Source organism: Breoghania sp., from assembly GCF_963674635.1.
Taxonomy (GTDB): Bacteria; Pseudomonadota; Alphaproteobacteria; order Rhizobiales; family Stappiaceae; genus Breoghania.
In genome coordinates this window covers 3,320,925-3,376,879 of the sequence record NZ_OY771475.1, presented here as the reverse complement: position 1 = coordinate 3,376,879, position 55,955 = coordinate 3,320,925, and the positions used below count along the sequence as shown (strand labels likewise).

Genomic DNA, 55,955 nt, shown 5'->3' with positions numbered 1-55,955 from the left:
GGTGCCGGCGGCGGGACGCTCGGCAACGAACTCGCCCAGAAGGGCATCGACGTCGTCATTCTGGAAGCCGGAGCCCGGCACGAATATGACGAGTTCATCAATGACGAATGGGCCAGCTTTTCGCAGCTTGCCTGGACCGACAAGCGCATGACCTCGGGCGACTGGCGGGTTGCGAAGGATTTCCCGAACCTGCCGGCATGGATCGTCAAGGCCGTGGGTGGCTCCACCACCCACTGGGCGGGCGCATCGCTGCGATTTCAGGAGCACGAATTCAAGGCGCTGACCCATTACGGCGCGCTGGAAGGCGCAAACCTGCTAGACTGGCCGATCACGCTGGCTGAGATGGAGCCCTATTACGCCCGCGCCGAAGACAAGATGGGCGTGACGCGAACCAATGGCATCCCCGGTCTTCCCGGCAACAACAACTTCAAGATCATGAAGGCCGGGGCCGACAAGCTCGGCTACACCGAGTGCCACACGGGCCGCATGGCGATCAATTCGCAGATGCGCGACGGGCGCAATTCCTGCCAGCAGACGGGCTTCTGCTTTCAGGGCTGCAAGTGGGGCGCGAAGTGGTCGACGCTCTATACCGAAATCCCCAAGGGCGAGGCGACCGGGCACATGGAGGTCCGCCCCAATTCGCAAGTGCTGCGCATCGAGCATGACAAGTCCGGCAAGGTGACCGGTGTCGTCTATGCCGACAAGAACGGCGTCGAGCAGCGCCAGAAGGCACGCATCGTGGCGGTTGCAGGCAACTCCATCGAAAGCCCGCGCATGCTTTTGAACTCCGCCTCCAACATGTTCCCCGACGGGCTCGCCAATTCATCGGGCCAGGTCGGGCGCAACTACATGCGCCACATGACGGGGTCGGTCTATGCGGTCTTCGACAAGCCGGTCCACATGTATCGCGGCACGACCATGGCCGGGATCATCCAGGATGAGGCCCGGCTTGATCCCTCGCGCGGCTTTGTCGGCGGCTACGAGATGGAAACCCTGTCGCTGGGCCTGCCCTTCATGGCCGCCTTCCTGAATCCGGGTGGCTGGGGCCGGTCCTTCACATCCGCGCTTGATGCCTATGAGAACATGGCCGGCATGTGGCTGGTGGGCGAGGACATGCCGCAGGAAAGCAATGGCGTCACCCTGCACGCAACAGAAAAGGACGCCTTCGGCATGCCGGTTGCGAACGTCAATTTCTCCGACCATGCCAACGACATCGCCATGCGCAACCACGCCTATGCACAAGGTTCCGCACTTTACGACGCCGTGGGCGCAACGCGGGTCTTCCCCACGCCGCCATACCCATCGACACATAATCTCGGCACAAACCGAATGAGCGAAAAGGCGCGCGACGGCGTGGTCAACAAGCACGGCCAGAGCCACGACATCGCCAATCTCTTTGTCTCCGACGGCAGCCAGTTCACGACGGGAGCCTCGGAAAACCCGACGCTCACCATCGTCTCGCTGGCCATCCGCCAGGCGGAGTTCATCGCGGGCGAAATGGCGTCGGGCACGCTGTAGGGTTTGAAGCCGGTCGGATCGGTGCGATCCGACCGGCATCTAAGGCGCGTGCCGGAGTGCGTGGCCGATCCTTCGAGACGGCCCTGATGGGCCTCCTCAGGATGACGTTATCGTGTTGATAGCTTTTCGGGATGCCAACCACATACACAACGTCATCCTGAGGAGACGCGCAGCGTCGTCTCGAAGGATCGGCCACGCACAGCGCAAACCGCCTGACTGAAACGATAAATCGCCTTAGCGCCGGCCACCTGAACTGCGCGCCACGCGGGCAAGCGTCAGCAGCGTGTCGGAAACGAGCGCGCGCGCCAGATGCGGCATGGTGCGGGATTTGAAAGCCGTCTCGTTCAGAATTTCAAGCGCACGGGCAACACGCGGCAGGCTCCAAATCCGGATGTGCTGTGCGACAAGCGGCTGGCGTTTGAAGTAAACCGCAGGGCGCGCCCTCTTCACGATATCGTCGGGCGAGACGCCCGCTTCCATCTCCGCCCGAGCCGCCTCAAGCCACTGGAACCGGCGAAGCGCCGATCCCGCGATCACCGACGCGTCAAGGCCCGAGGCATCGAGCCGATCGAGACCATGATCGAGCGTAGCCAGATCGCCGCCTGCCGCCGCATCGATCAGGGCATCGAGCGCGAAGGCAGAGGCATCACCAACCACCGCTTCCACGTCATCCGCCTCCACCCGGCCCTTTCCCAGCGCATAGAGGCAGAGCTTGGCGATCTCGCCGCGCGAGGCCAGACGATCAGCACCGAGCAAGGCATGAAGGGCGGCACGCGCCTCGCGCGTGATCGTCAGATTGGCCGCGCGGGTCTCCTCGTCGATCAGCCGTTCAAGATCGCGCGTTGCATCCGCATAGCAAGGTATCGCGGCCGCGTTGCGCGCACCTTCGACAAGCTTGCGCAGACCAACGCCCTTCTTGAGATCCCCGCCCTCGATGACGACCAGCGCATCGCCATCTTCCGCCTTCAAGACGGGCTCGACCGCGTTGGAGAGGTTCTTTCCGCCCGCATCGCGCACCCAGATGATGCGCTTCCCGCCGAAAAGCGGAACCGTCAGATATTCATCCACGAGGCGTTGGGGATCCGACACAATGTCGGAGGCATCGAGCTTGACCCGGCTGAAGGGGTCATCATTGCCCTTGGCGGCGACCTCGACAATCGCCTTCGCCCGCTCGTTCACCAACCCCGCATCGGGACCATAGACCAGCACCACCGCGATCGTGGCCGGCGGGTTGGCAATGAAACGGTCGATCTCGGCAGGCTTCAGCGCGACCATGGGTTTGTCCAGACGGCATCGATAGGAAGGGCCGGAAAACGCGCCGCGCGCGAGACGCCGCGCCCGGATGAGCAATCCGCCGCCGCCTCACAACGAAGCGGCGGTCGGATCCGATGTCAGCTGCGGCTATCGGCGAAATAGGCCGCGATACGGACCTGGATGTCTTCGGCGATCACCTTGGCCGCCCGATCTTCCGCCTCCCTCGCAGCGCGCTGGTTGGCAAAACGCTGGTTGGAGAAATCGTAGGAGGCATTGGCGAAGCTGGAGCCGGTCAGGAGCGTACGCCCGGTCTCGATGTCGGAGAGCGAGAAGCTGGTCGTCATCTGAACCAGATAGGCGGCGGGCACGTCGGAAAGCTCTTCCACCGCAACCGACGACTGGGTCATGTTGGTGATGAACTTCAACCGGTACCGCACCGGCGCAGTTTCCCCACCCCGCTGGAACGCAAAGATGAGCGCATTGCGCAGCACCTGTTCGCTCCGGCTTTCCGACGGCGCAATCTCGATGGCCGCAAGCTCCTCCTGCGCCGGGGCTGCCGGTCCCAGGGAGCCATAAAGCGGGCGGACGTTGCAGCCCGCCAGCACGGCGAACACACAGACAACGGCAAGGACGCGGAGGCGACCGGTGAGATCAGACGACGACATTCACGATCCTCTGTGGGACGACAATGACCTTGCGCGGCGCCCGGCCTTCGAGAGACCGCTGCACGGCCTCAAGCGCCAGCGCCGCCGCCTCGACATCAGATTGCGACGCATCACGGGCAATGGTCAACTCCGCCCGCTTCTTGCCGTTCACCTGAACGGGCAGCACGACGGAATCTTCCACCAGAAGAGCAGGATCCACCTCAGGCCAGTCCGCCTGCGACAGCAGTCCCTCACCGCCCAGAACGGTCCAGCATTCCTCCGCCAGATGCGGCGTCATGGGCGCCATCATCTGAACGAGACTGGTTGCCGATTCGCGGATAGCCCAGACGAGATCCTCGCCCGGCGCCTTTTCACCCGCGGCCTTGGCCAGGGTGTTGACCAGTTCGTAGAGCTTGGCGACAGCGCGATTGAAGGCGAGGCTTTCAATATCATGCTCGACACCGGCCAGCGTCTTGTGGGTGGCGCGACGAAGAGCGGTTGCCGCCTCGCCGAATGTCGCAGGCTTCGCAATATCGGCGGGCAGACGCTCGGCGATGTCGCCGATCAGCCGCCAGACGCGCTGCACGAAGCGGTGTGCTCCCTGCACCCCCTCTTCCGTCCAGATCACATCCCGTTCCGGGGGGCTGTCCGACAGCATGAACCAGCGCGCGGTATCCGCGCCATAGGCGCCCAGAATGTCGGTCGGATCGACGGTGTTCTTCTTCGACTTCGACATCTTCTCGATGGAGCCGATGGTGACCGGCGCGCCATCGGAAAGGCGAACCGCGCGGCGGTCGCCGCCTTCGCCTTCGAGGCTGATTTCCGCCGGATTGAGCCAGGAGCCGTCCGCCGCCCGGTAAGTCTCGTGCGTGACCATGCCTTGCGTGAACATGCCCTTGAACGGCTCTTCCACATTCATGTGGCCCGTCACCTTCATGGCGCGGGAGAAGAAGCGCGAATAGAGAAGGTGCAGGATCGCATGCTCGATGCCGCCGATATACTGATCGACCGGCAGCCAGCCATCGGCGGCCGCCTGGACCGTCGGCGTGGAGGCGCGCGGCGCGGTGAAGCGGGCGAAATACCACGAGCTGTCGACAAAGGTGTCCATCGTGTCCGTCTCGCGCCGGGCAGGCTTGCCGCAGCACGGACAGTCGACATTCTTCCAGGTCGGATGACGATCGAGCGGATTGCCCGGCTTGTCGAAGGCGACGTCCTCGGGCAACTGAACCGGGAGGTCTTCCACCGGCACCGGAACCACGCCGCAATCATCGCAATGGATGATCGGGATCGGGCAGCCCCAGTAGCGCTGGCGGGAGATGCCCCAGTCGCGCAGGCGGTAGTTGATCTGACGTTCGCCTTGCGGCGCACCGTCGATCATGCGCGCTTCCAGACGGCTGGCGATCTCGTTCTTGGCCGCCTCGATTTCCATGCCATCGAGGAAGTCGGAATTAAAGATCGTGCCGTCGCCGGTATAGGCTTCTTCCATGACGCGGAAAGTCGCCGCGTCCTCACCCGCAGGCAGAACCACCGGGATAACCGGAAGGCCGTACTTGTTGGCAAAGTCGAGGTCGCGCTGGTCATGGCCCGGACAGGCGAAAATCGCGCCGGTGCCATAGTCCATCAGGATGAAGTTCGCGACATAGACCGGCAGCAGACGCTCCGGATCGAAGGGATGACGGACCTTGAGCCCGGTATCGATGCCCTTTTTCTCAGCCGTCTCGATGGCAGCCGCACTGGTGCCGATGCGGTGGCACTCTTCCACGAACGCCGCGATCTGGGGATTGTCTTCGGCCAGCTTCGCTGTGATCGGGTGATCCGCCGACAACCCCAGGAAGCTTGCACCGAACAGCGTGTCGGGCCGCGTGGTGAAGATTTCAAGCGTCGCATCGCCGGTGGGCGCGGGCTCGGTGAATTCGAAGCGCACCCGCAGGCCTTCCGACTTGCCGATCCAGTTCTTCTGCATCAGCCGGACCTTTTCCGGCCACTGGTCGAGCGTTTCCAGCGCATCGAGCAGATCGGGCGCGAATTCGGTGATCTTGAAGAACCACTGGGTCAGCTCGCGCTGCTCGACAACCGCACCGGACCGCCAGCCGCGCCCATCGATCACCTGCTCATTGGCGAGCACGGTCATGTCGACCGGATCCCAGTTGACCTTGGACTTGCGGCGATAGGCGAGCCCGGCCTTCAGGAAATCAAGGAAGAGATGCTGCTGCTGGGCGTAATAATCCACGTCGCAGGTGGCGAACTCGCGCGACCAGTCCAGAGACAGGCCCATGGACTTGAGCTGCGCGCGCATGGTGGCGATGTTGTCATAGGTCCAGCCCTTGGGGTGGACCTTGTTCTGCATCGCGGCGTTTTCCGCCGGCATGCCGAAGGCGTCCCAGCCCATCGGATGGAGAACGTTGAAGCCCTTGGCACGCTTGTAGCGCGCGACCACGTCGCCCATCGCGTAATTGCGCACATGGCCCATGTGAATGCGCCCCGAAGGATAGGGGAACATTTCGAGCACATAGTATTTCGGACGCGGGTCGTCATTGTCGGTCTCAAAGACCGCCTTTTCGTCCCAGATCTTCTGCCACCGGGCTTCCGCCTCGCGCGCGTTGTATCGCTCGCTCGCCATTGATATCGCCGTCTTCTTTTTCCGCGGGGGTTCAGTTAAGTCTCGTCGGCGCGACAGTCACCAGAAATCGGCCCCGTGGTCAACCAAAAGCGGTGTCTGAATGCGAGAACGCGCCGCATGCGGGGTAGCATTTTTTTGTCCGTCGGTGCATGTGAAAACGGAAATATCTTCAAGGGAGTTCGAGTGATGGCGGAAACCCCAGCGGCGCGCCTTGACCACATCCGCGACCAAATCGCCACCGTCGAGCGCGAAACCGGCCGCGCGACGGGCGCCGTCACGCTGATCGCCGTCTCGAAAACCTTCGATGCCCCCGACATCGAGCCGGTGATTGCCGCCGGCCAGCGGATTTTCGGCGAAAACCGTGTTCAGGAGGCACAGGGCAAGTGGCCTGCCCTGAAAGAAGCCTGCCCGGAGATCGAACTGCATCTGATCGGTCCGCTCCAGTCCAACAAGACCCGCGAGGCGGTTGCGCTGTTCGACGCGATCCACACCATCGACCGCGACAAGATTGCGCGCACCGTGAAGGCGGAAATGGAGGCGCAGGGCCGCGATCTGAAGCTGTTCATCCAGATCAACACCGGCAATGAGCCCCAGAAGGCAGGCGTCAGCCCCGACGAGGCGGATGCCTTTATCGCCCACTGCCGGGACGAACTTGGCCTGAAGATCTGCGGCCTGATGTGCATCCCGCCGGTCGATGAGGCCCCCTCGCCGCATTTCGCGCTTCTGGCGAAAATTGCCGCGCGCAACGGGCTTGAGGGCCTGTCCATGGGCATGTCGGGCGATTTCGAAATGGCGGTCGCTCAGGGCGCGACTTACGTGCGCGTCGGCAGCGCGATCTTTGGCAAGCGTGACTACCCGGCCTGACCGGTGCCTGAAGAGGCCGCCCCCTCCGGCGCGCCGAGCAGGTTGATCAGACCATCCAGCTGACGTGCCATTTCCTTCTCGCAGAAGGGGCTCATGCCGAACAGCCGCAAGCTTCGCAAGCCTTCGACCGCGGCAAAGGCATAGATGGCAAGATCGGGGTTCTCGCTCTCGGCGCGGATCTCGCGCACGAAACGCTCATGGTGTTCGCGCGCGGGATCGAGAAGCTCCGGCTCCTCTGCGATCGCCGCCAGAAAACCGGCGGGCGCATTATGCTCGCTCGAAATCAGCCCCTTGATGGCCAGCAGATAGGCCCGAATCCGGACATTCGGCTTGCCGTCATTGGCGATGCTTGCGAGCGCGCGTGCCTTGGCCGTTTCCAGCAGATCCATGTGGCGGGTGACCATGGCCTGAAGCAGAGCCGATTTCGAATTGAAATTGTAAAGCAGCCCACCCTTGGAAAGCCCGGCTCGCTCGGCGACCGCGTCAAGGGAGAGATGGCGGACACCTTGAATGCAACACAGATCGAGCGCGGCATCGATGATCCGCTCACGCGAATTGGCCCGCCGCGAATTCTGACCTGCGGGCTTGCTGGCTGAGGTCGGGCGCGCGTTTCGCGGCTCCGCCTTGGGTGACTTCGATTTTGTGCCAGTCACGCCTGATATGGCGAGCAATTCGAGTGGGTGTGGCTGTTGCCCTTGCGACACGGCTTCCTCGCCTCGTGATTTTTTGCGCCGGACCAGGAGATTTCCCGACATCGTTACCTTGACTTTACCGTCCGGTCGGTAAAGATGGCAAGCCAATTCCAGCGACCCCCCCAGGTCGCACACCTCTCTGCAAGGCGACCGAGACGCGCTCCCAAGGGAAAGGCGCGTGGAGGTTGCTTTGTGCTTTCCATCTCTTGCAGGCGGTCACCGGCCGCCGGGTTGCGGGCGCATGAAACGGCTTACTATTTCCATTGTCTTTCTCGTCCTGGTCGCGGTCATCGCGGGTGGGCTGATCTGGTTCAACATGTTTCGGGACAAAATGATCGGCGAGTTTTTCGCCAATCGAGGTCGCCCGACAGTGACCGTTTCCACGATGAGCGTCGCCACACAGGACTGGCTGCCCGGCATCGAGACCATCGGCACGGTTCTGGCCCGCCAGGGCGTCAACGTGGCGGTCCGATCCTCAGGCATCGTCAAGGAAGTCCGTTTCAAGGCCAACGACCCGATCAAGGCCGATGCCCTGCTGGTTCAGCTGGACGATGCGCTCGAACAGGCGGACCTGCTTGCCGCACAGGCCAATGTGACCCGCGACACGCAGGCCCTCTCGCGCGCCTCCACCCTGACCGATCGCGGCTTCAACTCCACCTCGACCCTCGACAATGCCAAGGCCGCCCTTGATGCGTCCCGCTCGCAGCTGGAAAAGGTCAAGGCCCTGATCGACCAGAAGAAGACCTACGCCCCCTTCTCCGGCACGATCGGCATCGCCCGCGTCGATCCCGGCCAGTATGTCACCCCCGGCACGGTCGTGGCCACGCTTCAGGATCTTGAGCGGATGAAGGTGGACTTCACGGTGCCGGAGCAGCAGCTCGGTCAGCTTTCCATCGGCCAGCCCGTGCGCGTGGGTCTGAGCGAGGACAAGCTCGACTACAGCGGCGTGATCATCGGCATCGATCCCAAGATCGACCCTTCCTCGCGTCTCGTGAAGGTGCAGGCGGAAGTCAGCAATGAAGAGAACGGCCTGCGTCCCGGCCAGTTCGCCTTTGTCCGCATCGAGCTGCCGCAGGAAACCGATATCATCGCCCTGCCCCAGACCGCCGTCGTGGAAAGCCTCTATGGCACCTATGTCTACGTGGTGCGCGAGGACAAGGAGAATTCCGGCCCGCTTTCGCCGGAGCTTCTGGAAAAGGCCACCAAGGCGGCGCGCGAGGGAACCGAGGCGGACGGCCCCAAGATCGTGGCGCGCCAGGTTTTCGTGAAAACCGGTCGCCGCTTCGGCGGCAAGGTGGAAATCACCGGTGGGCTTGAGATCGGCGAGATCGTCGTCAATGCCGGCCAGAACAAGCTCTCCATCGGCAGCCCCGTTCGCATCGACAACACGATCGATCCCGGCAAGCCGTTCGACGAGCAGATGGCCGGCCCCAAGAAGCAGGGAGAATAGCCTTGAATTTCTCCGAGCTTTTCATCCGTCGACCGGTCCTTTCGACCGTCGTCTCCCTGCTGATCCTGCTCATCGGTGCGCAAGGCATCTTCTCCATGTCGATCCGGCAATATCCGAAGATCGACGAGACGGTGATCACGGTCACCACCGCCTATCCGGGCGCCAATTCCGAGCTAATCCAGGGCTTCATCACCACCCCCATCGCCAAGGCGGTCGCCTCGGCTGAAGGCGTAGATTATGTCAGCTCCAACAGCGTGCTCGGCGCATCCACCGTGTCGGTGCACATGCGCCTGAACGCGGATCCCGATGCGTCGTTGACGGAAGTCGTGACCAAGGTTCAGCAGGTGCGCAGCGAGTTGCCCACCGAAGCCGAAGACCCGGTGATCCAGAAGGGCACGGGCCAGACCTTCGCCCTGATGTACCTGTCGGTGCTGTCGGAGCGCATGTCGCCGCAGGAAATCACCGAATATGTGACCCGCGTGATCCAGCCCCAGATGGCGACCGTGGAAGGCGTGGCGGACGCGCAGGTGCTCGGCAACCAGACCTTCGCCATGCGCGTCTGGATCGACCCGGTCCGTCTCGCTGCGCGCGGCGTCACGGCGGCGGAAGTGCTTCAGGCGATCCAGAACGCCAATTTCCTGTCCTCTCCGGGCAAGACGGAAAACGAATACGTCGCCTTCACCGTTGAAACGAAGACGACGCTTCAGACACCGGAAGCTTTCGGTGAATTGCCGATCCGGTCCAACGATGCCGAGGTCGTGCGCCTGCGCGATGTGGCGACACTGAAACTGGGGTCGGAGTCGACCGACGTGCGCGTGTCGTTCAACAACCAGCAGGGCATTTTCATCGGCATCATGCCGACCCCTTCGGCCAACCCGCTGGACACCGCCACGGCGGTCCGCGCGGCTCTTCCCCGGCTTGAGCGCAACCTGCCCGAAGGCATGTCGATGACGGTGGTCTACGATTCCACCAAGTTCATCTCCGCCTCCATCGAGGAGGTGTTCAAGACCATCGGCGAGGCGGTGATCATCGTCGTTCTGGTGATCCTTCTCTTCCTTGGCTCGTTCCGCGCCATCCTCATTCCGATCGTGACGATCCCCCTGTCGCTTGTCGGCGTGTGCTTCCTGCTCTGGATGGTCGGCTATTCGCTCAACACCTTGACATTGCTCGCCATGGTGCTGGCCATCGGCCTTGTGGTCGATGACGCCATCGTCGTCGTGGAGAACATTCACCGCCACCTCGAAGAGGGCCTCAAACCCATGAAGGCGGCGATTATCGGCATGCAGGAGATCTTCGGTCCCGTCATCGCCATGACGATCACGCTGGCCGCCGTCTACGCCCCGCTCGGCTTCGTGCAGGGCGTGACCGGCGCGCTCTTCCGCGAGTTCGCCTTCGCCCTCGCAGGCTCGGTGATCATCTCCGGTTTCGTCGCGGTGACCCTGTCGCCGATGATGTCCGCCCGCCTTCTGTCGGCGCATGGCAGCCGGTTCCAGGATCTGGTCGACCGCACGTTCACCGGTCTGGCCAACTGGTATGGACGCCGCCTGCAGGGCGCGATGCGCATGAAGCCGCTGATCCTGCTGATCGTGTTCATCCTGATGGGAACGACCGGCTTCCTGTTCGTGAAGACGACGAGCGAGCTGGCCCCTGATGAAGATCAGGGCGGTCTGTTCGCCATTGTCTCGGCGCCGCATTACGCGACCGCCAACTACACCGAACTCTACACGAAGCAGTTCTACGAGATGACCGACGATGTCCCCGGCGTGGAAGCCCGCTTCCAGTTCGTCGGTGCCGACGGGGTCAACAGCGCCTTCGCCATCTGGGCGCTGAAGCCGTGGGATGAACGCGAACAGAGCCAGGACGAGATCAAGGCGATGATCCAGCCGCGGATCGAAAAATCCGCGGGTGTGCAGGCCTTTGTCTTCGCGCCGCCATCGCTGCCCGGGTCGGGTGGCGGCCTGCCCATCCAGATCGTGCTGCAGACAACCGGCAGCCCCGAACAGGTCTACGAGGTCGCGGAATCGATCAAGAACGAGGCCATGGGATCGGGCAAGTTCATCATCGTCCAGAACTCCATGTCCTTCGAGAATCCGCTCGCCCGCGTGACCATCGACCGCAACCGAGCCGCTGCCCTCGGCGTGCCGATCTCCACCATCGGTCAGACGCTGAACCTGCTCGTGTCCAACGCGCAGGTCTCCAAGTTCGACCGTGAGGGACGCGCCTACAAGATCGTGCCGCAGGTGCTGGACGACTACCGGCTGAACCCGGAAAACCTGGGCAAGTTCTATGTGCGCTCGGCCAGTGGCGAAATGGTCCCGCTGTCGGCGGTGATCGACATTTCCACCCAGGCCTCGGCGGCCGCGGTGGAACAGTTCAACCAGTTGAACTCCGCCACCATCTCCGCCCTGCCGCTGCCCACCGTGACCTCCGGCGAAGGCCTGAAAGAGCTGCAGACCATTGCCACGAACGCGCTTCAGGACGGCTTCTTCCTCGATTATGCCGGCCAGTCGCGCCTTGAGGTGCAACAGGGCAACACCATCATCATCGCCTTCCTGATGGCCGTGATCGTGATCTATCTCGTGCTGGCGGCCCAGTTCGAGAGCTTCCGCGATCCGTTCATCATCATGATGTCGGTGCCGCTTTCGATCTTCGGCGCCATCGTGCCGCTCAATCTCGGGCTCGGAACGCTGAACATCTACACCCAGGTGGGCATGATCACGCTGATCGGCCTGATCACCAAGCACGGCATCCTGATGGTCGCCTTCGCCAATGATCAGCGCGAGAAGCATGGTCTGACGAAGCTGGAAGCCATCATCGAAGCCGCGCGCGAGCGCCTCAGGCCCATCCTGATGACGACGGGCGCCATGGTGCTGGGCGTGGCTCCTCTGGTGTTCTCCGAAGGTGCTGGCGCAGCTGCGCGCTATTCCATCGGCCTCGTCATCATGACCGGCATGTCGATCGGTACGATCTTCACGCTCTTCGTGGTGCCGATGTTCTATATGTATCTGGGTCATGCCGACCGGGCGCATGAAGACGAAGAGGACAACGATGCGGCGCCGGGCCAACCGGCAAGCCCGCAACACGCCTGACTGACAGGCTCAAATGGCGCGGGCTCCGCCCCGCGCCGTTAACCCGCACGAGACACATCCCCGGTCCGCCTCTGGCAGGCCGGGGATTTTTGTATCCAGCCCGGTCCCCGGGAGATGCGGATCACCCTGGCCGAGCGCCACCGAGGGCCCGGTGTAGCTTGGTGCAAGCCGGAAGCGCGCGCCCGAAATAGAGGCCTGAAAAAACGCCCGCCAGCCACCCTCACGGACGAAAACGCGGAAATCCACGGCCCGTTTCCGGTCCATGGCGAACGCCGCGAAGCGATTGAATTTCTGGAGAAAAATTGGAGCGGGCGATGAGATTCGAACTCACGACCCCAACCTTGGCAAGGTTGTGCTCTACCCCTGAGCTACGCCCGCATCCATTTGGCTGCCGGCTGGTGTGGCCGGCGGGGTGGGGCACTATATGGACCAAGAAATCGGCGAATGCAACAGACTATTTTATCGAAAATCGCAGATGTGGATTGCTGTTGAAAACAAGCGATTGAATCCAGCGGATCCCGGCGCGCTTGCGAACACCCCGGCCGGACCGGGCCCGTGCAAAAGCCCGATTTCCGTCGCTTCTTGTCAGGGCAGGCGCGCCATGCGGCTTGCGGGCCTTGTCTGCTTCCGCGCCCGCGCGCTAGAAACCTTGCCAACAGGATGCGACCGCGACAGGCGCGCCGGATGCGCCCGAATCCGAGGATAATGTGATGCCCGCCACCCGCGAAGACCTGATGACCCGGCTCAAGGAGCTGGGCATCGAGACCTCGACCATGGATCATGAGCCCGTCTTCACGGTTTCCGAAAGCTCCAAGCTCGACCGCGAACTGGAAGGTGGGCACACGAAAAATCTTTTCGTGAAGGACAAGAAGGGGCGACTTTTCCTCGTGGTGGCGCTGGCGCACGCGACGATCGACCTCAAGCAGCTGCACAAGGTGATCGGCGCACAGGGGCGCGTTTCCTTTGGCAATGCGGAGCTTCTGGAGGAGGTCCTGGGTGTCAAGCCGGGCTCCGTCACGCCCTTTGCCCTCATCAACGACACCGAACACCGGGTAACGCCGGTTCTCGATGCGGCGATGATGGCGTTTGAGACGCTGAACTATCATCCGCTTTCCAACGACGCGACGACCTCCATCTCGCGCGACGACCTTCTGGCCTTCGTGCGCGCCTGCGGACACGAGCCGCAGGTCCTGCCGGTGAGCGAAGAAGAGCGGGCGGCGGGCGAAGAGACGGCGTGAAGGCACCGGTAAAAGGCTGCGCGGATCGTTTGTAATTCCTGTCACGTTACCCCATCTTAGGGCGAAGACAGGACACGGACGCGGCGGCCCTTGCGTGCATGCGCCGCCACCGCTGTTTCCAACCGGCACCAGACACATTCGATACGGCGAAAACCGGGGATTGAGACGACATGAGCGAACCGACCTTCACGTTCGGCGATACGGGCGGAGCGAGTTTTGGCGGCGCGGCGGCCAATGGCGCCAGCGACGTGATCAAGGACACGACCACGCAGACCTTCATGGCAGATGTCATCGAGGCCTCCCAGCAGGTTCCCGTGCTCGTGGATTTCTGGGCCCCGTGGTGCGGCCCGTGCAAGCAGCTGGGCCCGGCGCTCGAAAAGGTTGTGACCAACGCCCGCGGCGCGGTGAAGATGGTCAAGCTCAACATCGACGAGAACCCGGAAATTCCGGGCCAGATGGGTATTCAGTCCGTCCCCACCGTGGTCGCCTTTGTCGGTGGTCGCCCGGTTGACGCCTTCTCCGGCGCGCTGCCGGAAAGCCAGATCCAGAAATTCGTCGAAAAGCTCGCCGGACCCGTCGGCCCCTCTGAGGCCGAACTGATGCTGGAACAGGCGCAGGCCATGCTGGCCGCGGACGATATCGCCAATGCGGCGCAGTTCTTTGCCGGCGTTTTGGGCCGTGAGCCTGAAAACGCGGCCGCGATCGCGGGGATCGTCCAGTGCCAGATCAAGGCCGGAGACCTCGACCGAGCCCGCCAGATCCTGGAGAGCGTACCCGCGGAAAAGGCGGACGACCCGGCCATTGCCGCAGCCAGGGCGGCGCTTGAGCTTGCCGCGCAGGCGGAAGAAACCGGAGATCTTTCAGAGCTGGAAGCCGCCGTGGCGGCCGATCCCGGCAACGTCCAGGCCCGTTTCGATCTCGCCGTGGCGCTTGGCGCCAAAGGTCGCAAGAACGAGGCGGTGGATGCCCTGATCGAGATCGTGCGCAGTGACCGGTCGTGGAACGACGAGGCCGCGCGCAAGCAGCTTCTTCAGTTTTTTGAAGCTTGGGGCTTCAAGGATCCCGCCTCCGCCTACGGACGCCGGAAGCTTTCCGCAGTACTGTTTTCTTGAGACACGAATGCGGCGACCCGGCCCAAGGGATGCGCGCGACAGAGGCTGAACGACGAGGGACGCGAGAAACAAGGACAGATCGGCGACATCATGTTTGCAGGTAACAAGCGATACGACAGTCCGGCCGACCTTCCGGAGATGATTCCGGTTTTCCCCCTGCCGGGCGCCTTGCTGCTTCCGCGCGGCGAGCTGCCGCTGCAGATTTTCGAGCCGCGCTATATCGCGATGGTCGACTGGGCACTGGCGCATGATCGCCTGATCGGCATGATTCAGCCGGTCTTCACGGCAACGGAAGACGAACTCAGCGGCAATCCGGATCTGTGCAAGGTCGGCTGCGCGGGCCGCATCACAGGCTTCGTGGAATCGGGCGACGGGCGCTATCACCTGACCCTGACCGGGGTTGCGCGCTTCCGTCTCCTGGAGGAGATCGATCGACGCACCTCCTTCCGTCAGGCCCGTGTCTCCTTTGGCGATTTCGCCTGTGACCTGAGCGAGAACGACGGCACGAGCGTGGACAGGGCTGCGCTGTTGAACACGCTGAAGGCCTATCTGGAAGCGAACAATCTGGAGACCGACTGGGAGAGCGTGCGCAAGGCCTCCACGGAGATCCTGGTCAACGCGCTCTCCATGATGAGCCCCTATGGGCCTGCGGAAAAACAGGCGCTTCTGGAAGCCCCCGACCTGAAGGCGCGGGCGGAGACGCTGATCGCCATCACCGAGATGGAATTGGCCCGAAGCGGCGATCCCGGATCAACGCTGCAATAGAGCCCTGACGGCGGCGCGAGCCGAGATGAGGCGCGACAGGGACATGTGCAGGCGTTAAGAACAAACGGAACGACAGGAAGGGGACGACGCATGAGCGAGGCGCAAGCGCACACCATCGACAGGAAACTCTTGGAGATTCTGGTCTGCCCGGTAACCAAGACAACCCTGGAATACGACAAGGACCGGCAGGAACTGATTTCCCGCGCCGCCCGCCTTGCCTATCCCATCCGCGACGGCATCCCGATCATGCTGCCCGACGAGGCACGCCAGCTGGAAGACTGAGCCACAAGCCTTGTCTGAGACGGCGCGGACAAAAGAAAAGCCCGGCTTCACGACCGGGCTTTTGCATGTCTGGAGGCGGAAACGGGATCCTCAGCGGGTCGGGATCGGCGTCTCGCCGCGATAGTCATAGAAGCCGCGCTGGGTCTTGCGACCGAGCCAGCCTGCTTCGACATATTTCACCAGCAGCGGGCACGGACGATACTTGCTGTCGGCCAGCCCCTCATAGAGCACCTGCATGATCGACAGGCAGGTATCCAGACCGATGAAATCGGCAAGCTGCAGCGGCCCCATCGGATGGTTGGCGCCCAGCCGCATGGCCGTGTCGATGGCCTCCACCGAACCGACACCCTCATAGAGCGTGTAGATCGCCTCGTTGATCATCGGCAGCAGGATGCGATTGACCATGAAGGCGGGAAAATCCTCGGCAACCGCAATGGTCTTGCCGATTCGATCAACGAGAATCTTGGAAGTCTCGAAGGTTTCGTCCTCGGTGGCGATGCCGCGCACCAGCTCCACCAGTTCCATTTTCGGCACCGGATTCATGAAGTGAACGCCGATGAACCGCTCCGGACGATCCGTGGAGGACGCCAGACGGGTAATCGAGATCGAGGAGGTGTTCGTCGCCAGGATCGCTTCCGGCTTCAGGGAGGGGCAGAGCTGGGAATAGATCTTGCGCTTGATCTGCTCGTTTTCGGATGCGGCCTCGATGACCATGTCGCAGTCGGACAGGTCTTCCAGCGCCGGTGCCGTGTGTAGCCGGGCGACGGCGGCATCGCGCAGGTCCTGCGTGAGCTGCCCCTTGGAAACCTGCCTGTCGAGGTTGGCGGCCACGTCCTCAAGCGACGCATTCAGGCGCTCGGCAGAGACGTCGTGCACATAGACCTCGTATCCGGCGACCGCGCACACATTCGCGATCCCGGTGCCCATCTGGCCCGCGCCGATAACGCCTACCTTCTTGATCTCGACAGCCATGATTTACCCGGTCTCTCCAGGGCGTATTTCCGCCCCTTGGGAATAGTGTTTGCCGGGACGGAAACCTCCATCCCGCTCATGCATTATTTCTTGCAGGCATGGCCGGCGAGAGCAAGCGTCACGCCGGCCAGTTTCCGTATTTAGCCGCCAGGGCGACTGCGTGTTGCCACGCAGTCTCAGCCCAGTTCCGCCTCAAGCTGCGGAATGACGTCAAAGAGATCGGCAACAAGGCCATAATCCGCGACCTGGAAGATCGGAGCTTCCTCGTCCTTGTTGATCGCGACGATCACCTTGGAGTCCTTCATGCCGGCCAGATGCTGGATGGCACCGGAAATACCGCAGGCGATGTAGAGATCCGGGGCAACGACCTTGCCGGTCTGACCGACCTGCCAGTCATTGGGCGCATAGCCCGCATCCACCGCCGCGCGCGAGGCACCGACAGCGGCGCCGAGCTTGTCGGCCAGCGGCACGATCAACTCCTCGAACTTCTCCTTGGAGCCCAGCGCGCGCCCGCCGGAGATGATGATCTTCGCACCGGTCAGTTCCGGACGATCCGACTTGGAAAGCTCTTCGCCCACGAAGCTGGACAGCGCCGGATCGGCGGGGACCGCCACATCCTCGATCGCCGCCGAGCCGCCCTCACCCGCCGCCGCGAAGGACGCGGTACGCACGGTCAGGACCTTCTTGGCGTCTGCCGACTTCACCGTCTGGATGGCGTTGCCGGCATAGATCGGACGCTTGAAGGTGTCGGCGGAGTCAACCTCGATCACTTCCGAAAGCTGCATGACATCGAGCAGCGCGGCCACGCGGGGCATGTAGTTCTTGCCCGAGGTGGTCGCCGCGGTGACGATGGCGTCGTAGCCCTCGGCCATGGAGACGATAAGCGCGGACATCGGCTCGGCCAGCTGATGCTCCAACGCGTCCGCCTCGGCAACGAGCACTTTCGCAGCGCCGTCGAGCTTGGCGGCTTCTTCCGCCGCCGGCTTGCAGCCCTTGCCGGCCACCAGGATATGAACGTCACCGCCCAGAGCCTTCGCCGCGGTCAGGGCCTTGGCGGTCTGGTCGGAAAGGCTTGCATTATTGTGTTCGGCCACAAGAAGCGTGGTCATGGTCCTACTCCTCAATGGTCCCGATCAAAGCACGCCGGCTTCGTTCTTGAGCTTGGAGACAAGCTCCGCGACATCCGCCACCTTGACGCCGGCCTGACGCGCAGGCGGCTCGTTCGTGGCCACGACCGTCAGGCGCGGCGTGATATCGACGCCATAGTCGCCCGCGGCCTTTTCCTCGATCGGCTTCTTCTTCGCCTTCATGATGTTGGGAAGCGAAGCGTAGCGCGGCTCGTTGAGGCGCAGATCGGCGGTGACGATCGCCGGAAGGCTGAGCTTCACCGTCTGCAGGCCGCCGTCGATTTCGCGGGTCACCTGGAGAGACCCGTCGCCCAGTTCCACTTTCGAAGCGAAAGCGCCCTGTGCCCAGCCCAGAAGCGCGGCCAGCATCTGACCGGTCTGGTTGCTGTCGTCATCAATGGCCTGCTTGCCGAGAATGACCAGCTCCGGCTTCTCCTCGTCAACGATCGCCTTCAGGATCTTGGCAACGGCCAGCGGCTCCACCGCCTCATCGACCTTCACCAGGATGCCACGGTCGCCGCCCATGGCGAGACCCGTGCGGATCGTTTCCTGCGCCTGCTGCGGGCCGATGGAAGCAATCACGATCTCGGAAACCTTGCCGGCCTCCTTCAGACGAATCGCTTCCTCGACGGCAATTTCGTCGAAGGGGTTCATCGACATCTTGACGTTCGCCAGATCAACACCGGAACCATCCGGCTTCACGCGGACCTTGACGTTGTAGTCGATCACCCGCTTGACGGGCACGAGCACTTTCATGGGTTGTGGACCTCCGCATTGGCCGCCGCCGCAAGGGGCGCCGGGAGCGCGCCGGAATTATGCAACCGGCTGTCGGTAGATTGGCCGGATTTGGCCTGCAAATGCGGGGTTCTGCCCCCCGCAGAAGTTCGGGCGGGGACGGTACTGGGGCCTTGAATATGTGTCAACGTTCGCGCTGCAGCAAACTGCAAAAAACCCGTATATGCCTATGGGGAAACCGGGTCAGTCATGCGATAAACCTATTGCCTTCAAGGTGATGGTCGCCGCGCAAAGAGCCGCACCCCTGGCCGCCTCATGACGAGGACCAGCATGGCGCCCGCGGCCATACCGCCAATATGGCTCCACCAGGCAACCGTTTCCCCAACAGGCTGCAAGACCATATAGATCTGGAACACGACCCACGCGCCGAGAAACCAGTAGGCGGGCACCCGCAGCGGGATCCGGCCAAGCAGGACCCAGATCCGGGCATGGGGATGCAGCATCAGATAGGCGGCGACGATGCCGGCCACCGCACCGGAAGCCCCGATCACCGGCACGTTCGACTGCGGCAGCATGAGGACATGGACCAAGGCACCGGCTGCAGCACACAGCAGATAGAAGATGAGGTAGCGCAGGTGCCCCAGCGAATCCTCGACATTGTCGCCAAAGATCCACAGGAACAACATGTTGCCCGCCAGATGCCAGAAATCTCCATGAAGGAAGGCATAGGTGACGAGCGAGGCGTAGGTCTCAGCCGTTGGAGCGGTGAACAGGATCGGCACCGCGCCGTGAGCGACAGCCGCCGCGTTGACGGCGCGCGCCGCGCCGCCCGCCTCAACCACCCAAAAGACCGCGACATTGAGCGCGATCAGCGCCCAGGTGACGTATTGGCGCCGGATATGGGCGCGCGGGTTGTGATCATAAAGTGGAATGAACATGAAGTGGCGACGTGCTCCGGCGACCGATCCCCCTCGCCCCGATACCCGGCACCCGGCTCTGACACCCGGCGCCCGGATGATCCGGCTTGGCGAGGAGCGAACGTATCACGCCACAATGTCGGCGGCGACGCTTTCCCGTCCCCGTGGTTTATCCGACCCGACGCACCCCGCCGAAGGGGATCAGGCTGACAAGGAACAACACCAGCGCGGCCACCACCACCGACGGCCCGGTTGGCGTGTCGGCCTCCAGCGACAGGCCAAGCCCACCCACAACCGATGCGGCCCCGATAAGCGCGGCGATGATCGCCATGCTCTCCGGCGTCGCAGAAAAGCGGCGCGCGGCAGCAGCCGGGATAACCAGAAGCGACGTGATCAGCAGGATGCCGACAATCTTCATCGCGATCGCGATGACGGCCGCCACGAGAAACATCAAGACCAGCTTGCAGGCCAGCACCGGCACGCCTTCCGCGCGCGCAAGGTTCTCGTCCACGGTCACTGCCAGAAGCGGGCGCCACACGGCGGCCAGCGCCGCCAGCACCAGCCCTCCGCCGGCCCAGATGACAATCAGATCGCTCTTGCCCACCGCCAGAATGTCGCCGAACAGATAGCCCAGCAGGTCGATCCGCAGCCAGGACATGAAGGCCACGGTGACAAGACCGATGGAAAGCGCGGAATGGGAGAGAATGCCGAGCAGCGTATCGCCCGGAATAGCCTTCTGGCGCTGCAGGGCCAGAAGCACCAGCGCGATCGCCAGCGACACGGCCAGCACCGCCAGCGTCGCATCCACATCCAGCAGAAAGGCGAGCGCGATGCCCAACAGTCCCGCATGGGCCATCGTGTCACCGAAATAGGCCATGCGCCGCCAGACGATGAAACAGCCCAGCGGCCCCGCCACCAGCGCCACGCCGATTCCGGCCAGAAACGCGCGCAGAATGAAATCGTCAAACATCGGAACGCTCCTGCGCCTTGGGGCCATCCCCGTGAGTGTGGGAATGGTGATCGCCCGAACAGGCGTGATCATGACCGTCTGCCCCCGGACACGAGCCGTCGAGCGCATGATCGTGATCGTGATGATGCTGGTAGACGGAGACGGCCTGCGCCGCGCGCGGGCCGAAAAGCGTCCGGTATTCGGGACTGTTGGCAACCCGATGCGGCACCCCGGAGCAGCACACATGGCGGTTGAGACACACCACCCGGTCCGCCTCGCGCATAACCACGTGCAGATCGTGGGACACCAGAAGCACGCCACAGCCGCGGTTGCGCCGGATCGTGGAGATCAATTCGTAAAGCTCGATCTCACCGGCGAAGTCCACGCCCTGGACCGGCTCGTCGAGGACCAGAAGATGCGGCTCGCGCAACAGCGCGCGCGCCAGAAGAACCCGCTGCATTTCGCCGCCAGACAGGGCCTGAACCTGCGCCTTGACCAGATGCGCGACACCGGTTTCCGCAAGGGCCGCGGCCACCTGCGCGCGCGAGGCGCGCATGGTCAGCGTCATCAGCCGGGCCACCGTCAGCGGCATCGTCCAGTCGAGATGGAATTTCTGAGGGACATAGCCGACCCGGAGCCCGGGCGCACGTTCCAGCGTCCCCTCATCGGCGACTTCCAGACCGAGCACCGTCTTCACGAGGGTTGTCTTGCCGCCTCCATTCGGGCCAATCAGCGTGACGATCTCGCCACGCGAGACCGACAGATCGACGTGTTCTATCAGTTGCCGCCCGGACCGCCGCACACCGATATTCGTCGCCTTGATCAAAAGCGCGCCCGCCGCCTGCAGGGCGCTTGAGCGGGGAAGGTCCATCGTTCTCGTCATGCCCTGTCCGTTTTCCAGAAGCGGCGATATTTCAGCGTTGAGCATACCTGTCTATCCATCAACCGGCATGAATGCGAGTGCCCTGCCTTTGAACATGCCCTCAAATGCCCCCTTGACGGGCCCGCCGTCAAATGAAATGTAATGTTATAACGTAACATTCTGACGGAGTAACCTTCATGCCTCTCCAGCAAGCTGGATTGCGCGCGATGGCGGCTGGCCTTCTTCTTGGCATTGCCGCCACCACGTTTCCCATTGCCCACGCCCAGACGAACAAGGACAGCAACGTCCCCGGCGCGGCGCCGGATGTCGTCGTCTCCATCCAGCCCATCCATTCGCTGGTTGCCGGCGTCATGGGGGATCTGGGAACGCCGACATTGCTGGTGCATGGCGGGGCCTCTCCGCATGCCTATGCCCTCAAGCCGTCAGATGCCCGCGCCCTCGACAAAGCTCAAATCGTGTTCCGCGTGGGCGAAAATCTCGAAACCTTTCTCAATCATCCGCTGGAGACGCTGAGCGCCAAGGCCAAGGTCGTCGATCTTGCCGAGGTCGACGGGGTCCACACGCTCGGTTTCCGGGAAGGCGCCTTGTGGGAAGAGGACGGCCATGATCACCACGGCCACGACGCCCATGAAGGGGATGCCCATGAGGCGGACCACGATGGCCATGACGGCCACGAGACCCACGACCACGAAACCCACGCCCACGAACACGAGACCCACGCCCACGAACACAGCCACCATGGCGAAGACCCCCATGTGTGGCTGGATCCGGCGAATGCAAGGGCCATGGTCAACGCCATCGCCAAGACCCTGATCGCCGCCGATCCCGCCCACGCCGCCACCTACGAGACCAATGCCGCGAAGCTGAACGGGCGGCTGGCCGCGCTTGAGGAAAAGATCGAGGCCGAACTGCTCCCGGTGCGTGGACGCCCCTTCATCGTCTTCCATGACGCCTATCACTATTTCGAGCATCGCTTCGAGGTGGAAGCGGTCGGCGCCGTCGCGGTCAATCCCGAGCAGCAGCCGGGCGCGGCCCGCATCCGCGAGATCCGCGATCGTATCGCGCAGACATCCGCCGTCTGTGTCTTCACCGAACCGCAATTCCGTCCGCGTCTCGTCGACACGCTTCTGGAAGGCACGTCCGCGCGGGCAGGTGTGCTTGATCCGCTGGGGGCCGATATCGCGCCCGGCCCCGACGCCTATGAAACGATGATGCAGGCCCTGGCCGACACCCTGCACAACTGCCTTGCCGGGGAATAGGCACTGCCACACTCTCTCTTGTGGGTGCTGGTGAAGCCTTTTCGTGAAAACGACGGGCCCGCCCCCTTCGCGTGGGCCTGTCGACACCCTATATTGGGCGAGAAAAGGCGGCGCCGGACGATGGTCCGGCGGCCGCCGCTCTGTTTTGCGCGAAGGAAGCATCATGTCCGCAACCCCGTCCAGCGAGCGCCAGATCCCCGTCACCGTGCTGACCGGCTATCTGGGCTCCGGCAAGACCACGCTCTTGAACCGCATCCTCACCGAGGACCATGACAAGCGGTACGCGGTGATCGTCAACGAATTCGGCGAAATCGGCATCGACAACGATCTGCTGGTGGAATCGGACGAAGAAATCTTCGAGATGAACAATGGCTGCATCTGCTGCACCGTGCGCGGCGACCTGATCCGCACGGTGGAGAATCTGATGAAGCGCAAAGGGGCTTTCGACGCCATTCTGGTGGAAACGACCGGTGTCGCCGACCCTGCCCCCGTCGCCCAGACCTTCTTCATGGACGAGGACGTGCGCCAGGCCGCCAAGCTCGACGCGGTGGTGGCCGTGGTCGACGCCAAGCACCTGCCCGCGCGGCTCGCCGACACCGACGAGGCGGCCGACCAGATCGCCTTTGCCGATGTGATCCTGCTCAACAAGACCGATCTCGTCTCCGACGGCGAACTGCGCGACGTGGAAGGAGCGATCCACGCGATCAATCCCTATGCCATCGTCCACAAGACGGAACGCTGCTCCATCGATCTCGGCAAGATTCTCGACCGCGGCTCCTTCGATCTGGACCGTATCCTGTCGCTCGACCCGAATTTCCTCGCCGAGGACGGTCATGTCTGCGGCCCGAACTGCGACCACGACCACCATGATCATGATCATGACCATGAGCACGGGCATGACCACGATCATGGGCACGATCAGCACCACCATGATCACGGCCATCACCACCATCATCATGACGACCCGCATGGCGTGAAGAGCATTTCCCTCACCGCCGGTGAGCTGGATCCGCAGAAATTCTTCCCCTGGATCCAGCAGACGACCCAGATGCAGGGCCCGAACATCCTGCGCCTGAAGGGCATCCTGGCCTTTGCCGGAGATGACGATCGCTATGTACTGCAGGGGGTTCACATGATCGTGGAAGGCGACCATCAGCGCGCATGGAAGGACGGGGAGAAACGCGAAAGCCGCCTCGTCTTCATCGGGCGCGACCTTCCGGTGGAAATGCTGGAAGCCCATTTTGCCGCCTGCGCGGCCTGAGAAAATTCTCATCCGGAACACGCAAGATCCGATCGAAAGACACTTTTCGCCCGGATCTTGCCGTCTCTCAGCCCTTTCGCCTCTTGCCGAGGCGCGAAAGCACCCCCTTGGCGCTGCGTCGGGCGGTCTCGTAGGCCGCGATATCGGCATGGGCCATGGCCATGCGCGCGCCCGCCCCGCGACCTCCCGCTATGAGCATAGTCCCGAAAATTTCGCGGTCTTTCCACATTCCGTCGATGAGCGATGGAGCCTGGCCGGAGAGTGAATCCACCTCCAGCAGGCCGTCGATGGCGAAATACTTCTCCATCGCCGCAAGCACGACCTGAACGCCGGGCGACTGGCTGGCCTGTTCCTCATCAAAGGCGATCTTCCACTCATAGACGCGCGGCCCGTCCCGGAAGGCGACCACAGCGGCAATCGTGCGTTCATCGAGCCGCAGCCGGTCTACAAGCAGCTTGCCCGAAGCCGCAAATTCCTGAACCGCTTCGCGTGCGAAGGCCGCGTGATAGGGGTTGCTGGCGAGCGCCGTTGCGCTTTCGCCTTTCCAGCCGGACTGTTCCAGCTCCAGAAACGCCTCGAACGCCTCCACGGCCTGCGCCCCGCTCAGGTGATCGCGCACCAGGTGCCCCTGCTCCTTGAGACGCCGGTATCCCTTGGCGTAGCGTCGACGCCGCTGTCCGGAAATCCGCTGCAGAAACGCCTCCATCGTGCCCTCAAGGGACAGGACCGGACGTTCGTAGTGAGCGGTATCGTCGAGTTTCAGGCGCGCTGCCGCTGCCGCATCGCGAAAGGCTGCGGCGACCGCTCCGTCCAGCCTCTGCTGGGGCATGGCGAGAAACGTTCCCACGTGTGACATGACCACCCGGAGAAGCTTTTCAGCCGCCGCCTGGGCACAATCGGCACAAAGAAGCGGGGTGCCGAGGGGAGCGTAGGCATGGGTCCAGACATGCGGCGTCTTCCAGGCCAGCCCCAGCGGCTTGCGACCAAGGGGCATCAACCCGGCCAGTCCGCCGCCGCCACGCCTGCGCACCGCCGCGATGGTGATTGGTTCGCTTTCCACATGATGCAGGTAGGACAACAGGAATTCCGGTCGGAAGAACGGATTGGGCTCCATCGCCTGCTCCGCCAGCTCGGCCCAGGCCCCGGCCTCCTCCACCGCTTCCATCGGTGTCATCAACAAAGGTTCGAGCGCGGAAATCGCGACCGGAGCCGCCAGTGGCGCGTCGCCTTCTGCGGGCATCATGTCGTCCCTGTCCATCGTCCCCTCCTCTTCCATGGCCCGTCCACCATGGTCGCGCACCCCTCGCGCATCGCCTTCGCGTTGCGTCAGGTCGCATCCGGCTTTTGCCACGAAAGCCGCGTCCAGATGAACGAGTGGATCCCCAGTCGCCTGCGGGCCACCCAGAACAGACTGGAGGCTTCAAAGCACATGGAGATCGCCGTCGCGATGGCAGCCCCGATGAGACCATAGAGCGGAATGAGCGTCACGTTCAGGATGACATTCACCGCAAAGGCCGCCGCATAGGCAACCGCGCAACGCTTCTGCTCACCGGCCATGGTCAGAAGCGCATCCACCGGACCGACGGAGGCGCGCGCCAGCACACCGACCATCAGAACCGACAGAATGGCATGACCGCCGGTGAAATCCTTGCCGAAAAGCTGGAGAATATACTCACCGAACAGCACCAGCAGCCCCGCGCAGGCCAGCGAGGGCCAGAAGGTCCAGCGTACCGATTGGCGCACATAGTCCGCCAGTCCCTCATGATCACCGCTGTGATGAAAGCGCGAATAGCGATGGGCCGAGGCCGCCTTGACCGCATAGTAGACGAAATGCACGAGCGCCAGCGTCTTTGCGGCGGCGTAATAGACCGCCACCTCATCGGGCGGTGCGAAATAGCTGACCATGAGAACATCGGCACTGGTCAGCAGCGTGAAGAAGCCCTCCACCAGAAAGATCGGCAGGGACAGGCGCATCCAGTCGCCCGGCGTCCAGAGTTTCGGCCCCGCCTCCACGACACCACGCAGACGGCGGTTCATGGCGAAACGCTGCTGCAGGGCGACGCACCAGGTCGCGACAATCGCCACGATGCAAATGGTGGTGGCGGTGTGTGAAAACCCGGCAAGGCTGGCGGCGACGGCCCCCACGAAGATCAGAAGCGGTCGCCAGATATAGGTCGGCAACATCGCCAGATCGCCCCAGTCGCGCGCCCGCGCGATCCCTTCCTGAACATCGGTCAGGGTGAACATGGGCAGACACAGCGCCGCCAGATAGGCTGGCATGATGTAGTAATCGGGAATGTGGTCGGACCCGATCCAGACGATCGCCATCGCGACCAGCATCAATAGGGTGGCCGCCGTCACCGCGATGATGCGGCTGGCACTGAGAACGCCGCGCAGAAGATCAAGCTTGCCGGTGGCCAGATATTCCGGGATCAACCGCTGCACGGCGGAATTGAAACCGATCGGCGCGATGACGCCCAGAATGATCACCACCGTCCACACCACGACATAGATGCCGTATTCGTGGCTGCCCATCCAGCGCGCGAGAAACACCTGAAGACCATAGGCAAGCGCCGCGCCCAGAATGCGCACCCCAAAGGTGAACAGGGCCATGCGCTGCGCTTTTGCGGAATCGGTCGTACTGCCGAGAATTGCGCGGATGCGTCCGACAAGACCAACCGTCTCGCCCGCCGTGTCAGTATTCTTCTGATCCAAATTGTTCTGATCCAACTTCGGCGTACGCGGACCTCCGGCATGCGGAAAGATCGTCATGAACCGTCCCTGTTCTTGAAGCCGGCGAGCCCCTATCGCAGGCCACAACCTCCCGCCATCGCAGGACGCAATTTAAAAACATGCAAGAAATGACACATTGACCTTAATTTTCTATATCTGATCGCACCTTGCCGGAACACCGTTCGCAGAGGCCTCACGCTGCGTCCCGAGGCAACACCTCCCCCGGTTACCCGTGGATCATCATACGATTATCACACCCCGATAGAATAACGTTCAGGCACGTAACGTGGGAGCTCCAGGCCCCCTTGCCACCTTCGGCGGTCCCCCCGATTGCGACTGCCGCCGCCTCCAACCGTCCCACGTCACCCGAAAATCCAATGCCAGACGGCGGTCCAGAGCGGCGTTTTCCACGCCCTTGTCCACCGCTGCGATGTGGCCTTGCCCCGGCATTTTCCGGCCCCCCCATCCCCTCATCCATCTCCTGTGCACAGCGTCCGGGCTTGTCGTTTCTGTCCGCTTGACTCCGTGCGCTCTTGTTGGAATCTAATAGAACATAACAGGAACAAACATGAGGTGCGGCGATGGCTGGCGCTCAGGCGGAGCCGGATCTTGCCGAGCTTCGACGACGAATCGCGCAACTGGAAAGCGGCTCTGTGCGCCCGAAATCGCGGTCCATGGCCCCCGCGGCAAGGGATGACGGACAACGCCTGGGCGCCGGTGGGACGACCGGCCTTTCCGCCCCCGCGCGCCGCTTCGATCCCGGTTTTGGCGCGGTGCTGGCGGGGACAGGACTGGAAGCGGGCCTTGCCTGCGGCGCGCTGCACGAAATCGTCAGCGACGAGACGCGTCAGGCGGGGGCGGCAGCGGGGTTCGCACTGGCGCTGGTAACCCGGCTCGCCTTCGCCTGCCCCGGCGCCCTGCTCTGGGTCTCGGATGCCAGTGTGCCGATGGAGGCCGGACGGCTCCATGCGGCGGGTCTGGCGCAGTTCGGGCTCGATCCGGACAGGATCATCGAAGTGCGTACGCACAGCCCCGGCGACACGTTGTGGGCGCTGGAGGAGGGCCTTGGCTGCGCAGGCCTGGTCGGCGTGATCGGGGAATTCCTTCAAGCCCCGCGCGCGCTTGATCTCACCGCCTCGCGCCGCCTTGCACTGCGCGCCGCAGAAGGGGGCGTCACGGGGTTTCTGGTCAGCCACGCCGCCCCCTCGACACCGGGAGCCGCGGCCACGCGCTGGCGCATCGCCAATGGGCCGAGCCGCGCCTCCGCCGGCCCACAGCCGGATGCCGCCACGGATGAAGCGGAACCGGGTTGTGAACGTGAATTGGGCTTCCCCGCATGGCGGGTGCGGCTGGAACGGAACCGCGCGGGCAAGCCCGCCGCATTCGATCTGGAGTGGGACTGCGATGAGCGCATCTTCCGGACGGCAACGCATCTTGAGCCTGTGGCTGCCGCGCCTTGCGACCGACAGGATCGCCCGCAAGGCGACAGCGGGACCGCGCATGTCGGCGGCGAACTCATCCGCCTGCGCTTTGGCGGGCGCGGCCGGTGAGCCCACGTCCGACCGACCCCATATCATCGTGGAGGAAGCGAAAGGCGCGCTCAGGATCGCGGCGGTTGACGCCATTGCCGCGCGACGGGGCCTGTGTGTCGGCGAACCGCTGGCCGATGCCCGCGCCCGTGTGCCCGATCTCATTGCCCATGATGCGGACCCTCAGGCCGATGCCGCCCTTGTGGAACACATCGCCGACTGGTGCGACCGCTACACCCCTCTGGTCGCTCTTGATCCGCCCGATGGCCTGCTTCTCGACATCTCCGGCTGCGCCCATCTCTTTGCCGACCGCAAGAATGGGGACGACGGCGAACGCGCCCTGCTCGATGATCTGGCACCCCGCTTGCGCGCTCAAGGCTTCGCGGTGCGCGCCGGTCTGGCCGATACGCCGGGCGCGGCCTGGGCGGTGGCGCGCTTCGGCGGACGTCCCGGCCTTCAAGGTGCGATCCGCATCCCCCCGCGCGAGACCCGCGAGGCCCTGCTCCCCCTGCCGCTTTGCGCCCTGCGGCTGGAGCCGGACACGGTGGCGGCTCTTGATCGCGTCGGCCTGAAACGCATCGGCGATATCGCCGATCGCCCGCGCGCGCCGCTTGCCAGCCGCTTCGGGCCGGGTCTCATCACCCGGCTCGACCAGGCCATGGGCTTTGCCGAGGAACCGATCTCCCCGCGCATGGCCGTCGCCCAGCTTTCCGTCGAACGACGCCTGGCGGAGCCCATTGCGCGCGAGGAGGATGTGCGCGAGGCGCTCCGCCATCTCGCCTCCCTGCTCGCCCGGCGACTGGAAAAGGCAGGCCTTGGCGCGCGCGCGCTGGAATTCACGCTCTTTCGCGTCGATGGCGCGGTGCGCAGACTGGTCGTGGGAACCGGCGCGCCCTTGCGCAGCCCCGCCCGGGTGCTCTCGCTTTTCGCAGAGAAGCTGCGCAAGGCGGGCGATGAGCTCGATGCGGGCTTCGGCTTCGATCTGCTGCGTCTGTCGGTTCTGGAAAGCCAGCGCGACGACGGCACCCAGATCGGCATGGGCGAGGAAGCGGCGCAGGCCGACGCGCTTGCCCACCTGATCGATCGTCTCGGCGCACGCCTCGGCCTTCGCGCGGTCACCCGTTTCCTGCCCTGCGACACCCACCTGCCGGAACACAGAAGCGCAAGTGTGCCCGCCGCCCTTGCGCGCGAAGACGCGCTTTTCTGGATTGCCGAGGCGACCGGCGGGGCCGGTCCCACTCGCCCCTTGCGCCTTCTGGAGCGCGCCGAACCGGTGGAAACGGTTGCAGGTGTGCCCGATGGCCCGCCGCTTCGGTTCCGCTGGCGTCGTGCTTTCTACGAAATCGCCAGAAGCGAGGGCCCCGAACGGCTCGCCGCACAATGGTGGAGCCGTGGTGCGGACGCGCCCACCCGCGACTATTTCCGCGTCGAGGACACGACGGGACGGCGCTTCTGGCTTTATCGCGAGGGCCTTTACGGGCGCGAGACAGCCGCCCCACGCTGGTATCTGCACGGGCTTTTCGCATGAGTGGACCGGTTTCATGACCCGCTATGCAGAACTGTGTGCGGCCACCAATTTCTCCTTCCTGCGCGGAGCCTCGCATCCGGAGGAACTGGCCGTTGCCGCGGCCCAGATGGGCCTTGCCGGACTTGGCGTGTGCGACCGCAATTCCCTGGCGGGCGTCGTGCGCACCCATCTGGCCGCCAAGGAAGCAGGCTTACGCTATGCGCCGGGCTGCAGGCTTGTCTTTGCCGATGGCACACCCGACGTGCTTGCCTGGCCCCGCGACCGCGCCGCCCATGGCCGCCTGACGCGCCTTCTCACCCTCGGCAATCGCCGTGCGCCCAAGGGCCAGTGCCTTCTGGCCCTCGATGATCTGCGCGCATGGGGCGAGGGTCTGGAGCTGGGCGTCATGCCGCCTGCAAGCCCGACCGCCCCAAAGGCGCCCATCCTTGAGACATTGCGCGCACTCGCAGACACCTTTCCCGGTGCCGTCCGCCTCATCGCGACCATGCCCCACGGCCCGAGCGACGGGCGCAGGCTGGCCGGCCTTGCCCAGATGGCGCGCGCGGCGGAGGTGCCGCTGATGGCGAGCAATGACGTGCTCTATCACGCCCCCCACCGGCGCAGGCTTCAGGATGTGCTCACCTGCATCCGCGAGCATGTCACCCTTCGCGAGGCCGGACGGCGGCTTGAGGCCAATGCCGAGCGTCACCTGAAAGCCGCGCCCGACATGGCCCGTCTTTTCCGCGCGCATCCAGACGCCATCGACGAGACGCTGCGCCTTCTGGAGCGCCTCACCTTCTCGCTGGACGATCTCGCCTATGAATATCCGGACGAGCCGGTGGAAGGCTTTGCCGACCCGCAAGCGGCCCTGGAACATTTCACGCAGGAAGGCGCGCGGCTGCGCTACCCCGATGGTGTTCCCGACAAGGTGCGCGCCGCGCTCAGCTATGAACTGGGCCTCATCCGCGAGCTGCAATACGCGCCCTATTTCCTGACCGTCTTCGACATTGTGCGCTTTGCCCGTTCGCGCGCGATCCTGTGTCAGGGGCGTGGTTCGGCGGCCAATTCCGCGGTCTGTTTCTGCCTCGGCATCACCGAGGTCGACCCGGCGCGCGCCGACCTGCTCTTTGAACGATTCATCTCGCCGGAACGCCGCGAACCGCCCGATATCGACGTCGATTTCGAGCATGAACGGCGCGAGGAGGTGATTCAGTACATCTATGCCCGCTACAGCCGCGAGCGCGCAGGCCTTGCCGCCACCGTCATCACCTACCGCGCCCGCTCCGCGCTGCGCGAGGTCGGCAAGGCTTTCGGCCTGTCGCAGGATGCGGTCGCCGCCCTTGCCGGAACGATCTGGGGCTCATCGAAAAGCGGAACCCAGGAGGCCGCCCTTCGCGCAGGCCTCGACCCGAAGGAACACACGCTTTCGCAAGTGCTGGAACTTTCGCGCGCCATTGCCGGATTTCCCCGTCACCTCTCCCAGCATGTGGGCGGCTTCGTCATCACCCGCGGACGGCTTGACGAGCTTGCCCCCATCCAGAACGCGGCCATGCCGGGCCGCACGGTGATCGAATGGGACAAGGACGATCTAGATGCCCTCGGCATCATGAAGATCGACATATTGGCACTGGGCATGCTGAGCGCCATTTCCAAGGCGCTTGAGATGTTGCAGCGCCACTATCGCCTCCCCCTCACCATCGCCACCATCCCGGCGGAGGTGCCCGCCGTCTACGACATGCTGTGCCGGGCCGATTCGGTCGGCGTCTTCCAGGTGGAAAGCCGGGCGCAGATGACCATGCTGCCGCGCCTGCGCCCGCGCGAATTCTACGATCTCGTCATCGAGGTGGCGATCGTGCGCCCCGGTCCCATTCAGGGCGACATGGTGCATCCCTATCTGCGCAGGCGGCAGGGGCTGGAGGATGTCAGCTATCCCAAGGAGGAGCTGCGCGCGGTGCTGCACAAGACGCTGGGCGTGCCGCTCTTTCAGGAACAGGCCATGCGCATCGCCATCGTCGCCGCGGGCTTCACGCCGTCGGAGGCCGACCGCCTGCGCCGCGCCATGGCGACCTTCCGCCGGGTCGGCACCATCGGCACCTTTCAGACCAAGATGATCGAGGGCATGGCCGCCAACGGCTATGAGCGCGATTTCGCCGAACGCTGCTTCCGCCAGATCGAGGGCTTCGGGGAATACGGATTTCCCGAAAGCCACGCCGCCTCCTTCGCGCTGCTGGTCTATGCCTCCTCATGGCTGAAATGCTTCTACCCGGACGCCTTCTGCGCCGCGATCCTGAACGCCCAGCCGATGGGCTTCTATGCGCCCGCCCAACTCGTGCGCGATGCGCGCGAACACGGCGTGGAGATCCGGCCCGTCGATATCAATCATTCCGGCTGGGACAACGATCTTGAAGCCCGCGAGCCGGAGGCGCCCGCCCCGCCGCTCCACGCCAACCACCGTGCCATGGCGGGCGTCAGCCGGGCCCGTCATGCGGTGCGCCTGGGCCTCCGGCAGGTGAAGGGGCTGAAACAGAACGAGATGGAACAACTGACGGCAGCGCGCGGGCGGGGCTACGATTCCATCCGCGACCTGTGGCTGCGCACCGGGCTGTCGCGGGCGACCATCGAACGGCTGGCCGATGCGGACGCCTTCCGCTCCATCGGGCTGGACCGGCGCGAGGCGCTGTGGGCGGCGCGGGCGCTGGCCAAGGGGAAAACCGGCGCGAAGGCCGATCTCCTGCCGCTCTTCGATGTGGAGCATCACGGCGATCTCACCCGCGAGCCGGACGCCGACCTGCCGCCCATGCCGATGGGCGAACAGGTCGTCAACGACTATCGCTACCTGCGCCTGTCGCTGAAGGCGCATCCGGTTTCCTTCGTGCGCGCCCATCTCCACCGCGCCCGTGTGCGCCCCAATGCGGACCTTGCCGCCACACCTTCGGGGCGGAATATCTGCGTGGCCGGGCTGGTGCTCATCCGCCAGCGACCGGGCACGGCCAAGGGCGTCATCTTCATGACGCTGGAAGACGAGACGGGCGTCGCCAATATCATCGTCTGGCCGAAGGTCTTCGAGAAGTTCCGCGCCGTGGTTCTGGGCGCGCGCTTCGTTCAGGTGCGCGGCACGCTGCAATCGGCCGAAGGGGTCATCCACGTGGTCGCCCACGACCTTCGCGACGTGAGCGATCTCTTGCAGGTTCTCTCAAGCGATGCGGGCGACATGGATGCCACCGCGCGCGGCGACGAGGTCAAACGCCCCATTGAGGATTTCCGCCACAAGCCGAAGCCCGGCGCCCGTGTCCGCAGCCTGATCGGCGACCCCCGTGGCCCGGAACCCGCCGCCCGCGATCAGGCGCCCGCAGCCGCCGTCATGCCCAAGGGGCGCAATTTCCACTAGCTCACTTCAGAAAAGCGGCGTCATCTGCGCAATCGGGATAAGACCGATGCGGATCATCCCATCGCGGAAGGTGAGTGTCGCGCTGACCGCGGCCGCCTCGTCGGGCCCGCTTTTCTTGCCAAACCCCATCAGCGCGCCCTGAAAGGCCATCGGGATCCTGGAATCGGCCGGATAGAAGGGCGCAACCAGCCCTGCCACCTGGCCGGGCTCCACCGCGCTCACGTCCAGCTCGCCCTCAAGAAACCCCTCACGGGTCACCGTCAGCTCGCCATGGGCGGCAAGCCGCGCGCCATCGCGGGAAAGAAAGACCTCCTCAATATCGAGAGGCCGGCCGATGAGATCCCGCGCCTCGATCTTCCCCGTCAGCAGATCGCGGCCATCCGGCACGCGCACCAGAACACCGCCATCGAAGGGAGTGGCATTGGCGACCGTCCCGACCAATGTCACGTCCTTCAGCGTCAGCGCGATATCGGCGGCTTGAGGATTATCCAATGCACGGCGCAAATGCAGTTCGGCAAGCTTGCCCGTCGCCTTCTGCGAGGTGGAACCGCCGAGCAGGCCGAGATTCAGATCCTCGAAGGAAAGCGCAGCCTCGCTCAGCTCCCAGTCATCCAGTTCGAGACTGGCGTGACCGATGGTCCATCCGCCTTCGATGCTCGCCGCAAACGGCGACATGCGGGCGGCAAGCGGGGCGTCGGCTTCGAAAATGATGTGATACGGCTTGTAGATCAGCGCCACGGCCCGGAACCCCGCGACGGACACCTGTTCCCCGCCGGAAAGCGCCACATCCGTCGCGGCGCAGTGAATCTCGATCCGGAACGGATAGCCGGAAATCTCCCGGTCCGCGCAGGAGATCTGCACCCCTTGCTGCGCCAGAAGGGCGAGCCTGGCATCGAGTTGCTCTTTCACCATGCCCGACGCATAGAACCAGAACGCGGACCAGCCGCCGATCACGAGAAGAACGGCGGCGGTCATAAAGGTGTGGCGAAGGCTTTTCATCGACAGGCGATTCCTGAATTGACTTGTGCGCCCTTTCCCTGACGGACAAGGGCGGCAGCATGGTGGCGGAGCAATAGCAAATTTCCCGCAGGATCATAGCCTGTGCGCGCAAATGCCTCCCCGCAGCCCCCTCATGCCTTGCACCTGCGCGGCGGCGCTGATAGAGCGGCAGGCTTTCGCTGCGGCAGATCTGCCGGAACCAGATTGGAGAGGCAAAGCGCATGGAAGACTTGTGGGTGTTCGGCTACGGATCGCTGATCTGGCGTCCGGGTTTCGCACATGTCGAAACCGCCCCCGCCCTCCTGCGCGGCTCCCATCGTTCGCTCTGTGTCTATTCCTGGGTCCATCGCGGCACACAAGCCCGCCCCGGCCTCGTGCTCGGGCTGGATCGCGGCGGCGCCTGCCGCGGCCTTGCCTTCCGCGTCGAGGCGAAAAACCGCGACGAGGTCATCGCCTATCTGCGCGAACGCGAGCAGGTCACCATGGTCTATCGCGAGGTTTACCGGGACGTGACGCTCGATGACGGGCGGCGCGTCAAGGCGCTGAGCTATGTGGTGGAACGCGGCCATGCACAATATGCCGGCGCGCTTGCGCTGGAGCATCAGCTGGAAATCGTGCGCGACAGCCACGGCCAGTCCGGCCCCAACCGCGACTATGTGCTGAACACCGCCGACCACCTCTACGAACTCGGCATCCATGACAGCGGCCTGCACTGGCTGGCAGACGCCCTGCGCACACGGCCCTGAGCCTCGCCGTCCCTGCCTGGCGCGGGATCAGATCTCGCGTTTGAGCGGACGGCTCATGAGCGTTTGCAGCGCGTCATCAACGGAAAGCACATCGGCCAGCACACTTGCCACCACCTCGCAGATCGGAAGCTCCACGCCCTCCCGCCTGCCAAGCTCCACCGCCACTGGCGCGGTGTGAACGCCTTCGACGAGCTTTGTGCCCGGCGCGGTCAATTCGGCCACAGAGCCCCCCCTGCCCACCTCGATGCCGAACGCCATGTTGCGCGATTGCGGCGAGGACGCCGTAAGGACCAGATCCCCCAGCCCCGAGAGCCCCGACAGGGTTTCGCTCTGCGCGCCCATGGCCTTGGCGAGCCTTGAAAGCTCCGCGAAGCCGCGGGCGATCAGGGCAGCCTGCGCGCTCGCGCCCAGTCCGCGCCCGACAATCACCCCGCAAGGGATCGCCAGCACATTCTTGAGTGCGCCGCCGATCTGCACACCGACAAGATCCGTTGAGGAATAGGGCCGGAGACTGTCGCAGGCCAGCGCACGGGCCAGATCGTCGGCAAGGTCCGCATCACCAGCGGCGACCGTCACCGCCGTCGGCAGGCCGCGCGCCACGTCACTGGCGAAGCTCGGGCCGGAGAGAACCGCGACCGACGCGCCGGGCAAGGTTTCGGCGAGCACATCGCCCAGCAGCTTGCCCGAGCCATGTTCGAGCCCCTTGGCACACAGCACCACCGGCGTACCGGCACGAAGGAAAGGCGCCATTTGCCCCGCCAGCGCGCGGGTCGTCTGGGCCGGGGTCACGAGCAGCACCGCATCCGCATCGACCGCCTGCGCCAGGTCTCCCGTCGCCTTGATCGGCCGATCAAGCGTGATGCCGGGCAGGCGCGGGGTCTGGCGGGAGGCATTGATGGAGGAGACCGTCTCCGCATCGCGCGCATAGAGCGAGACATCGCGCCCGGCGCGCGCGGCGACCAGCGCCAGCGCCGTGCCCCATGAGCCACCGCCCACGACACCGATCCTTTGAAATCTCATACCTTCGCTCCCTTGCGCCCGTCTCCGAGCATCGGCTGCGCCGTCGCGTCCAGCGGCCAGCGCGGGCGCGGGCTGACATCCAGTTCATCCACCAGGCCGAGCACGAACCGCTCCGCCCCCGCCCAGGCGATCATCGCGCCATTGTCGGTGCAAAGCTGCGGCGGCGGCGCAACGAGCCGTGCCCCCACAGCTTCCGCGGCCTGTTCAAGCCCGTCGCGGATGCGCTGGTTCGCAGCCACTCCCCCCGCAATGACGAGCACCGGCTCCACGCCCGGATATTCCTCCTCAAACAGCGCCAGCGCCCGCCCCGCACGCTGCGAGACCACATCGGCGGCGGCTTCCTGAAAGGAGGCACACAGATCCGCCACATCCTGATCGCTCAAGGGGGCGGCGCGCTCCGCCGCCACGCGGACAGCCGTCTTCAGACCGGCAAAGGACATGTCGAGACCGGGGCGATTGAGCAACGGGCGCGGCAGATCGAACCGCGAGCCGTTGCCCGTCTTCGCGGCCCGTTCCACCGCAGGCCCGCCCGGATAGGCAAGCCCCAGGAGCTTGGCCGTCTTGTCGAAGGCCTCGCCCAGCGCATCGTCGATGGTGGAGCCGAGGCGGACATAGTCGCCGACCCCGCGCGCCAACACGAATTGCGTGTGGCCGCCGGAAACCAGAAGCATCAGGTAGGGAAAGGAAACATGGTCGGTAAGCCGCGCCGTCAATGCGTGGGCTTCCAGATGGTTGACCGCGACAAGCGGCTTGTCGGCGGCCAGTGCGATCGCCTTGGCGGTCATCAACCCCACGATGACGCCGCCGATGAGCCCGGGCCCGGCGGTTGCCGCCACGGCGTCGAGATCGTCGAACGCGACCCCGGCCTCATCCATGGCGGTGCGCACCAGCCCGTCCAGCAGCGCGATATGCGCGCGCGCCGCGATTTCCGGAACGACGCCGCCAAAAGCCGCATGATCCTCGATCTGGGATCGCACGATATTGGACAGGATCTCGCCGGTTCCGTCGGCGTTTCGGCGGATGACGGCAGCTGCGGTCTCGTCGCAACTCGTCTCGATTCCGAGCACGAGTGCCCCCGCCACATCTGCCGGTGCGAAATTTGTTTGCAGTGCCGGGTCGTCTCCGGCTAGCTCATTGGACATGGCGCCTTCGGGCCTTATCATTACGCTCTGTCTGCCGGTCTCGCCGGCCAACTTGTCGCCGCTTCTTTTTCGGTTCTCCACGAGCCGGACGCAAGCGGCCCTAACCCGGGAACAAGATCATTGCAATCGAAACCTGTCCGGATCGGCACGCGCGGCAGTGCGCTGGCGCTTGCCCAGGCTCATGAGACACGCGATCGGCTTATGAAGGCCCACGGCCTGCCGGAGGAAGCCTTCCAGATTGCGATCATCAAGACGTCCGGCGACAGAATTCTCGATCGTGCGCTGTCGGAGGTTGGTGGCAAGGGCCTTTTTACCAAGGAAATCGAAGACGCGCTTCTCTCCGGTGATATCGACTTTGCGGTCCATTCGTCAAAGGACATGCCGACGCTGCTGCCGGACGGGCTGGAAATCTCCGCTTTTCTGCCGCGCGAAGATGTGCGCGACGCCTTCATCTCGCCCAAGGCGTCGACGCTTCTCGACCTGCCGCAAGGCGCGGTTGTCGGCTCCGCCTCGCTGCGCCGTCAGGCCATGGTAAAGCGCCTGCGGCCCGATCTTGAAGTCGTGACCTATCGCGGTAACGTGCAAAGACGGCTTGAAAAGCTGGCCGAAGGTGTCGTTGACGCCACCCTGCTCGCCTATGCGGGCCTCAAACGGCTGGGGCTCGGCGATGTGGTCACGTCGGTGATTGACGAAGATTCCTTCCTGCCGGCGGTTGGACAGGGCGCGATCTGCATCGAAAGCCGCATCGGGGATGAGCGGATCGGCGCGCTTCTGGCCGCGATCCATCATGAAGAGACCGCCATCTGCCTGACAGCCGAACGCGCATTCCTGCGGGAACTGGATGGCTCCTGCCGCACACCGATCGCGGGTCTGGCACGGATTGCCGACAGCACGGTGACACTGCGCGGCCTCATCCTGAAGCCCGATGGCAGCCTGTGCCACGAAGGCGTGCGCGAGGCGAATATTGCAGATGCCGCCGCGATGGGGGCAGATCTCGGCCTGGCGCTGAAGGCTGCGGCCGGCCCCGGCTTCCTGGCCGAATAGACAGGCGGACGGCATGCGCATCCTGCTCACCAGACCGCAAGATCAATCCCGTGCGACCGCCGCGCTCCTGCGTGAGGCCGGGCATGAGGCGCTGATCGCGCCGATGCTGCGGATCGAGCCGGTCGATGCGCCGCCCTTTCCCACCCATGATATCGCCGCCCTTGCTGTGACCAGCGCGCGGGCGGTGGAGGAACTGGGAAAGCGCCGCGAATGCGCGGAACTGCGGGCTAAGACCGCCTTTGCCGTTGGCGAAAGAACGGCACAGGCGCTGCGCGCGGCCGGGTTCACCGCGGTCGCCGCCGCAGCCGGTGATGCGACCTCGCTTGCCAAGGCGGCCATTGACGGGCTCGCCCCGTCCGCCGGGACCATCCTTTATCCCTGTGGTTGCGAACGGCGCGGCGAACTCGACCAGGCCCTGGAGGCCGCCGGTTTTTCCGTCCGCCTCGTGGAGCTTTACCGCGCCCGCATGGTTGAGGCCCTGCCCGCCGATATCCGCGAAGCGATGCTGCAGGGCGCAATCGACCGGGTGCTGATCTATTCCAAGCGCACCGGCGAAGCCTTTGTCCATGCCCTCAAAACGGCAGGCATCGATCCTGCCACCCTGCATGTGCTGGCCATCTCCGAAAACGCCGGAGCCGCGCTGGAACGGGCCGGCGCGCGCGTTTCAGTGGCGTCCTACCCCGACGAGCCCTCTCTGCTCGACCTTCTTGCCGCCTGACGACGCGCCGCAACGGCCCGTCCTCACCTTGCGAGATACACCGCCGGTCCGCTTCCCCTCACCTTTCCGGCCAAGGCGTACCGCAAGCGCCCTGCCCAGTCTTGCCAACCGCCCTGTCAGGCTCTAGCAATTCCTGCACGAATTTCTCAAACAGGCGCGGAAACTCCCATGGCAACGCACAATCTCCTGCTGCTCCCCGGTGACGGCATCGGCACCGAAATCATGGCTGAAGTGAAGAAGATCATCAGCTGGTTCAATGAAAAGGGCACCGTGAGCTTCGAGATCGAGGAAGGCCTCGTGGGCGGCGCAGCCTATGATGCGCATGGTGAAGCCATCTCCGAAGAGGACATGGCCAAGGCCATGGCCGCGGATGCGGTGATCTTCGGTGCGGTGGGCGGCCCCAAATGGGACGGCGTCGACTATGACAAGCGCCCGGAAGCCGGTCTTCTGCGTCTGCGCAAGGATCTGGAGCTTTTCGCCAACCTGCGCCCGGCCATCTGCTACCCGGCGCTGGCCGCCTCGTCCTCGCTGAAGCCGGAAATCGTCGAAGGCCTCGATATCCTGATCGTGCGCGAGCTGACCGGCGGCGTCTATTTCGGCGAGCCGAAGACGATCACCGATCTCGGCAACGGCCAGAAGCGCGCCATCGACACGCAGGTCTATGACACGTTCGAAATCGAACGCATCGCCGGTGTCGCCTTCGATCTTGCCCGCACGCGCAAGAACAAGGTCTGCTCGATGGAAAAGCGCAACGTGATGAAGTCGGGCCTTCTGTGGAACGAAGTCGTCACCGCCGTCCATGACGCCAAGTACAAGGACGTTGAGCTGACCCACATGCTGGCCGATGCCGGCGGCATGCAGCTTGTGCGCGCTCCCAAGCAGTTCGACGTCATCGTGACCGACAACCTGTTCGGCGACATGCTCTCCGATATCGCCGCCATGCTGACCGGCTCCCTGGGCATGCTGCCTTCCGCTTCGCTGGGTGCGCCCGACGCCAAGACCGGCATGCGCAAGGCCATGTACGAGCCGGTCCACGGCTCCGCTCCCGACATCGCAGGCACCGGCGCCGCGAACCCGATCGCCATGATCGCCTCCTTCGCGATGGCGCTGCGCTACTCCTTCGGCCTCGTGGAAGAAGCCGACCTGGTCGAGAAGGCGATCTCCGCCGCCCTCGACAAGGGCCTGCGCACCGGCGACCTGATGAGCGAAGGCATGACCAAGGTCGGCACCACCCGGATGGGCGATGCGATCCTGGCGGAAATCGAAGCGCTGGCCTGATAGCCACCTCTCCCGCAAGGACGGGACTTGTTCGCACCCACAGGGCCATCCGTTTCAGGCAACTTGTCCGGAAATGGGTGGCCCTTTTCTGTTTGGGCCAGAGCAATCCGCGTTCCCGGGCAACTTGACCGATTTTGGGAGGAAATCATGACCGATCCACATGCCGTCACCACGATGGAGGCGCTTGAAGGCATTTACGGAGAGCCGGCGCACAGATCTCTGATCAAGGAACTCGACCACATTTCCGATCACTATCGCGCCTTCATCGAAGCCGCGCCCTTTGTGGTGATCGCAAGCGTGGGCGAAGAGGGGCTGGATTGTTCGCCGCGTGGCGATCCGGCGGGCTTCGTGCATGTGCGCGATGACAAGACCGTTCAGATCCCGGATCGGCGCGGCAACAACCGCATCGATACGCTTCGCAACATCGTGCGCGATCCGCGCGTCTCGCTGCTGTTCCTGATACCCGGCATCGGCGAAACCCTGCGGATCAACGGCCGGGCCGAGATCACGACCGACCCCGACCTCTGCGCCACCTTCGCCATCAACGGCAAGACCCCGGCCACCGTCCTGAACGTCAGTGTGGATCGCGTCTATTTCCAATGCCAGAAAGCGCTCGCACGCTCCCGGCTCTGGGCCCGCGAAACCCAGATCGAGCGGGACCGCCTGCCATCCACGGGAACGATCATCAAGGCGCTCGATGACGCCTTCGATGCGGCGGCCTATGATGCGAATTACCCCGAGCACATGGCCAAAACGATCTATTGATCCGGCGCGGCCGGCCCATGCCGGCTGCCACCTTGCACGGATTGAACACGCAGCCGGACCCCGCCGCACTTGCAAACGCTTCTCAACTGGATATTTTGCAGCCATGGCGGATGAATCGAACCAGAGCGATTACGAACGGATCCTGCGCGCGGCAGGTGTACGCATCACCCGCCCGCGCAAGGTCATCCTCGAAATCCTGGCCGAACGCGACGACCACCCCGACGCGATGGCGATTTTCCGCCGCGCGGTTCGCGTGGATGCCAGCATTTCGCTCTCCACCGTCTACCGCACGATGAAGCTTCTCGAAGACAAGGGCGCCATCCGCCGTCACACATTCGAAGGCGGCCCCTCGCGCTTCGAGCAGGCCGACAGCTCCCACCATGATCACCTGATCGATATCGAGACCGGTGACGTGATCGAGTTCACCTCGAACAGGATCGAGGAGCTGCAGGAAGAAATCGCCCGAAGGCTCGGCTACGAGATCGTCCATCACCGCCTGGAGCTTTACGGCCGCAAGCGGCGCTAGCCCCGATCCGATTGCTAGGCCCCGAAAATGTCCGCCGTGATGCCCTGATACCAGCCGACAGCCTCTTCGGCGTTGGTCTTGCGCAGATCCGCCGGTTCGTGGATCTGGCTGATGAAGGTCGAGGTGGAGGCGATGCCGTCTGCCCCCGGCGCATACTGGCCGCCCACCTTCACGGCGTTGTCGGTCTCAATCAGGCTCCAGCAGGTATTGGTGAACCGCGCCGGGAAGATCTTCGAGCCGACGAGATCACCGCGCACATTCATCGCCGCCACCTTGGCCTGGCTGTTTGCGGAAAAGGCCGATTTCGGCATGGCCCCGGCAATGGACGCATCGCCCAGAATGAAGATGTTGTCATCCAAGGCGGACCGCATGGACGCGGCGTCGATGGGACAGAAACCGCTGTCATCGGCAAGCCCAGCCTCGCGCGCGATGATCCCGGCCTTCTGCGCGGGGATCACGTTGACGAGCGCACCGGTGAAGGTATCGAAATCCGTTTCCACCGTGCCGGCTTCCGGATCAACCCCCAGAATGCCGCCGTGAACGTCCGGCCCGTACCATTCGATCATGCCCGGATAGAATTCCTCCCAGCCTTCGGCGAAAAGAGCCTGCTTGGAGAATTTCGGCTTGTAATCGAGAATGATGATGCGCGAGCGGGTGTGCCCGCGCGCCTTCAGCACATGGGCGAACATGGACGCGCGTTCATAGGGGCCCGGCGGGCACCGATACGGGTTGGGCGGCGCGACCATGACGATCTGCTGCCCGTCTTCCAGCGCATCCAGACGCTGTTTCAGAAGCTGGGTCTGCGGCCCCGCCTTCCAGGCATGGGGCATGATTTCTTCCGCTTGCCTGGAATAGCCCGGAACGCTCTCATGGATCACGTCGATGCCCGGAGCAATGACGAGCCGGTCGTAGGGAACGCGGGAACCGTCGGCCAGCACGACCTCTTTCGCGTCCCGCTCCACCGCCGCGGCGCGGGCGTTGACGAAGGAAATCCCGTAATTGGCCTCAAGCGCATCATAGCCATGGGTGATGGATTCGAAGCTGCGCATGCCTGCGAGATAGAGGTTGGAAAAGAAACAGGTCGTGTAGCGCGGATTGGCATCGATCAGCGTGACATCCACCGCATCACGGGCATCCTTCGCGATGTAGCGCGCCGTCGTCGCCCCTCCCGGACCGCCGCCCACGACAACCACCTTCGGCACACCGGATGCCCGCACGATGGAAGGAGCCGCGAGCGTTGTGATCGCGGCCCCGGCGAGAAGTCCGAACTGTCGCCTTGAAAGACCCGTCATCGTCATTCCTCCCCATTAAAAAGACTTATTGCGGATCGAGCCCGCCGAAATAGGCCGCCAGCGCCGCAATCTCCTCATTGCCGAGATTGGCGGTCATGAGCTGCATCACCTGATGCCTGCGCACATTGGTCTTGTATTCGAAAATCACGCGGATGAACGCCTCCCGGGGCCATCCGACGATGGAGGGAATACCATCCGTGCGGCCCGATTGCTGGTGGCAGGTCAGGCATTCGCTCGCCAGATATTCACCGTAAGCCCGATCGCCGACAAGGCCCATGGCGGCCGATCCGATTTCCGCGCGATGTTCCTCGACCGGAGCCGGGTCGCTTGCTGGCGCGCTTGCAGTGATTTTTTCCAGATAGGCGATGAGATCGGCACGGGCTGCCGCATCCTCCATGCCGCGAAAGGACATTCGCGTGCCGGGGATCATCACCTGAGGGTCGCGGAGATAAGTGCCGAGGCTGTCCCGGCCCCACGCGAGACCGTCAGCCCCGTGACGACGCAGGGCGCTGGAATAGGAAAAGCCGTCCAGAGATCCGGCGACGCGCCCGAAAAGGCCATCAAGGTGGGGACCGATGCCGTTTCGCGCATCCGCGCCCACCTGATGGCATCCCTTGCAGGCGGAGAACACGGCCTTGCCGCGTTCTGCATCGCCCGGGCGGGACGGTTCGGCGGCAATTCCCGCAGATCCGATCACGGCAAGAACGCATGCCAGAGCGGCCAACCGTCCTCGCTGCCGCATCCTATTGCCCTCCCCTGCGCGTCAGTCGACCGCCCCGCCGGCAGCACCGTCATCGTCGGCACTTCCCGGCGTCACATCGAGAATGCGCGCCCGCATGGTCACTTCAACCGCGCTGTCCTTGCAATCCGTCATGCAGAGCGGGGTCTTCTTCTCGTTGAACGGCTCGTCGGGACGCCCGTCTTCGATGAAATTCGCCTCATTCGGCAGATGGATCTCGATGAAGTTCTCCCTGGAGAGTTCAAACTCTTCATCCGTCACGATATCGTTCAGATAGAGCAGATACGCGGTCAGCGCGTAGACCTCGTCATCCGTCATCGAGCGCGCATTGCCATAGGGCATGGCGCGGCGGACATAGTCGTAGACGGTGGAAAGATACGGCCAGTAGGAGCCAATCGTCTTTTCGGGCCGCTCATGGGTGAGCGTGCCCTGACCACCGGCCAGAACCGGCCAGCGGCCCGTGCCCTCGCCGAAATCGCCGTGACAGACGGCACATTGCTCGGTGAAGATTTCCTCGCCTTGCGCAACCGTGCCGCGCCCTTCCGGCAATCCCGCGCCGTCGGGGCGAATATCGATGTCCCAGGCGGAAATCTCGTCCGGCGTCGCAGCACGGCCCAGTCCGAAATGACCGCCCTCCCCGGCCAGCGCCGGGACAGCGGTCGACGTTGTGACGACAACGACCAGGGATTTAAGAAACTTCGACATTTTCAACCGTCCCGTCCGCCTTCACATGCCAGGTCTGGATCGAATTGTTGTGGTAGATGGAATTCTCGCCGCGTTCGGCGCGAAGCGCGTTTTTCGTCGGCTGATAGAAGCCGTGCTCATCGAGGGCGCGCGACTGCAGCAGCAACGGCGAGCCATCCCACTCGATATCGAGATAGAAGCGGTGCAGCGACTTGGACAGGCTCGGCCCGTCGATGCGCGCGCTCTTCCAGTTGCGCCCGCCATCGAGCGAAACATCCACCCGCGAGATCTTGCCATTGCCCGACCAGGCAAGGCCCGAAATCACCAGCGCCCCCTTGCCATGCGTGATCGGCTTTTGCGGCGAGGGGCTCGTGATCACCGACTTCGGATCCATGACCCAGGTGAAACGGCGCGCCTTCCCGTTGGCCAGAAGGTCCGTGTACTTGGAGGTCTCTTCGCGCTGGTGCCAGGGCTGATCGCCCACTTCCAGACGGCGAAGCCACTTCACCCACATGTTGCCTTCCCAGCCGGGAACGCACAGGCGCAGCGGATAGCCCTGTTCGGGGCGCAGCGCCTCGCCGTTCATCTTGAACGCGACGAGACAATCGTCCAGCGCCTTTTCCATCGGGATGGAGCGCGTCATGGCCGCCGCGTCGGCGCCTTCCGCCAGCACCCACTTGCCGTTGGTCTTCACGCCCGCCTCTTCCAGCAGAAGCTTCAGCGGCACGCCCGTATACATCACACAGTGGACCATCCCATGGGTGTACTGGCAGCCATTGAGCTGCGCGCCGCGCCATTCCATGCCGGAATTGGCCGCGCATTCGAGGAAGTAGACGCGGTTTTCACGCGGAAAACGCATCAGGTCCTGCATGGTGAAGACAAGCGGCTTGTCCACCAGACCATTGATCATCAGGCGATGATCGGCGGGCGCGATATCCGCAACACCGCCATGATGGCGCTCAAAGCACAGCCCGTTCGGCGTGATGATGCCATCGAGTTCATGCAGCGGCGTGAAATTGATCGAGCTTTCGGTCGATGCCGTCAGCCACTCCACGTCGCGCCGGACCACTTCGGCCTCATATTCGGACGGCATGCCATAGGGGGCGGCCTGCACACCCGCGCCCAGATAGCGGTTCCAGTCCTGAACCTCGGTGATGAGCGGATCGCTTTCGGCTGCCACGGCAGATCCGCCCAGCGCGGCGGCGCCGCCAGCAGCAAGCCCGGCCTTCAGAAAACCGCGCCTGTCCAGCCGCATGGCCGGTTTGTCCTTCGTCTCCATCATCCTCGTCCCTTGAACGCGTCTCGTCTCGTCTCGCATCAGCCGACCACCTTGACCGACTGGTTTTCTGGCAGGGCGACGGTGCCGGTGCGGGTGAGATAATTCTCCACCACCTCCCAGATCGCAGGCCCCTCCGTGCCCTCATTGACCGACGCCCAGCCCGCGACCGTGTAGTCGCGCGCCGGATCGACCGGCTCGCCGCTTGAAAGCACCGTCATGTTGGAAATGCGCGACCCCATTTCGGCCGAGGGGTCGATCGTGTAGCCCATGCCGCCGACACGGACCATGTCGCCGCCCTGCTGGTAATAGGGATCGGCGTTGAAGAGATTGTCGGCCACATCCTCCAGAACGTCTTTCAGCGTCGCGCCGCTCATGGCGGAGCGATAGGCCGCCGGATAGGACATGGCGCAGGCATTGTGCAGGTCCTCCACCGTGATCGCCTGACCGGGCAGCACGCTCGTGCCCCAGCGGAAACCGGGCGACAGGGAGATCTCCGCATCGCGTTCCTCAAGCAGCGCCTGGCAGATCAGATCATCGAAGGTGCCGTTGAAATTGCCGCGCCGGAACAGAAGCGAATCCGTCGTGGCAAGCTCGCGCGCCAGCTCCGCTTCATAAGGCGCGCGCACCTTGTCGATGAGCGCAGCCATCTCCGCATCCGGCGTGATCACATCCGAGAAGACCGGGATCAGGCGATAGGCCCAGTCGGCGACGCGCCCGTCGCGCACATCGAGATCGACGCGCGAGACGAACTTGCCGTTGGACCCGGAAGCCACCACCAGCGTCTTGCCGACCATGACAGGCTCGGGCAGCGCATCATGGGTGTGACCGGTCAGGATGACGTCGATGCCGGGGACACGGGAGGCAAGCTTGCGATCCACATCGAAGCCGTTATGCGACAACAGGACGACGACCTCGGCGCCGTCCGCGCGCGCATCCTCCACGTGCTTGGCAATGTCCTCCTCGCGGATCCCGAAGGACCAGCCGGGGATCATCCAGCGCGGATTGGCGATCGGCGTATAGGGGAAGGCCTGACCGATAACGGCGACCTTGGTGCCGCCGCGCTCCAGCATGGCCGTGTGCTCGAAGGCGGGTTCGTCCCACTCGTTGTCATAGATGTTTGAACCGAGGAACGGGAAGGACAGGCTGTCGATCGCCTCCTGAACCCGGTCGGTTCCATAGGTGAATTCCCAATGACCGGTCATGGCGTCGGGGCTCAGCGCCTCCATCACCTCGATCATGTCCGCGCCTTGCGTTTGCTGCGCGGTGTAGGAGCCCTGCCAGGTGTCGCCGCCGTCGAGCAGGACCACATTGTCCTCCCCGCGTTCCGCGCGGATCCGCTTGATGACGCTGGCCACTCGGTCCATGCCGCCCATGCGCCCATAGGCCCTGGCAAGCGAAGTGAAATCTTCCGATGTCAGCGCATAGGCGTCGGGCGATCCGGCCTCGATGTTGTAGAGCTTGAGGAAATCCGCCCCGGTGACATGCGGCGGCTTGCCGGCGACCGGACCGACGCCGAGATTGATCGACGGCTCGCGGAAATAGATCGGCTTGAGCTGGGCGTGAATGTCGGTGATGTGGACAAGGGTCAGGTTGCCCACCGGCTTCATCGAGACAAGCGCATCCTCGCTGAGCCCCTGTTGCGCCATCACGCGTGACCAGCGTCCCGCCATCCCGGAACCCAACACCGCGCTTGCGGCGGTCGCCGCCATCAGGAATTCGCGTCTGGAGAACATGCTGAAACCTTCTCGCCTCAAGGCATGGCTTTCCCGTTGGCACACGACACCGCGCGCACCGGACAAGCCGTTGCCGATTTCTTGCTAGGTCCGACGGGCGGAGCGCGCCGCTTCAGATCGTTTCGGGATTGGCGCGCCCGGCCCGTTCGCCTGTCTAGTGCCTACTGACGGACCGCCGGTGTTTCCACCGAAAGCCCCGTTCCGCGCCAGGCCACATAGACCTCCAGCGCCATCAGTTCGTCGGAGAAAGCCTTGGGCTGCGCACCGCGCGTATCGCGGATGCAACCGCGGAAACGATTGTGCAAGGACACCATGTTCGCCTGTTTCAGCCGGTAGGTGGGAAACCCGTTGGTATTGCCCTGGCTGAGATGGTCGGCCCGGATGTACTTGCCGTTGTAATTCTCATGACAGTTCGCACAGGACAGGTTCAGCTGGCCGGTGCGGGTGTAATATGTTTCCTTGCCCTTCTCCCACCAGGCCTGCATCTCGCCCGCATCGAGATTGACCTCAACCGGCATGCCGAGGGACTGGTGCTTGATATAGGTGACGAGCGCCTTCTGGTCGGCGGCGTCGAACTTGTAGGGCTCGGCCTGCATGTTGGCTTCGCGACAGGCATTGATCTGGAGTTCCAGATTGAAGGGCTTTTTCGCAGCCGCATTCCATTTCGGGTAATGCGCGCCCACCCCCTTCATGCTCTCCGCGGCATCACCGTGGCATTCCGCACAGGACTTTCCCGCCGCCCCCTCCACCGTGTTCCAGATCTCCTCGCCACGCTCCACATAGAGCATGCCGGGGTTCTCGAACGTATCGGCTTCCAGCGCCCGCGTTTCCTTGGTGCGGTATAGCCAGCCGGACGTGGCCTCCTCCAGGGGGTGGCCCTCCGGCGTCTTGACGCGGGTGACCATTTCGATTTCCCCGTCAATGACCAGTTGATCATCCACGGGCTCGGCGAAGCTGCCTGCCGCCGTGGCGACAAGCGCGAGCGCAGCCGCGCCCGTCAAGATTGCCTTCTTCAAGTGCCTTCCTCCCATAGGCTTCCTCCCCCCGACCACGGGCCGTCCGTTATTTGACCGTGATCTTCTCGTCCTTGGTGTAGACGCTTCCGTCGTCGTCCTGCCAGGTGAACGCGAACGTTCCGCTTTCCTCCACCTTGGCCGTGAACTCGATATACGGGTTGGCCGAGATGGCGGGGTCCATGTCGCAGGAGAAGACCTCCTGTCCATTGAACGTGCACTTGAAGGTATTGATGATCTGACGCGGAATGACGTTTCCGCTCTTGTCCTTGCGCTGGCCGGACTCCATGGGATGGCTGATCAGCGTCTTGATCGTGATGATCTCGCCCTTGTCCGCCTTCTTGGGCAGCTTCACGCGGGGTTTCACATTAGCCATGACGGCTCTCCTTCAAATAGCCTCAGCCGCCGCAGCCGCCGATGGTGACCTTCACTTCCTTGGTGTCCATGAACACCGAACCGTCCTTCATGCGGGCGACCGCAATGACGTTCTGGGTCTTGGCAAGGCGCATGCGCGTGGAGGCCATCGCCTGGCCGCTCATCGCGGTGAAGTGGAAGGTGGCGACCGCCGGGCTCGGATTGCCTTCCGCGAGGATGGCAACGGCCTCGACATGATCCTCCTCCGTCATCGGGCTTTCGACCGAAATGGAAATCGGCACGGTATTGCCGTTTTCGGCGATTTCCGGTGCATCGAGCGTGATCTTGCCCTCGGCCGGCTCAGCCCCACCCGTGAAAGCCAGGATGGCCTTGCGGGTGTCGTCCGCTGTGGCAAAGGCCACCTTGGCGCCGCTCACCGCAAAGGCGGCAGCCCCTGCAACAACGGCCAGCGCTTCGCGACGATTAAGCGTCATCGCGTTCTCCTCTCATGACTATTCTTCCTTGAGCGTCGTCAGATAGGCGACGACGTCCTCCACGTCCTGCGCCGACAGGATGGTCTTGCCGGCAAAATCCTCGTCGACATTGATGCCCACATCGAGGGTGTAGAAACCGGGCATGATGGTCTGGTCGCCGAAGACCAGCTTCGAGTTCACGACAATCGCGCGCAGTTGCTCGGGCGACCAGCGCGCGGCAACGCCATCCAGCACCGGTCCCACTTCGCCGTGAAAGAGCTCGTTGTTGAGATCCTTGTTGACATGACAGGCGAGGCAATTGCCGAGCTTGCGGGCCGCGAAGACCTCCCGCCCCTTCACCGGGTCACCCGCCATGTCCGTCAGCGGCTGGCTCAGTTCCATGTCTTCGATCCGGACCTCGTCCGGCGCGATCGTCCCGGCCAGTGCATAGCCCGTCCCCAGAAGGGCCGAGCCGACCACCAGGGTCGCCATCGCCTTGTGCATGTGCGTGCGCATGTTTCGCCGCTTCCTCCCCTCTCCCGGCCGGTACCCCCCGGCCTGCATTCCTCCCACGTCGCGCAGGTCCTCCAACCCCCGGGGTCCAGCCACGGCCGACCCCGATGCGACGTTTCGACGCATCAAAAGATATGATTTTTTGCATGCTTTGTGAAGCGGCGAATCTCAACGCGGGCCAATACGTTGTAATTACGTAATTATTCGCCCTTCAAACGCCCGGCGTCGCGCAAGTCCTGGATGATTCGAGCGTGGTATTTCTGGAAATGCTCGTCGCCCTCGTAGCCCTTTTCATGCACCCAGCGGAACATGTTGAGGAACGTCCACTTGCCGAAAGCACCCGGCATGGTGGCAACCGCCGCCTGCCCCGCGCTGAGACCTTCAGGAGCCTCTTCCGGCATGAAGACCAGTGTCGGCGTGAAGACATAGCCCCACTTGCGCGCGGCGGTCTTTTCGGTGAGCACCTCGCCGTCGAGATCCGTCACTTCCTCGTCGCCGAACATGTTGTACTGAACGACCTTGAAGTTGGCCTTGATATAGTCGGCGACCTCCGGATCGGAGAGCAGCGTCTCGTGCATCTTCGCACAATAGATGCAGCCGCGCTGTTCGAAGACGAGAACCAGCCGCTTGCCCTCCTCGCGCGCGGCCTCGATGTCTTCTGCAACATCCTTGAAGGTGATGGCGAACCAGTCTTCCTTGTGGAGCCCGTCATCGCCCATCTGGGCGGCCCCTGCGGGAGCCGAGACGGGAACGGCAAGAAGCGTGAGCCCGAAGGCTGCGGCACAGATTGTCCTGAACATCTTCCTCTCCTCCTCCAATGCGCCCGCCCGGCGGGCAAGTTCGGCTACCCGATCTGCGAAAAGACCGGGAATGTCTCCAAGAGCCACTGGGAGATGACCGACATCTGGCCCGTCATGAACAGGAGCCCGGTCAGCACCAGCAATCCACCCATGACCTTCTCCACCGTCCCCATATGCTTGCGGAACCGGGCTGCAAACGCCAGAAACCGCCCGGCAAAGGCCGCAGCCAGGATGAACGGCACGCCGATGCCCGCCGCATAGACCGCCAGCAGCGTCGCGCCCTTGGCGGCGGTGGCCGTGGACCCGGCATAGAACAGGATCGCCGCCAGCACCGGCCCGACACAGGGCGTCCAGCCAAAGGCGAAGGCCAGTCCCATCACATAGCTGCCGATGAGCCCGGCCGGCTTGTTCGCGACACGCACCCGCGCTTCCCGGTAAAGCAGCCCGATGCGGAAGACGCCCAGAAAATGCAGACCCATGATCGCGATCATGGCACCGGCGATGATCGACATGATGTTGAAATAGCGCGCCACCGCCTGACCGATGAAACTGGCCGTCGCGCCCAGCGCGACAAACACGGTCGCAAAGCCCAGGACGAAAAACACGGCTGTCAGAACAATCCGCCGCCCACTGGCCGTGTCGGGCTTTTCGCCTGAAAGCTGCTCGAAACTGACACCCGCCAGATAACACAGGTAAGGCGGCACGATTGGCAGCACGCAGGGTGACACAAAGGACAGAAGCCCCGCCAGGAACGCCGCGCTGTAGGATACGTCAAGCATCCGTTGCCTCCCCCTCCTGTCGCGTTCCCCGTTGCCTCGGCAAGCCACGACATGGACTTTTTTGAAACTGGAAGGATGAAAATATTCAGAAGTTACTATATTTTTCAACTGGTGAAACGTAGGGGGTCCCGGATGCCCGATGGGCGCGGCTTCGCATATTGGCGGTTTTCCGCGGGGTTTGGCGTGATTGCGTGGGCAATCGCGGCAATGGGCGGCTCATGCGTCCAGGCCGCCGAACTGATCATGATGGAGCAGCCCGGCTGCGTGTGGTGCGCCCGCTTCCATGCCGAGATCGCGCCCGCCTACGCCAAGACCGAAGAGGGACGCCGTGCCCCCTTGCGCCGCGTCGATATCACCGAGCCCTGGCCCGATGACCTTTCCGCCATCAGGCCGGAACGTTTGACGCCCACATTCGTTCTGGTGGAAGCCGGCCATGAAGTCGCCCGGCTGCGCGGGTATCCGGGTGAAAACTTCTTCTGGCCGATGCTGGAGGAAATGATGGAAAAGCTGGTAGCCGCACAGGCCCGCCCTGCAGACAAGGCAGATGATGACGCCCCCGGAGATCAGACGCATGTCGGCACGGGAAAATAAACGCCGCGAATACCCGGAACGGGAGGGATCCGGGCTGTTCGTCCAGATGGATTTCGTATTCGAGATGGTCCGACGATGATCAACCTGCCCGCACTGGACACCCTGACCGATCCGGTAGAACGCGACAAACTCATGGAACAGGCGCGCAAGGCCAGCGATCTGTTGAAGGCGCTGTCGCACGAAACCCGCCTTCTGATCCTCTGCATCCTGTCGGAGGGGGAGAAATCGGTTTCCGAGCTGGAGGATATCCTCACCATGCCGCAAGCCGCCGTGTCCCAGCAGCTGGCAAGATTGCGCATGGAAGGGCTCGTCAATCCGCGCCGCGAAGGCCGCGTGATCTACTATTCCCTCGTTGACGACGAGGTCCGCGGGATTGTCGAAAACCTCTATTCCATGTTCTGCGCCCCGGTCCGCAAGCCTCTGGCCTGACCGGATCGACCCCGGCGTCGCCATCGCCGCCCCGCCCGCCGCGCCGCCACGCCGATGGCGCTTTTGTCTTGAAACCGGCATTCCGTAACGTCATGGTCAATCTCCACGGAATGGGACATCGCCAAAGAGCGGGCCCGGGAGGAAACGACCATGAACGCAACGGACCCTTCGCTCCTGCTGCCCCTTCTGGGCGTCGCGGCAGGAACGGTCCTGGGATATGTCGCGCGCGTCAACCGCTTCTGTACGCTGTCGGCGTTCGAGCGGCTCTGGTATGCGGGTGATTCGCGCGGTCTGCGCACCTGGATACTCGCCGCAACAATTGCCCTGATCGCCAGCCAGTCGGCCGCCGCGCTCGGCCTCGCGGATCTGTCCCTGAGCTTCTATCTGCAACCCGACTTCGGGCTGACCGGAGCTGTCCTGGGCGGGGTCATGTTCGGCCTCGGCATGGCGCTTGTCGGCACGTGCGGTTTTGGCGCGATCGTGCGCCTGGGTGGCGGCAGCCTGCGCGCCGCCGTGGTGTTGATCGTTCTTGGCCTGACGGCGCTCGCCGCCCAGCGCGGGTTGCTCGCGCCCTTGCGCATTCTGCTCGTCGATGACCTCGCGCTCGACTTCTCCGCCGCGGGAAGCCAGTCCATCACGCAGCTTCTCTCCCACCTCACCGGGGCCGACCTCAGCCTCGCCGTGCCGGTGCTCGCAAGCCTTGGCCTGCTTGGCTGGATCTTTTCCGACCGCGCCTACCGGCGCGAAGGCGCCCTCATCGTAAGCGGCTCCCTGGTCGGCCTCTGCATAACCTTCGGCTGGCTTGCAACCACCTGGGCATCGCGCAACGCCTTTGACCCCATTCAGATCGAGGCGGCCTCTTTCGTCGTGCCCGTCGGCGACACGATCCTGCAGCTTGTCACCTACACGGGGACCCTTCCCGATTATGGCGTCGGACTGCTGATCGGCACGTTTCTGGGCGCCGCGCTCGGCGCATGGCGCAAAAGGGACGGACGCTGGGAGGCGTGCGATGACGCGCGCGAGCTTGGGCGCCATTTCATCGGCGCATCTTTGATGGGCGTCGGAGGCGTCTTCGCCATGGGATGCACGGTGGGTCAGGGGATCACCGCGGTCTCCACGCTGGCAATTTCCGCCCCGATCGTTTTCGTCTCCATCGCGTTTGGCGCGCGCATCGGCCTTGCATGGCTGATCGAAGGCTCGATCCGCCCGCTCGTGCCAGGCCTCGGCAGGCCCGCCCCTTAGGGCGCGCCGCCACGGATGTCGACACGAGCCCTCAGGCTGTGGGCGCGAAGCGGAACGCCGAGCCCGCCTTTTCGACCGTGCCGATGCCCGGATAGGGCAGATGAAAGCCGATGATCGAGGCCTTGTCCCCGGCCAGCCGGTCCATCAGCGCCACCCGCGTGGCCGCCCCTTGCGCCCGGTCCTGATCCGACCCGATTTCCCAGTCGGGCTTTTCGAATGAGATCACCGGGTGGGTGATCGCATCGCCGGTGATCAGCAGCGGGTCCGACCCGCCATGCAGCATGACCGAAACATGGCCCGGCGTGTGGCCCGCCGTATCCACGATCTCGATACCCGCCACGGGCTCATCGCCCGGCTTGAAGAAACTGACCAGTTCCTCGATCGCGTCGAAACGGTTCTGCGCGCCGACCACGAAGGACTTCCGCTCCTCCGGCATCCTGGCCAACGTATCGTCGGCCCGCCAGAAATCCCACTCCGCCTGCGAGATCCAGTGCCGCGCCTCGGCAAAGAGCGGATCGTCGAAATCGTCGAGCGTGCCCCAGATATGATCCGGATGCGCATGGGTGAAGATCACGTCGGTGATGTCCGATGGGTCCACGTCGACCGCTGCGAGGCTGTCCAGAAGCCGTCCGGCCGTAGGCTGGAAGTTCGCCCCTGCGCCTGCATCGAACAGCACGAGCCGGTTGCCGGTCTGAAGCAGGGTCACGTTGCAATCCGGCTCGCTGCGATCAAGCGGCAGCCCGTGCGGACCCAGCAAGGCTTCAATTTCGCCCGCCTCACGTCCGGGAAGAAGGAAACTCATCGGCAACACGAGATTGCCGTCGCTGACGACCTTGAGCGACGCATCCCCCAGGGAAAGCGTCTGGGCGCGCAGCGGCGTTGGCAGCGAACCGGCCAGCGCCAGGGCACCAGCGGCCCCCGCACCGGCAAGCAAGGCACGCCGGTCGAGCATCGGGATTTTCAGCGTCATGACGTTTCCTCCCAAAAGTATATAATTTTTTGAATTTATAGGGTGGCGGCTTGACCCGCGTCAATGCGGGCGGGCCCGATCCATCTTTCGTTACGTCATGTTTCGCCGCTGAAAGCCAGGACGGATCTCGGCCATGGACCTTTCCTTGTTGCTCGACCGCTATGGCGAGCCCGCAATTCTCGCCTCTGGCGGTCTGCTGATCGGCCTGACCTTCGGCGCCTTCGCGCAGCAAAGCCGCTTCTGCCTGCGCGCGGCGGCAATCGAGTTCGTGGCCGGCGCACCGGGCGCCAAACTCGCCATCTGGCTGCTCGCCTTCGGCGCGGCCCTGGCCGGCACCCAGCTTCTGGCCCTCATGGATCTCGCCCAGCTCTCCGAGGCCCGTCAGATCGCCTCCCCGCAGAGCTTGTCGGGCGCGGCCCTTGGCGGGCTGATGTTCGGGGCCGGCATGGTGCTTGCGCGCGGTTGCGCAAGCCGCCTCCTGGTGCTCTCGGCCACCGGAAACCTGCGCGCGCTTCTATCCGGGCTGGTCTTCGCGGTGGTGGCGCAGGCCAGCCTGCGCGGCAGTCTCAGGCCTTTGCGCGAATACCTGGCCGCGGGCTTCACCTCCAACGAGATCGGCGGCAACGATCTCCTCGCCTTTTCCGGCGCATCGGTGGAATGGGCCATCGCGTTCGCCCTCGCCTGGATAGCGGCGGGGATATTCTTCACATGGCGCGCAAGCCTTTCCCCATGGCGGGCCTTCGCAGCCATCGTGACCGGCCTCGCCATTCCGCTTGCATGGTGGTTCACCGCAAGCATGGCCACGCAAGCCTTCGACCCGGTCCAGGTGGAAGGCGTCACCTTCACCGGCCCGTCCGCCGACACGCTGATGCTGATCCTGTCACCGCCCGGCGGCGCGCTGGATTTCGATGTGGGGCTTGTGCCCGGCGTGTTTCTGGGGTCGGCGATTGCGGCGCTGATCGCCCGCGAATGGCGCCTCGTGGGCTTCCATGACGGGCCCTCGATGCGGCGCTATCTGGCAGGAGCAGCCCTCATGGGCTTCGGCGGCATGTTGGCGGGCGGCTGCGCGGTCGGCGCGGGCATTACCGGCGCATCGGTCTTCGCCCTCACCGCATGGGTGACGCTGTCCGCCATCTGGCTATCCGCAGGCGTGACGCATTACGTGATCGACGGTGAGCGTGCACGCAAATCAACGCAGGCCCCGGCCCAAGCCACGCCGTGACGCGCGCAGGCCTTGCCAAAGGCGGAGCGCCGATACGCCAATCCCCGCAGCCCCCGGACGACCGGGCGACAACGCATCGAGATCAGGAAGGAAGGAGGATCGTGGAGGAGAAGGAGTGGTGCCGCTTACGTGACTCGAACACGTGACCCCATCATTACGAATGATGTGCTCTACCAACTGAGCTAAAGCGGCGCTCAGGCTCAGGCCCGAAGTGAGCGCTTGATATACGCTTCGCCGAAGCGATGCAAGGGGCGAAACGTCTGTTTCCTGCCTCTTGTCGACAGGGAACCGCAGCTTGCCGCCGCGGACCCCGATTTTCCCTGCTTACACACGTCGCGAACAGGGCTGCCACCAGCCGCAGACGTCCGGGTTCTCAGAAGAACTTGCGGGCCCGACGGGGAATGTCATCGTCGCCATCGACACCCGGATCATCCGGCGGGCGCGGCAGTTTGACCTCGCCGACCGTCTCCAGATCGTCGCCCTTCACGGTGCGCGCCGCATCTTCATCCTTGGCCGCAAACTTGTCCTTGGCATCCGCGGGTGCCTCCGTCTTCGCGTCGGCAGACGGGCCGGTCGCGGTGGACGGCGCACTCTTGCCCTCGGCAAGACGCTGGGCAACCTTCGCCTTGACCCGATCCGCCGGGCTCTGCGTTTCAGCCGGAGCCTTGGCGTCCTCGCCCGGTTTCGCCGCCTGGCTGCCGCCTTCCTGCGTCTGGACCTTGTCCTTTTCGGCGGCGGCCTTCTGGGCCTTGGCCTTCTCGGCCTCCGCCTTCAGCGCTTCCTTGGTTTCCGCAAGCGCCGCCGCGACCTCGACAA

The 55,955-nt window shown here is 64.0% G+C and carries 51 protein-coding genes and 2 tRNA genes (2 of these 53 cut by a window edge); 23 read left to right on the top strand and 30 right to left on the bottom strand.

The window, feature by feature from the left end; all coding sequences use genetic code 11:
• Positions 1–1,518, top strand: partial view of a GMC family oxidoreductase gene (locus tag ABGM93_RS14755; protein WP_319774626.1) — the 3' portion only. 54 nt of this gene lie to the left of the window's left edge; the window shows 1,518 of its 1,572 coding nt (coding positions 55–1,572); its start codon lies beyond the left edge, outside the window; its stop codon occupies positions 1,516–1,518.
• Between the two features lie 234 nt (positions 1,519–1,752).
• On the opposite strand, the gene holA is transcribed toward ABGM93_RS14755, so the two are convergent.
• The 3 genes from holA to leuS form a co-directional block, all read right to left on the bottom strand.
• Positions 1,753–2,793 carry a DNA polymerase III subunit delta gene (gene holA, locus ABGM93_RS14750; RefSeq protein WP_321500732.1) on the bottom strand — a complete coding sequence of 347 codons (1,041 nt, stop codon included), beginning with the start codon at positions 2,791–2,793 and terminating at the stop codon, positions 1,753–1,755.
• A 116-nt stretch (positions 2,794–2,909) separates the two neighbouring features.
• On the bottom strand, positions 2,910–3,437 hold the full coding sequence (gene lptE / locus ABGM93_RS14745) for an LPS assembly lipoprotein LptE (protein WP_321500730.1): 528 nt from the start codon (positions 3,435–3,437) through the stop codon (positions 2,910–2,912).
• Entirely contained in the window at positions 3,424–6,036 is a 2,613-nt protein-coding gene (leuS, locus tag ABGM93_RS14740; RefSeq protein ID WP_321500728.1) for a leucine--tRNA ligase, read from the bottom strand. Before leuS ends, lptE begins: the two co-directional genes overlap by 14 nt.
• 186 nt (positions 6,037–6,222) lie before the next feature.
• Here leuS and ABGM93_RS14735 point away from each other — a divergent pair, with 186 nt between their 5' ends.
• Positions 6,223–6,900: a YggS family pyridoxal phosphate-dependent enzyme gene (locus ABGM93_RS14735; protein ID WP_321500726.1), complete on the top strand. Its 678-nt coding sequence runs from the start codon at positions 6,223–6,225 to the stop codon at positions 6,898–6,900.
• Here the strand turns inward: ABGM93_RS14735 and ABGM93_RS14730 are convergent.
• Positions 6,888–7,553, bottom strand: coding sequence for a TetR family transcriptional regulator (locus ABGM93_RS14730; RefSeq protein WP_321500724.1), 666 nt, complete (start codon positions 7,551–7,553; stop codon positions 6,888–6,890). The two genes, ABGM93_RS14735 and ABGM93_RS14730, sit on opposite strands and share 13 nt — an antisense overlap.
• Before the next feature lie 280 nt (positions 7,554–7,833).
• Here ABGM93_RS14730 and ABGM93_RS14725 point away from each other — a divergent pair, with 280 nt between their 5' ends.
• A complete protein-coding gene (locus ABGM93_RS14725) occupies positions 7,834–9,042 on the top strand; it encodes an efflux RND transporter periplasmic adaptor subunit (RefSeq protein ID WP_321500722.1) in 1,209 nt (402 codons plus the stop codon).
• A gap of 2 nt (positions 9,043–9,044) precedes the next feature.
• Positions 9,045–12,131: an efflux RND transporter permease subunit gene (locus ABGM93_RS14720; RefSeq protein ID WP_321500720.1), complete on the top strand. Its 3,087-nt coding sequence runs from the start codon at positions 9,045–9,047 to the stop codon at positions 12,129–12,131.
• A gap of 303 nt (positions 12,132–12,434) precedes the next feature.
• On the opposite strand, the gene ABGM93_RS14715 is transcribed toward ABGM93_RS14720, so the two are convergent.
• Positions 12,435–12,509, bottom strand: a tRNA-Gly gene (locus ABGM93_RS14715).
• A gap of 332 nt (positions 12,510–12,841) precedes the next feature.
• On the opposite strand from ABGM93_RS14715, the gene ABGM93_RS14710 reads away from it, so the two are divergent.
• From ABGM93_RS14710 to ABGM93_RS14695, 4 genes are all read left to right on the top strand, one after another.
• Positions 12,842–13,369 carry a prolyl-tRNA synthetase associated domain-containing protein gene (locus ABGM93_RS14710; RefSeq protein ID WP_321500717.1) on the top strand — a complete coding sequence of 176 codons (528 nt, stop codon included), beginning with the start codon at positions 12,842–12,844 and terminating at the stop codon, positions 13,367–13,369.
• 170 nt (positions 13,370–13,539) lie between these two features.
• Positions 13,540–14,481, top strand: a complete 942-nt coding sequence (trxA, locus tag ABGM93_RS14705; RefSeq protein ID WP_321500714.1) for a thioredoxin — start codon at positions 13,540–13,542, stop codon at positions 14,479–14,481.
• Positions 14,482–14,571: 90 nt separating this feature from the next.
• A complete protein-coding gene (locus tag ABGM93_RS14700) occupies positions 14,572–15,246 on the top strand; it encodes an LON peptidase substrate-binding domain-containing protein (protein WP_321500712.1) in 675 nt (224 codons plus the stop codon).
• Between the two features lie 90 nt (positions 15,247–15,336).
• Entirely contained in the window at positions 15,337–15,528 is a 192-nt protein-coding gene (locus ABGM93_RS14695; protein WP_319774637.1) for a Trm112 family protein, read from the top strand.
• 90 nt (positions 15,529–15,618) lie between these two features.
• Here ABGM93_RS14695 and ABGM93_RS14690 read toward each other — a convergent pair whose 3' ends face one another.
• The 6 genes from ABGM93_RS14690 to ABGM93_RS14665 form a co-directional block, all read right to left on the bottom strand.
• Positions 15,619–16,500 carry a 3-hydroxybutyryl-CoA dehydrogenase gene (locus ABGM93_RS14690; RefSeq protein WP_321500708.1) on the bottom strand — a complete coding sequence of 294 codons (882 nt, stop codon included), beginning with the start codon at positions 16,498–16,500 and terminating at the stop codon, positions 15,619–15,621.
• A gap of 176 nt (positions 16,501–16,676) precedes the next feature.
• Positions 16,677–17,609 carry an electron transfer flavoprotein subunit alpha/FixB family protein gene (locus ABGM93_RS14685; protein WP_319774639.1) on the bottom strand — a complete coding sequence of 311 codons (933 nt, stop codon included), beginning with the start codon at positions 17,607–17,609 and terminating at the stop codon, positions 16,677–16,679.
• Between the two features lie 24 nt (positions 17,610–17,633).
• On the bottom strand, positions 17,634–18,383 hold the full coding sequence (locus ABGM93_RS14680) for an electron transfer flavoprotein subunit beta/FixA family protein (RefSeq protein ID WP_321500703.1): 750 nt from the start codon (positions 18,381–18,383) through the stop codon (positions 17,634–17,636).
• Between the two features lie 248 nt (positions 18,384–18,631).
• A complete protein-coding gene (locus tag ABGM93_RS14675; RefSeq protein ID WP_321500699.1) occupies positions 18,632–19,300 on the bottom strand; it encodes a rhomboid family intramembrane serine protease in 669 nt (222 codons plus the stop codon).
• A 148-nt stretch (positions 19,301–19,448) separates the two neighbouring features.
• A complete protein-coding gene (gene znuB / locus ABGM93_RS14670) occupies positions 19,449–20,249 on the bottom strand; it encodes a zinc ABC transporter permease subunit ZnuB (RefSeq protein WP_319774642.1) in 801 nt (266 codons plus the stop codon).
• A complete protein-coding gene (locus ABGM93_RS14665; protein WP_321505923.1) occupies positions 20,242–21,099 on the bottom strand; it encodes a metal ABC transporter ATP-binding protein in 858 nt (285 codons plus the stop codon). Before ABGM93_RS14665 ends, znuB begins: the two co-directional genes overlap by 8 nt.
• 188 nt (positions 21,100–21,287) lie before the next feature.
• On the opposite strand from ABGM93_RS14665, the gene znuA reads away from it, so the two are divergent.
• On the top strand, positions 21,288–22,370 hold the full coding sequence (znuA, locus tag ABGM93_RS14660) for a zinc ABC transporter substrate-binding protein ZnuA (RefSeq protein ID WP_321500694.1): 1,083 nt from the start codon (positions 21,288–21,290) through the stop codon (positions 22,368–22,370).
• A 163-nt stretch (positions 22,371–22,533) separates the two neighbouring features.
• A complete protein-coding gene (locus ABGM93_RS14655; RefSeq protein ID WP_321500690.1) occupies positions 22,534–23,631 on the top strand; it encodes a GTP-binding protein in 1,098 nt (365 codons plus the stop codon).
• A gap of 67 nt (positions 23,632–23,698) precedes the next feature.
• Here the strand turns inward: ABGM93_RS14655 and ABGM93_RS14650 are convergent, their stop codons facing one another.
• Positions 23,699–24,982, bottom strand: coding sequence for a GNAT family N-acetyltransferase (locus tag ABGM93_RS14650; RefSeq protein WP_321500688.1), 1,284 nt, complete (start codon positions 24,980–24,982; stop codon positions 23,699–23,701).
• Complete coding sequence (locus tag ABGM93_RS14645) at positions 24,958–26,346, bottom strand: lipopolysaccharide biosynthesis protein (RefSeq protein ID WP_321500686.1); 1,389 nt, start codon at positions 26,344–26,346, stop codon at positions 24,958–24,960. Before ABGM93_RS14645 ends, ABGM93_RS14650 begins: the two co-directional genes overlap by 25 nt.
• Before the next feature lie 599 nt (positions 26,347–26,945).
• On the opposite strand from ABGM93_RS14645, the gene ABGM93_RS14640 reads away from it, so the two are divergent.
• The 3 genes from ABGM93_RS14640 to ABGM93_RS14630 are packed head-to-tail and all read left to right on the top strand — an operon-like array spanning position 26,946 to position 32,788.
• Positions 26,946–27,914 (top strand): hypothetical protein, encoded by a 969-nt coding sequence (locus ABGM93_RS14640; RefSeq protein ID WP_321500684.1) that lies wholly within the window; start codon positions 26,946–26,948, stop codon positions 27,912–27,914.
• Complete coding sequence (locus ABGM93_RS14635; RefSeq protein ID WP_321505921.1) at positions 27,865–29,421, top strand: DNA polymerase Y family protein; 1,557 nt, start codon at positions 27,865–27,867, stop codon at positions 29,419–29,421. Before ABGM93_RS14640 ends, ABGM93_RS14635 begins: the two co-directional genes overlap by 50 nt.
• A gap of 13 nt (positions 29,422–29,434) precedes the next feature.
• The gene (locus ABGM93_RS14630; protein ID WP_321500682.1) at positions 29,435–32,788 is read left to right on the top strand and encodes an error-prone DNA polymerase; all 3,354 of its coding nucleotides are present in this window, start codon (positions 29,435–29,437) and stop codon (positions 32,786–32,788) included.
• A gap of 6 nt (positions 32,789–32,794) precedes the next feature.
• Here the strand turns inward: ABGM93_RS14630 and ABGM93_RS14625 are convergent, their stop codons facing one another.
• Positions 32,795–33,787 carry a DUF2125 domain-containing protein gene (locus ABGM93_RS14625; RefSeq protein ID WP_321500680.1) on the bottom strand — a complete coding sequence of 331 codons (993 nt, stop codon included), beginning with the start codon at positions 33,785–33,787 and terminating at the stop codon, positions 32,795–32,797.
• Positions 33,788–34,008: 221 nt separating this feature from the next.
• Between ABGM93_RS14625 and ABGM93_RS14620 the strand changes: the two genes are divergently transcribed.
• Positions 34,009–34,533 carry a gamma-glutamylcyclotransferase gene (locus ABGM93_RS14620; protein ID WP_321500678.1) on the top strand — a complete coding sequence of 175 codons (525 nt, stop codon included), beginning with the start codon at positions 34,009–34,011 and terminating at the stop codon, positions 34,531–34,533.
• A 27-nt stretch (positions 34,534–34,560) separates the two neighbouring features.
• On the opposite strand, the gene ABGM93_RS14615 is transcribed toward ABGM93_RS14620, so the two are convergent.
• Both ABGM93_RS14615 and tsaD read right to left on the bottom strand, forming a co-directional pair.
• Positions 34,561–35,553 carry an NAD(P)H-dependent glycerol-3-phosphate dehydrogenase gene (locus ABGM93_RS14615; RefSeq protein ID WP_321500676.1) on the bottom strand — a complete coding sequence of 331 codons (993 nt, stop codon included), beginning with the start codon at positions 35,551–35,553 and terminating at the stop codon, positions 34,561–34,563.
• Entirely contained in the window at positions 35,550–36,695 is a 1,146-nt protein-coding gene (gene tsaD, locus ABGM93_RS14610; protein WP_321500674.1) for a tRNA (adenosine(37)-N6)-threonylcarbamoyltransferase complex transferase subunit TsaD, read from the bottom strand. Before tsaD ends, ABGM93_RS14615 begins: the two co-directional genes overlap by 4 nt.
• A gap of 120 nt (positions 36,696–36,815) precedes the next feature.
• Here tsaD and hemC point away from each other — a divergent pair, with 120 nt between their 5' ends.
• From hemC to ABGM93_RS14585, 5 genes are all read left to right on the top strand, one after another.
• Positions 36,816–37,739 carry a hydroxymethylbilane synthase gene (gene hemC / locus ABGM93_RS14605; RefSeq protein WP_321500672.1) on the top strand — a complete coding sequence of 308 codons (924 nt, stop codon included), beginning with the start codon at positions 36,816–36,818 and terminating at the stop codon, positions 37,737–37,739.
• Positions 37,740–37,752: 13 nt separating this feature from the next.
• A complete protein-coding gene (locus tag ABGM93_RS14600; protein WP_321500670.1) occupies positions 37,753–38,457 on the top strand; it encodes a uroporphyrinogen-III synthase in 705 nt (234 codons plus the stop codon).
• A 168-nt stretch (positions 38,458–38,625) separates the two neighbouring features.
• The gene (gene leuB / locus ABGM93_RS14595) at positions 38,626–39,735 is read left to right on the top strand and encodes a 3-isopropylmalate dehydrogenase (RefSeq protein WP_321500668.1); all 1,110 of its coding nucleotides are present in this window, start codon (positions 38,626–38,628) and stop codon (positions 39,733–39,735) included.
• A 147-nt stretch (positions 39,736–39,882) separates the two neighbouring features.
• On the top strand, positions 39,883–40,500 hold the full coding sequence (locus tag ABGM93_RS14590) for a pyridoxamine 5'-phosphate oxidase family protein (protein WP_321500666.1): 618 nt from the start codon (positions 39,883–39,885) through the stop codon (positions 40,498–40,500).
• A gap of 103 nt (positions 40,501–40,603) precedes the next feature.
• Positions 40,604–41,026 (top strand): Fur family transcriptional regulator, encoded by a 423-nt coding sequence (locus ABGM93_RS14585; RefSeq protein ID WP_319774657.1) that lies wholly within the window; start codon positions 40,604–40,606, stop codon positions 41,024–41,026.
• A gap of 14 nt (positions 41,027–41,040) precedes the next feature.
• On the opposite strand, the gene ABGM93_RS14580 is transcribed toward ABGM93_RS14585, so the two are convergent.
• The 11 genes from ABGM93_RS14580 to ABGM93_RS14530 all read right to left on the bottom strand — a co-directional run bounded on the left by ABGM93_RS14580 (position 41,041) and on the right by ABGM93_RS14530 (position 50,685).
• A complete protein-coding gene (locus ABGM93_RS14580) occupies positions 41,041–42,318 on the bottom strand; it encodes an NAD(P)/FAD-dependent oxidoreductase (RefSeq protein ID WP_321500664.1) in 1,278 nt (425 codons plus the stop codon).
• 25 nt (positions 42,319–42,343) lie between these two features.
• The gene (locus ABGM93_RS14575; RefSeq protein ID WP_321500660.1) at positions 42,344–43,060 is read right to left on the bottom strand and encodes a c-type cytochrome; all 717 of its coding nucleotides are present in this window, start codon (positions 43,058–43,060) and stop codon (positions 42,344–42,346) included.
• A 21-nt stretch (positions 43,061–43,081) separates the two neighbouring features.
• Entirely contained in the window at positions 43,082–43,762 is a 681-nt protein-coding gene (locus tag ABGM93_RS14570) for a cytochrome c (RefSeq protein WP_321500656.1), read from the bottom strand.
• Positions 43,746–45,023: a sulfite dehydrogenase gene (gene soxC / locus ABGM93_RS14565; RefSeq protein WP_321500653.1), complete on the bottom strand. Its 1,278-nt coding sequence runs from the start codon at positions 45,021–45,023 to the stop codon at positions 43,746–43,748. The genes ABGM93_RS14570 and soxC overlap by 17 nt, the downstream gene beginning before the upstream one ends.
• Positions 45,024–45,058: 35 nt before the next feature.
• Positions 45,059–46,753 (bottom strand): thiosulfohydrolase SoxB, encoded by a 1,695-nt coding sequence (gene soxB / locus ABGM93_RS14560; protein ID WP_319774662.1) that lies wholly within the window; start codon positions 46,751–46,753, stop codon positions 45,059–45,061.
• 161 nt (positions 46,754–46,914) lie between these two features.
• Complete coding sequence (gene soxA, locus ABGM93_RS14555; protein ID WP_321500648.1) at positions 46,915–47,784, bottom strand: sulfur oxidation c-type cytochrome SoxA; 870 nt, start codon at positions 47,782–47,784, stop codon at positions 46,915–46,917.
• Between the two features lie 31 nt (positions 47,785–47,815).
• Complete coding sequence (soxZ, locus tag ABGM93_RS14550; protein WP_321500644.1) at positions 47,816–48,142, bottom strand: thiosulfate oxidation carrier complex protein SoxZ; 327 nt, start codon at positions 48,140–48,142, stop codon at positions 47,816–47,818.
• A 22-nt stretch (positions 48,143–48,164) separates the two neighbouring features.
• The gene (gene soxY / locus ABGM93_RS14545; protein WP_321500640.1) at positions 48,165–48,614 is read right to left on the bottom strand and encodes a thiosulfate oxidation carrier protein SoxY; all 450 of its coding nucleotides are present in this window, start codon (positions 48,612–48,614) and stop codon (positions 48,165–48,167) included.
• A gap of 18 nt (positions 48,615–48,632) precedes the next feature.
• Positions 48,633–49,097 carry a sulfur oxidation c-type cytochrome SoxX gene (soxX, locus tag ABGM93_RS14540; RefSeq protein ID WP_321505919.1) on the bottom strand — a complete coding sequence of 155 codons (465 nt, stop codon included), beginning with the start codon at positions 49,095–49,097 and terminating at the stop codon, positions 48,633–48,635.
• A 209-nt stretch (positions 49,098–49,306) separates the two neighbouring features.
• A complete protein-coding gene (locus ABGM93_RS14535; RefSeq protein WP_321500637.1) occupies positions 49,307–49,906 on the bottom strand; it encodes a thioredoxin family protein in 600 nt (199 codons plus the stop codon).
• Positions 49,907–49,950: 44 nt separating this feature from the next.
• Positions 49,951–50,685, bottom strand: coding sequence for a cytochrome c biogenesis protein CcdA (locus ABGM93_RS14530; protein ID WP_321500635.1), 735 nt, complete (start codon positions 50,683–50,685; stop codon positions 49,951–49,953).
• A 207-nt stretch (positions 50,686–50,892) separates the two neighbouring features.
• Here ABGM93_RS14530 and ABGM93_RS14525 point away from each other — a divergent pair, with 207 nt between their 5' ends.
• The 3 genes from ABGM93_RS14525 (at position 50,893) to ABGM93_RS14515 (ending at position 52,947) form a co-directional block, all read left to right on the top strand.
• Complete coding sequence (locus ABGM93_RS14525) at positions 50,893–51,276, top strand: transcriptional regulator (protein ID WP_321505916.1); 384 nt, start codon at positions 50,893–50,895, stop codon at positions 51,274–51,276.
• Between the two features lie 75 nt (positions 51,277–51,351).
• Positions 51,352–51,705 carry a metalloregulator ArsR/SmtB family transcription factor gene (locus tag ABGM93_RS14520; RefSeq protein WP_321500632.1) on the top strand — a complete coding sequence of 118 codons (354 nt, stop codon included), beginning with the start codon at positions 51,352–51,354 and terminating at the stop codon, positions 51,703–51,705.
• Positions 51,706–51,855: 150 nt separating this feature from the next.
• On the top strand, positions 51,856–52,947 hold the full coding sequence (locus ABGM93_RS14515; protein WP_321500630.1) for a YeeE/YedE family protein: 1,092 nt from the start codon (positions 51,856–51,858) through the stop codon (positions 52,945–52,947).
• Positions 52,948–52,978: 31 nt separating this feature from the next.
• Here the strand turns inward: ABGM93_RS14515 and ABGM93_RS14510 are convergent, their stop codons facing one another.
• Positions 52,979–53,917: an MBL fold metallo-hydrolase gene (locus ABGM93_RS14510; RefSeq protein ID WP_321500628.1), complete on the bottom strand. Its 939-nt coding sequence runs from the start codon at positions 53,915–53,917 to the stop codon at positions 52,979–52,981.
• A 133-nt stretch (positions 53,918–54,050) separates the two neighbouring features.
• Here ABGM93_RS14510 and ABGM93_RS14505 point away from each other — a divergent pair, with 133 nt between their 5' ends.
• Positions 54,051–55,139, top strand: coding sequence for a YeeE/YedE family protein (locus ABGM93_RS14505; RefSeq protein ID WP_321500625.1), 1,089 nt, complete (start codon positions 54,051–54,053; stop codon positions 55,137–55,139).
• Positions 55,140–55,255: 116 nt separating this feature from the next.
• Here the strand turns inward: ABGM93_RS14505 and ABGM93_RS14500 are convergent.
• Together ABGM93_RS14500 and ABGM93_RS14495 are read right to left on the bottom strand one after the other, a co-directional pair.
• Positions 55,256–55,331 (bottom strand) — tRNA-Thr (locus tag ABGM93_RS14500).
• 181 nt (positions 55,332–55,512) lie between these two features.
• Positions 55,513–55,955: the 3' portion of a heme biosynthesis HemY N-terminal domain-containing protein gene (locus ABGM93_RS14495; RefSeq protein ID WP_321500623.1), read on the bottom strand. Its footprint extends 1,558 nt past the window's final position; the window shows 443 of its 2,001 coding nt (coding positions 1,559–2,001); its start codon lies beyond the right edge, outside the window; it ends in the stop codon at positions 55,513–55,515.

What these genes read in the sequence shown, in the direction of transcription:
- ABGM93_RS14535 (WP_321500637.1), bottom strand. Translation starts at nt 49,906, where the DNA reads ATGTTCAGGACAATCTGTGCCGCAGCCTTCGGGCTCACGCTTCTTGCC.
- ABGM93_RS14515 (WP_321500630.1), top strand. Translation starts at nt 51,856, where the DNA reads ATGAACGCAACGGACCCTTCGCTCCTGCTGCCCCTTCTGGGCGTCGCG.
- ABGM93_RS14735 (WP_321500726.1), top strand. Translation starts at nt 6,223, where the DNA reads ATGGCGGAAACCCCAGCGGCGCGCCTTGACCACATCCGCGACCAAATC.
- znuA (WP_321500694.1), top strand. Translation starts at nt 21,288, where the DNA reads ATGCCTCTCCAGCAAGCTGGATTGCGCGCGATGGCGGCTGGCCTTCTT.
- ABGM93_RS14580 (WP_321500664.1), bottom strand. Translation starts at nt 42,318, where the DNA reads ATGACGGGTCTTTCAAGGCGACAGTTCGGACTTCTCGCCGGGGCCGCG.
- leuS (WP_321500728.1), bottom strand. Translation starts at nt 6,036, where the DNA reads ATGGCGAGCGAGCGATACAACGCGCGCGAGGCGGAAGCCCGGTGGCAG.
- ABGM93_RS14530 (WP_321500635.1), bottom strand. Translation starts at nt 50,685, where the DNA reads ATGCTTGACGTATCCTACAGCGCGGCGTTCCTGGCGGGGCTTCTGTCC.
- soxB (WP_319774662.1), bottom strand. Translation starts at nt 46,753, where the DNA reads ATGTTCTCCAGACGCGAATTCCTGATGGCGGCGACCGCCGCAAGCGCG.
- ABGM93_RS14655 (WP_321500690.1), top strand. Translation starts at nt 22,534, where the DNA reads ATGTCCGCAACCCCGTCCAGCGAGCGCCAGATCCCCGTCACCGTGCTG.
- leuB (WP_321500668.1), top strand. Translation starts at nt 38,626, where the DNA reads ATGGCAACGCACAATCTCCTGCTGCTCCCCGGTGACGGCATCGGCACC.
- ABGM93_RS14525 (WP_321505916.1), top strand. Translation starts at nt 50,893, where the DNA reads ATGGGCGGCTCATGCGTCCAGGCCGCCGAACTGATCATGATGGAGCAG.
- ABGM93_RS14575 (WP_321500660.1), bottom strand. Translation starts at nt 43,060, where the DNA reads ATGCGGCAGCGAGGACGGTTGGCCGCTCTGGCATGCGTTCTTGCCGTG.
- ABGM93_RS14520 (WP_321500632.1), top strand. Translation starts at nt 51,352, where the DNA reads ATGATCAACCTGCCCGCACTGGACACCCTGACCGATCCGGTAGAACGC.
- ABGM93_RS14600 (WP_321500670.1), top strand. Translation starts at nt 37,753, where the DNA reads ATGCGCATCCTGCTCACCAGACCGCAAGATCAATCCCGTGCGACCGCC.
- ABGM93_RS14685 (WP_319774639.1), bottom strand. Translation starts at nt 17,609, where the DNA reads ATGACCACGCTTCTTGTGGCCGAACACAATAATGCAAGCCTTTCCGAC.
- ABGM93_RS14640 (WP_321500684.1), top strand. Translation starts at nt 26,946, where the DNA reads ATGGCTGGCGCTCAGGCGGAGCCGGATCTTGCCGAGCTTCGACGACGA.
- ABGM93_RS14585 (WP_319774657.1), top strand. Translation starts at nt 40,604, where the DNA reads ATGGCGGATGAATCGAACCAGAGCGATTACGAACGGATCCTGCGCGCG.
- ABGM93_RS14665 (WP_321505923.1), bottom strand. Translation starts at nt 21,099, where the DNA reads ATGGACCTTCCCCGCTCAAGCGCCCTGCAGGCGGCGGGCGCGCTTTTG.
- ABGM93_RS14625 (WP_321500680.1), bottom strand. Translation starts at nt 33,787, where the DNA reads ATGAAAAGCCTTCGCCACACCTTTATGACCGCCGCCGTTCTTCTCGTG.
- soxA (WP_321500648.1), bottom strand. Translation starts at nt 47,784, where the DNA reads ATGGGAGGAAGGCACTTGAAGAAGGCAATCTTGACGGGCGCGGCTGCG.
- soxY (WP_321500640.1), bottom strand. Translation starts at nt 48,614, where the DNA reads ATGACGCTTAATCGTCGCGAAGCGCTGGCCGTTGTTGCAGGGGCTGCC.
- soxC (WP_321500653.1), bottom strand. Translation starts at nt 45,023, where the DNA reads ATGATGGAGACGAAGGACAAACCGGCCATGCGGCTGGACAGGCGCGGT.
- ABGM93_RS14635 (WP_321505921.1), top strand. Translation starts at nt 27,865, where the DNA reads ATGTCGGCGGCGAACTCATCCGCCTGCGCTTTGGCGGGCGCGGCCGGT.
- ABGM93_RS14725 (WP_321500722.1), top strand. Translation starts at nt 7,834, where the DNA reads ATGAAACGGCTTACTATTTCCATTGTCTTTCTCGTCCTGGTCGCGGTC.
- tsaD (WP_321500674.1), bottom strand. Translation starts at nt 36,695, where the DNA reads ATGTCCAATGAGCTAGCCGGAGACGACCCGGCACTGCAAACAAATTTC.
- holA (WP_321500732.1), bottom strand. Translation starts at nt 2,793, where the DNA reads ATGGTCGCGCTGAAGCCTGCCGAGATCGACCGTTTCATTGCCAACCCG.
- ABGM93_RS14690 (WP_321500708.1), bottom strand. Translation starts at nt 16,500, where the DNA reads ATGGCTGTCGAGATCAAGAAGGTAGGCGTTATCGGCGCGGGCCAGATG.
- ABGM93_RS14675 (WP_321500699.1), bottom strand. Translation starts at nt 19,300, where the DNA reads ATGTTCATTCCACTTTATGATCACAACCCGCGCGCCCATATCCGGCGC.
- trxA (WP_321500714.1), top strand. Translation starts at nt 13,540, where the DNA reads ATGAGCGAACCGACCTTCACGTTCGGCGATACGGGCGGAGCGAGTTTT.
- ABGM93_RS14620 (WP_321500678.1), top strand. Translation starts at nt 34,009, where the DNA reads ATGGAAGACTTGTGGGTGTTCGGCTACGGATCGCTGATCTGGCGTCCG.
- ABGM93_RS14570 (WP_321500656.1), bottom strand. Translation starts at nt 43,762, where the DNA reads ATGTCGAAGTTTCTTAAATCCCTGGTCGTTGTCGTCACAACGTCGACC.
- ABGM93_RS14615 (WP_321500676.1), bottom strand. Translation starts at nt 35,553, where the DNA reads ATGAGATTTCAAAGGATCGGTGTCGTGGGCGGTGGCTCATGGGGCACG.
- ABGM93_RS14505 (WP_321500625.1), top strand. Translation starts at nt 54,051, where the DNA reads ATGGACCTTTCCTTGTTGCTCGACCGCTATGGCGAGCCCGCAATTCTC.
- ABGM93_RS14695 (WP_319774637.1), top strand. Translation starts at nt 15,337, where the DNA reads ATGAGCGAGGCGCAAGCGCACACCATCGACAGGAAACTCTTGGAGATT.
- znuB (WP_319774642.1), bottom strand. Translation starts at nt 20,249, where the DNA reads ATGTTTGACGATTTCATTCTGCGCGCGTTTCTGGCCGGAATCGGCGTG.
- ABGM93_RS14590 (WP_321500666.1), top strand. Translation starts at nt 39,883, where the DNA reads ATGACCGATCCACATGCCGTCACCACGATGGAGGCGCTTGAAGGCATT.
- ABGM93_RS14630 (WP_321500682.1), top strand. Translation starts at nt 29,435, where the DNA reads ATGACCCGCTATGCAGAACTGTGTGCGGCCACCAATTTCTCCTTCCTG.
- ABGM93_RS14710 (WP_321500717.1), top strand. Translation starts at nt 12,842, where the DNA reads ATGCCCGCCACCCGCGAAGACCTGATGACCCGGCTCAAGGAGCTGGGC.
- lptE (WP_321500730.1), bottom strand. Translation starts at nt 3,437, where the DNA reads ATGTCGTCGTCTGATCTCACCGGTCGCCTCCGCGTCCTTGCCGTTGTC.
- soxX (WP_321505919.1), bottom strand. Translation starts at nt 49,097, where the DNA reads ATGCACAAGGCGATGGCGACCCTGGTGGTCGGCTCGGCCCTTCTGGGG.
- ABGM93_RS14680 (WP_321500703.1), bottom strand. Translation starts at nt 18,383, where the DNA reads ATGAAAGTGCTCGTGCCCGTCAAGCGGGTGATCGACTACAACGTCAAG.
- ABGM93_RS14510 (WP_321500628.1), bottom strand. Translation starts at nt 53,917, where the DNA reads ATGACGCTGAAAATCCCGATGCTCGACCGGCGTGCCTTGCTTGCCGGT.
- soxZ (WP_321500644.1), bottom strand. Translation starts at nt 48,142, where the DNA reads ATGGCTAATGTGAAACCCCGCGTGAAGCTGCCCAAGAAGGCGGACAAG.
- ABGM93_RS14700 (WP_321500712.1), top strand. Translation starts at nt 14,572, where the DNA reads ATGTTTGCAGGTAACAAGCGATACGACAGTCCGGCCGACCTTCCGGAG.